The following is a 44,809-nucleotide window of genomic DNA, read 5'->3' as shown; positions in this document are numbered from 1 at the left end:
GATTTCGTCGGGTTGTACCTGGGTGGCGACGGCGGGCAGCGTGAGCGCCACCGCGGTGTCGTCGTCGGCGTCCACCACCACGACGGGTAGACCCGAGCCGGGGTCGTCGGTGTCGGCGCCGGCGCGGAGCAGCACCGCCGAGCAGGCCGCGTGCTCGATGACGAACCTCTGGCGCTGCGCCGGCACCGACGGGTCCACCGGCACGTACGCGGCACCCGCCAACCCGACGCCCAGCACCGCGATCACCTGTTCGACCGACTTGTCGATGACCACGGCCACCCGGTCGCCCCGATTCACGCCGGCGTCCACGAGCCGGTGTGCGACGAACGACGCCCGGGTCAGCAACTGCCCGAAGGTCAACCGCCGGCCCGAGGCCACCACGGCCAGCCCGTCCGGATCGGCGGTGGCGTGCGCGACCAACCGGGTCCACAGCAGCCCGGACGGCACCGGCGCCTGGGTGGCGTTCACCTCGGCCACCAACTCGGCCAGCCCGGCGGGGGAGACCTCGGCCGAGCTGGTCCAGCCCGTGCCCGAGCCCAGGCGGTGCAACACGTCGACGAAGCCGCCGAACATCTGCTCCACCAACCCATCCGGGAACAGCTCGTCCACGGCGTCCCAGCTCACCAGGGCCGCGCCGTCCTCCTCCCGGACCTGGTGGTCGATCCAGATCTGCGGAGTCTGCGACACCGAGAAGGCGGTGTCGCCGAGCCACCGGGTGTGGATCTCGCCGTTGTCCCGGCCGCTTGTGAACACGACCGGCACCGGCAGCGCGGCCCCGCGCCGGCGGGCCTGCTCGCGCAGCACCTGGACGCCGCTGAAGTGCCGGTGCTCCAGGTCGCGCCACAGTTGGCGCTGGATCCGGATGGCCAGCTCGGCCAGGCCCGGCCCGCCGCCCAGGTCGATCTCCAGCAGGGTGATCGACGTGAAGTCACCGACCACCGCGTCCACGTCGGGGTGCAGCGGCAGCCGGTTGAACAGGGTGGTGGCCACGCAGAACCGCGAGGTACGGCTCCACCGGCCGAGCGCCGACGCGTACGCGGCGAGCAGCACGGCCGACGGGGTGATGCCGTGCGCCGCGGCGTCCCGCTTGATCCGCGACCAGGTCCCGGCGTCGATCCGGTGCTCGTGACGGTGGAAACGGGACCGGCGCAGCTCCGCCGCGCTCGGCGCGAGGGGCAGGTCGGGCCCGCCGGGGAGGGTGTCCAGTCGGTCCAACCAGTAGGCCCGCGAGCGGGCGTACTCCGGACCCGCCTCCATCGCCCGCGCGGCGAGCAGGTAGTCGCGGAAGGACACCCCGATCTCGGGCAGTGTGGCGCCCGGGTCGAGGTAGAGCCGACGCCACTCGTCGAAGAGCACCTGCACACTGCGGACGTCGCCCACCAGCAGGTCGAAACCGATGTGCACCCTGGTGTGCCCGAGCGGGAGCCGGCTGATCCGGACGTCCAGCATCGGCCCGGTGTCCAGGGGCAACACCTGGTGCGACATCTCCTCGCGCACTGCGGCGAGGGCCTCGTCGGCCTCGTCGAGCGAGGCGTCGCACAGGTCGATCTCCCGCACCGGCACGGTGCCGGGCGCCGCGAGGATCCGCTGCGTGCCGTCGGAGCCGATGACCGCGCGCAGCATCTCGTGCCGCTCGACGAGCGCGCCCAGGGCCCGCACCAGGCGCGGCACGTCCAGCGACGCGGAGTCCAGCTCGCTGTACCAGTAGGTGGAGACACCGCCGAGGCGCGCGGCCCCGCTGCGCCCGACCAGGTAGGCGTGTTGCAGATCGGTAAGCGGGAACGGTTCGCCCCGGCGGGTCGGGTCGGCGACCAGCGCCGGCAGGGCCGTGGCCTCTGCCGGATCGTCGGCCCGCGGGGCGGTGAGCCGCGCGGTGACCAGGCGGGCCAATTGGCCCACTGTGGCGTCGGCGAACTCCTCCAACGGCAACCGCACGGCGAGGTCGCGTTCGAGGGCGCTCTGCACCTGGAGTGCCCGCAGCGAGTCGAGGCCCAACAGGGTGAGCGGGATGTCCGGGGTGATGGCGGCGGCGTCGACGCCCGGGGTGGCGGCGAGTCGCCGGCAGATCTCGGCGCAGACCACCGGTTCCCGCATCATCTCGGGCAGCGCGTCGAGCAGGTCCCGCACCGGGGTCGCGCCGGCGGTGCGGCTGCCCGCACCGGCCGCGACCGGCCCGGTGTCGGCCCGGCACGTCCCGTCGTCGAGCTCTCCGACCGGCGCGTCCGGGCTGGACCTGTCGTCGGCCGGCGTCGGAAGGGTCGGCGTCGAGGTCGGCTCGTCGGCAACCCACCTGGTGAGTTCGGTCAGGCTGCCCTCGCCGTACCCCTGTTTCGCCGCGTGCCGCTGCACCTTGCCGCTGGAGGTCCGCGGCAGCGTGCCGGCGCGTACCAGCACCACGGCGTGCACGGCCACCTCGAACTCGGCCGTCACCGCCTGCCGGATCGCCGCCACGATGGCGTCCACGTCCGGCTCGGTGGCTTCGCGGCGTACCTCGACGACGACGAGCAGTTGCTCTCCGGCCGGGGTCTCCAGCCCGGCCGCGGCCGCCAGGCCGGAGTGCAGCGCCGGGTGGCTGGCCACCGCGCACCGCTCGACGTCCTGGGGGTAGAGGTTGCGCCCCCGTACGATGATCATGTCCTTGATCCGGCCGGTCACGTAGAGCTCGCCGTCGTGGACGAACCCCAGGTCGCCGGTCCGCAGGAACGGCCCCTCGCCGGTGGTGACCCGCGCCTGGAACGTCTCGCGGGTCTGCTCGGGCCGCCGCCAGTAGCCCTGGGCGACGCTCGGCCCACTCACCCAGATCTCGCCGACCTCGCCGGCCGGCAGCAACCGGCGGTCCGGCCCGTCGACCACGACCACCGACTGTGCCGGGTCGATGCCGGGTCCGACACTGACCAGCCGGCGGCGGTCCGTCCCGTCGGCCGCCGGGGTGATCTCCCCGCGCTCCAGCGCGCTGGCGCTCACGTCCAGCTCGGCCGGCGCGGTTCGGGTGATGGTCACGGCGAGCGTCGACTCGGCCAGCCCGTACCCGGAGCGGAACGCCTCGGGGCGGAAGCCGCAGCCGGCGAACGTGGCGGCGAAGCGCCGCAGTGTGTCGACCCGGGTCGGCTCGGCGCCGAGCACCGCGCTCGTCCAGGTCGACAGGTCCAACCCGGCCCGCCGTTGCTCGTCGATCCGGTCGGTGCAGAGGTTGTAGGCGAAGTCGGGGGCGTACGACGTGGTCCCGCCGTAGCGGGAGATGGCCTGCAACCACTGGAACGGGTCGAGCGCGAACGTCGCGGGCGCCAGCAGCACCGCCTCGAACCCGCCGTGGATGGGTTGCAGCACACCGGCGATCAGACCCATGTCGTGGTACGGCGGCAGCCAGCTGACCATCCGGTCACCCGGGTGGTAGCCGACGGCGTCGTGCAGCGTGCTCGCGTTGCGCAGCAGGTTGCCGTGGCTCACCATCACGCCGCGCGGGTCGCCCGTGGTGCCGGAGGTGTACTGGAGGAAGGCCAGCGAGTCGCCGTCGATCCGTGGCGGGCGCCAGTCGGCGTCGTCGTCGGCGACGGTGGCGGTGTCCAACCAGTCGAAGCCGACAAGTTCCTCCGCCTGGGCGAAACGGGCGCTGGCGGCGGCGCTGATCCGGTCGGTGGTCAGCGCCAGAGCGGGGGCGGAGTCGCGGACCAGGCCGCGGATGCGTTCCAGTCGGCGGGTGAAGTTGGGCGGATAGGCCGTCACGGCGACCACCCCGGCGTAGAGACAGCCGAAGAAACAGGCGATGTACTCCAGCGACGGCGGGTGCAGGATCAGCACCCGGTCGCCGGGCGCCGCGTGCTGGCGTACCCGGGTGGCGATCGCCCTGGCGCGCTGGTCCAGGGCCGCGAAGGTCAGACTCTCCCGTTCCCGGCCGTCGCGGTCGAGAAAGAGGTAGGCCCTCCGGTCCGGCTGCTCCCGAGCGCGGATGCGGAGGAGGTCGACGACGGTGTGCGTGGACTCGGAGGCATGCGTGCGCATGAAATCCCACCTTCTGTGCGCTGGCGTTTAGCGACCGGGCTCTGTGGAAATGTTGGTCAGATCGCAACAGCTTTGAAATGCCCGGGCGGGGTGTCATCTCGGCTAGGACCGGGGTAGTCAGGTGGCTACGTCCACCGGCCTGGCACGGCGGTGACCGGCACAGACACCGGCCCGTGGCTGGTGGGAAGCCACGGGCCGGTGAGTCCTGCGCGCTGGCGGATCAGCGGCGGGAGGGGGAGGGATCAGCGGCGGGAGCGGGAAACCCTCCCGCGCAGCGCGAGGTACGCGAGCGTGTGCGCCAGGATGCCCACCGCCACGATGGCGATGAACCCGTGCAGCAGCGGGGTCGCCGACCACCCCTCGGTGATCAGGGACCGCAGCGCGCCGTAGACGTAGGTCAGCGGGTTGACCCCGGCCACCGCGTCCATCCACCCGGTCATCTCCTCGCGGGGCACGATGGTCGTGGAGAGGAAGACGAACGGGAAGAACAGCAGGAAGGTCTGGGCGGTCACGGTCGGGTTGGCGGTGCGCAGCGCCACCGCGTAGAGGATGCCGACGTACGCCAGGGACCAGGCCAGCGCCACCCCGATGAACGCCAGCATGCCCAGCACGCCGGTGGCGAACTCGACGCCGACGATCGTGCCCATGATCAGCACCGGCACGGTGAGCGCGGCCACGATGGCGAGATCGGCGACCATCATGCCGAACAGCAGCGCCAGCCGGTTGACGGGGGAGAGCAGCAGTCGGTCGAAGTAGCCGTTCATGATGTCGGTGACGACCGACGGCGCGCGGGTCACCCCGGTCACCGCGATGACGATCGACACCGGGAGCTGGAAGGCCCGGAACTCGTCGATCCCGGCCTGACCGAAGATGCTCTCCAGCGAACCGATGAAGATCGCGAAGAAGAACACCGGCACGAAGATCGGCGGAAACAGCGTCTCCGGTTCGCGGCGGGCCTGCCGCAGCGAACGGCCGGCGATGTGGATCACGTCGCGGACGAAGCCGGCGCGCCGGGCGAGGTTCGGCCTGGGCGTGGGCACCTGCGTCCGGGTGGCGGGCAGGGCGTCGGGCATGGTGGTCATCGGGGTGCCCCTCCTGCGGTGGCGAGCTCCGCGTCGGCCTGGTCGCCGGCCAACCGCTGACCGGTGACCGAGAGGAAAACGTCGTCGAGGGTGGGCCGGCGCAGCGTCAGGCTCTGCACCGGCACGCCGGCGTTGGCGAGCGCCACGGCGACCGGTGTGACCGCGGTCGGCCCGTCGCCCACCCGCGCGGTGATCTCGGGGCCGACGACGTCGACGCCCTCGACCTCCGGCAGTGCGCGCAGCGCCGTGGCGGCCGACTCGGCGTCGCCGTCGACCCGGGCCACCACCATGTCGGCGCCGATGCGCCGCTTGAGCGCGTCCGGCGTGTCCTCGGCGACCAGCCGGCCGTCGGAGATGATGCCGACCCGCTCGGCGAGCTCGTCGGCCTCCTCCAGGTACTGGGTGGTGAGGAAGACAGTGGTGCCGCTCTCGGAGTTGAGTCGGCGTACCTCGTCCCAGAGGGCGAACCGGCTGACCGGGTCGAGGCCGGTGGTCGGCTCGTCCAGGAAGAGCACGCTGGGGTTGTGGATCAGGGCGAGCGCGAGGTCGAGGCGACGCCGCATGCCGCCGGAGTACGAGCCGGCCGGGCGCCCGATGGCGTCGCCGAGCTCGATCAGGTCCTGCAACTCGCTGATCCGGCGGTCGATGTCCGAGCTGCGCAGGCCGTACAGCCGGCCCTGCAACTCCAGGTGCTCGAGGCCGGTCTGCCGGTCGTCGATGGCGGTCGCCTGGAGGGCGGCGCCGATCGACAGGTGCACGCCGACCGGGTCGCGCGCGACGTCGTGCCCGGCCACCGTGGCGGAACCGCCGGACGGGGTGAGTAGCGCGCAGAGCATGCGGACGGTGGTGGACTTGCCGGCTCCGTTGGGGCCCAGGAACCCGTAGATCTCACCTGTTGGCACGCACAGGTCGACGCCGTCGACCGCCCAGTGCGCGCCGAATCGCCTGCGCAGGCCGGTCGCGATGATTGCGGGAGCAACTAGTCCTCCACCTGGTGGAGGTGAGACAGCCGTTCTTGGGTCCATACTGGTCTCCTCGGGCCGATATACTCAGGAGTCTCCGAGACAGTGCGTCTGGTGTCAATACATTGTGTCTCGGTAGTGCGCCGAGTCGGGACGGTTTTGGAGGCAGCGGTGGCGGAGGACTGGCGTGACACCATCGAGACCCACAAGGCTCGATACCGCGAACGGATCATCGACGCGGCGATCGAGCTGGTGGCTGAGGAGGGCGTCGCCAAGGCGTCGATGGCCGCGTTGGCCCAGCGGGCCGGGATCGGCCGAGCGACGGTCTACAAGTACTTCCCGGACGTCGAGCACGCGTTGCTCGCCCACGTCGAGCGGGAGGTCGATGACTGCCAGGCGGCCCTGCTGGCGGTCCGCGCACGCGAGGAGGACCCGGTCGAGCGACTGCGCGGCTGCATCGAGGCGCTGCTCGGCTACTTCGCGAGCCAACGACACCGGTTGAGCTGGGTGACGCTGGAGCAGGCGGATCTCTCGTCGGCGGCGGTCTCCCGCCTCCGTACGTTGATGACAAATCTGCCGCAGGCCTTCATCGAGACGATCGCGGCCGGCATCGACGCCGGCGGCCTACGCGGCGATCTGCGGCCGGACGTGCACGGGCTGCTCATCTTCAAGATGGTGGTCAGCCTGCACGACTACCTCGTCTCCGGCGCGCTGACCCAGCAGGACGCGGCGCAGACGGTGTGGCAGCTGATCAGCGAGGGTGTGCTTCCCCGGGAGGCCGGCCACCTCACCCCGGTGGCCAGCGCCTCGTCGGTCTGAGCGCGAGCGGGGCCGGCCCCGGGTGCACCGGGCTCCGGCCCCGCCGCTTGCGACGCCTCAGACCTCTTCGAGCAGGCCCTGCTTGATGGCGACCGCGGCGGCGAGGGTGCGGTTGGAGCAGTTGAGCTTGGCCAGGATGTTGGCCACCAGCCGCTTGACGCCGTGCTGCGAGATCAGCATCCGACGGGCGATCTGCTTGTTGCTCAGGCCCTCGGCGAGCAGGATCAGCGTCTCGCGCTCCCGTGGCGTCAGCTTGGTGCAGTCGGCGCGGACCTGGGGCGCGGTGCCGCGTGCGCGCTCCAGCAGCCGGTTGGCAAGCATCGCCGGCATCGGGATCTCCCCGCTGTCGATCCGGCTCAGCGCCTGTGCCAGCACGTCCTCGGTGACGTCGTCCTGGATCAGGAAGCCGTTGCTCGGAAAGCGGGTGACCGCGTCGAGGCTCTCGCAGCGGCGTCCCAGCAGCAGCAGGATCTTCGCGCCCTGGCTGAACGCCGCGTCGGCGACCCGGTAGGGCCCCGTCGCCGCGAGGTCCTCGCAGGCCAGCACCAGGATGTCGTACGGCCGGCCACACGGTACGTGATCGGGATAGGCGGCGACGAAGGTGTTCACCTCGGTCACCGAGTCGAGTGAGCTGAGCATGTCGCTGAGGCCGCGACGCGCCAACTCGTTGTCGGCGAAGACGAGGACGCTGAATCCGTCTCGGCCCTCTGTGAACGGGTTCCCAAATCGTTCCACGTCGATCAACTCTCCCCCGGTTGGCCCCGTGACAAACGAAGTGTAGAGCCCGTGACAAAGTGTCGCGAGTGCTACGTGAGATCAAGATTGCAGAAACGAAGGTCTATGTCCCCTGATCACAGCATCAGCGCATGTCGGTCGCGGTCGAAGCCAACCGGCCACATTGCTCAACCGAAAGTGGGATGGGCCGAACGGCGATCGACCATTATCGACGGTTTCGTCGCCACTGGTCGACGGCCAACGCCGCCACCAGCAACGGCACCACGACCCACAATTGCGCCGTCGTGTAGTGCCGGAGTTCGCCCGGAACGTCCACACCCCGGATCTCCGCCTCCAGCGCGCCGGGACGGATCAGCGTGAGCGCGTGCACCGACAGCGGTACGTAGTTGACGGCCAGACCGATCAGCCACCACCCCACCACCGTGCGCAGGCCGCCACCGGAGGACACCGAGAGGACGCCGAGCGCGCCCGTACCGACGACGCCCAGCAGGAACTCCGCGAGGATGACCCACCGTCGCCACTGGACCCCGGCGGATCCCCACATGTCGATGGCGGCCAGGCGACGCACGTCCAGTCCGAGAGCCATGCCCGGCATGCTGTCACGAGCCGGTCCCGGCCCGCCATCGCTTCCCGAGGACACGACGGCGCCTACTCCTGGAGCCGGACGTCCGGAGCGGTCAGGGCCCGGACCAGGCTGCGGGGACGCATGTCCGTCCAGTGCGTCTCGATGTGCCGCAGACACTCCGCCCGACCCGCGGGCCCCAGCGTCACGCTCCACCCGGCCGGCACGTCCGCGAACGCCGGCCACAGCGAATACTGGCCCTCCTCGTTGACCAGGGACAGGAAGGTGCCCTCGTCGTCCTCGAACGGGTTCGTCATCGTCAGCTCCTCACCAGGGGTTCGGCCCGTACCGCGGCGACCCGCCGCTCCGGATGGTCGACAAGCAATTGCAGGGCCCGCACCATGGCCGCCACCAGCCGCTCCACCTCGGCGCGCGGCAGCAGATCGGGCCGGTGGGTGACCCGGAAGGCGATCCGCTCGTACGGCAGCACGGCCAGCCCGAAGGTGAAGTGCGGGGTGTCGTGGCCGGTGGCGCCGCTCATCCGCAGGCCGCCGTTGGCCTCGGTCAGCGCCTCCATGTCCAGCGGGAAGTTCTCGAAGACGACCGCGCTGTCGAACAGCTCGCCCACCCCGGCGGCGCGCTGGATCTCACCGAGACTGAGGTACTGGAAACCGCTCAGGTGGGACTGCTCGTCCTGGACCCGGGCCAGCAGCCCGGCGAGGTCCTCGTCGGCGCGCAGCCGGACCCGGACCGGAAGCGTGTTGATGAACAACCCCACCATCTTCTCCACGCCCGGCAGCTCGGGTGGCCGGCCCGCCACGGTCATGCCGAACACCACGTCGTCGCGGCCCAACGCGTCGGCGAGGGTGAGCGCCCAGGCCGTCTGGACGAAGGTGTTGACGGTGAGCCCACCGGCCCGCGCCTGCGCCCGCAGGGCCGTGCTGAGCGGCTCCGACAACTCCGAGATCACGTGCTCCGGAAGCACCGCCTCCTTCTCCGGCGCCGGCTCGGCCAGGATGCTCGGCCCGGACAGGTCGTCGAGGACGTCCCGCCAGGCGACGCGGGCCGCCGTCCGGTCCTGGCGCGCGATCCAGGCCAGGTAGTCGCGGTACGGGGGCGGCGGCGCCAGCGCCGTCCCGCGCACCTCCGCGTGGTACAGCGCCAGCAGGTCGGTGATGAGCAGCGGCGTCGACCAGCCGTCCAGGAGGATGTGGTGCGCGCCGATCACCAGGGCGTGCCGCTCGGCGGCCAGCCGGACCAGCAGCAGCCGCACCATCGGCGGCTGCGTGGGCTGGAAGCGGGCCGCACGGTACGCGTCGACCAGATCCACCAGCCGGCTCTCCTGCTCCGCCGGGGCGAACTGGCTCAGGTCGATCTCCCGCCACGGCATCCGGGTCGTCTCGCCGATCACCTGCACCGGAACCGGCAGCCCCTCGTGTAGGAACGCGGCACCGAGGTGCGGATGCCTGCGCAGCAACCCGTCGCCGGCCCGGCGCAGCGCTGCCCCGTCCAGCGGACCGTCCAGGTGCAGGGTGAACTGCACGACGTAGACGCCGCGGGCCTCGTCGGCGGAGACCGCGTGGAAGAGCAGGCCCTCCTGCAACGGAGCGAGCGGCAGCACCTCGCTGGGGCTGGGGACCTCGGCGGTGATCGCGTCCACCTCGTGCTGGGTGAGGCGCAGGAGAGGGAAGTCGCTCGGGGTGCGTCCGCCGGCGCTGACCCCGGCCAGCGCCGCCAGGCCGCCCAACGCCTGTCGCCACGCCCGTGCCAGCTCCTCGACCTCGGCCGCGTCGACGACCTGGCTTCCGTACATCAGGCTCGCCGACAGCGACGGACCCTGCGGGCCGTCCACCGACCAGGCGGTGACCTCCAGGACGTGGTCGAGCGCGGTACGCGGATCCGCGCCGCCGTCCAACCCGCCCGACTCCGGAGCCGGACTCCAGGCGTCCGATCCGGCGCTCGGGTCGTCGGCGCCGCCGGCGAACCGGCCCAGGTAGTTGAAGCCGACCTCCGGGCGCCCGGCCGCCGCCAGCAGCGGCCGGGTGTGCGGGTTGAGGAAGCGCAGCAGGCCGTATCCGATGCCGTGGTCCGGCATCGACCGCAGCTGCTCCTTGACCCGCTTGAGCGCCGACTCCAGGGCCGGCCCACCCGACACCACCTGCTGCCAGTCGACCGCGCCGGGGTCGAGGCGGACCGGGAACATGCTGGTGAACCAGCCCGCGGTGCGGGTCAGGTCCAGCCCGTCGACGAGCGGTTCGCGGCCGTGCAGCTCGCTGTCGATCACCAGCGCAGAGCCGCCGTCGGCCCGGCCCCGAGCCCGGCGTCGGTGGGTCGTGGCGAGGGCCAGCGCGGTGGCCAGCACCACGTCCGGCGTGCAGTGGAACAGCGCGGGCAGCCGGACCAGCAGCGCGGCGCTCTCCTCCGGTGGCAGCTCGACCGGCACGACGGCGGCGCTCGCGATGACGTCCACCGCAGGGTCGAGCGGCCGGCTGCCCAGCGACGGCTCACGACCGCCCAGCTGGGCCAGCCAGTGGTCCACCTCGTTCTCCCGGTCGGGGCGCTGCGCCTCCTCGGCGAGCAGCCCCGCCCACCGGCGCAGGGACGTGCCGACGGGCGCGAGCGCCGCGCCGGCCGGGGTCCCGTCGCGGACGGCCCGCCAGGCGGCCTCCAGGTCGGCGCCGAGCACCCGCCAGGTGACGCCGTCGACGACGAAGTGGTGGGCGAGCAGGAACAGCCGGCCGGTCCGTTCGCCGCCGGCGTCGGCGTGCACCACCCGGAACATCTGTCCGTTGGCGGGCACCAACGCGCGGCGCGCGTCCTCCCGGGCCGCGTCGAGGAGCGCGTACGCCTCGGTGTCGTCGAGGTCGGCGACCCGGACCTGGTCGACGACGGTGCTGGCGTCCACCGACCCGACCGGCAGGATCTCGCACCCGCCGGCGGTGTCGACCCGCATCCGCAGCGCGTCGTGGTGGTCGAGCAGGGCCTGCACGGCCACCACCAGGTCGGCGTGGGCGAGGCCGCCCGGCACGGCCAGGGTGATCGACTGACTGAAGCCGTCCACCGGCCCCGGCCGCTCGTGGCACCATCGCATGATCGGTGTGAGCGGCATCGCGCCGATCGCCTCCTCGCGGGTCTCGACGGCCGGCGCCGTCACCGCCTGGGCGACCGCCGCGATGGCCGCGACCGACTTGTGCGCGAAGACCTGCCGCGGTGTCAGCGCCAGACCCGCCCGGCGGGCCCGGCTGGCCAGTTGCAGCGCGGAGATGCTGTCCCCGCCGAGGTCGAAGAAGCGGTCCTCGACGCCCACCTCGTCCAGTCGCAGCACCTCGGTGAAGAGCCTGGCGACGACCCGTTCGGCGTCGGTGCGCGGAGCGCCGCCCCGCCCGCCGACCACCGGCCCCGGCGCGGGCAGCGACGCCCGGTCCAGCTTGCCGTTCGCGGTCAGCGGGAACCGCCGCACCACGACGACGGCCGCCGGCAGCATGTGGTCGGGCAGACGCGTCGCGGCCCACTCGCGGACCGCCACGCCGTCGGCCTCGGCGCCGGTGACGTAGGCGACCAGCCGGCGTACCCCGGGGTGGTCCTCGCGGGCGACGACGACGGCCTCGGCCACCGCCGGATGCTCGCGCAGCGCTGCCTCCACGTCCCCCGGCTCGATCCGGAAGCCGCGCACCTTCACCTGGTCGTCGGCGCGGCCCAGGAAGTGCAGCACCCCGTCGGCGTCCCAGCGGGCCAGGTCGCCGGTGCGGTAGAGCCGGCCGCCGGGCGGGCCGAACGGGTCGGCCGGGAACCGCGACGCGGTCAGCGCCGCGTCGTCGAGGTAACCGTGCGCCAGCCCGGCGCCGGCCAGGTACAGCTCGCCCGGCACGTCCGGGCCCACCGGCCGCAGCGCCGGGTCCAGGACGTACGCCCGGGTGTTGTCCATCGGCCGGCCGATGGGCAGCGGGCCGTCGACCGGATCACCGGGGCGCACCGGCCAGGTGGTGGCGAACGTGGTGTTCTCGGTCGGGCCGTACCCGTCGACCACCGTGATGCCCGGCACGGCCGCCCGTACCCGGGCCACCGCGTCGGTCGGCACCACCTCGCCGCCGGTCCACACCTCCGCCACCCCGGCCAGCGCCTCCGGCGCCTCCCCGGCGACCAGCCGGAAGAGGCTGGCGGTCAGCCACAGCGCGGTCACCCGGTGCCGGGCGACGAGCTGGCCGATGGTCGCCACGTCCAGGTCACCGGGTGGCGCGACGACCACGGTGCCGCCGCGCAGCAGCGGCACCCACAGCTCGTAGGTCGCGGCGTCGAACGTCACCGGCGAGTGCAGCAGGACGCGCCGGTGGGCGGCGGTGTCGAAGCGCCGGTCCAGCGCCAGGGCGACGATGGCGCCGCCGGACACCACCACGCCCCGGGGCACGCCCGTGGTGCCGGAGGTGTACATGACGTACGCCGGCCGGCCGGCCGCTGCCGGGACGCGGGGCGTGGTGCTGCCGCCCGGTCCGTCGGGACGCAGCCGGGGGCCGGGGAAGTCGGGCAGCGCCGCGTCGTCGGCCGCGACGAGGCAGGTGGGGCGGGCGTCGGCCAGGATGGCCGCCAGTCGCGCGGATGGGTAGTCGACGTCGACGGGCAGGTACGCCGCGCCGGCCCGGAGGGTGGCGAGCAGGCTCACCACGAGCGCGGCGCCCCGGGGCACGGCGACCGCCACCCGGTCGCCCGGCGCGACGCCCGTCGCGACCAGCGCAGCGGCCAGCCGGTCGGCGCGGGAATCCAGCTCGCGGTAGGTGAGCGTGGTGTCCCCGTCGAGCACCGCGACCGCGTCCGGGCTGCTGGCGGCGACCGCCGCCACCAGCTCGTCCGGCCCGAGCGCGGGCAGCGCCGCCGCCGTGTCGTTCCACCCGGCCAGCGCGTCACCCCCGCTCGGATCGGCCAGCCGGAGCCGGCCGACAGGTGTGTCCACGTCCGACACCAGCGCCTCGAACACGCGGCGCAACGCGGTCAGCAGGCGTCCGGTGCGTTCGTCGTCGACCACGTCCGGCCGGTGGTCCAACCGGAGCTGGACCCGCCCGCCCCGGGCGTACACCCGCAGCGTCACCGGGTAGTGGCTGCCGTCGTGACTGGCCAGGCCGACCACCCGCAGGTCGCTGCCGTCGGGCTGGAAGCTGCCGGTGTCCATCGGATAGTTCTCGAACGCGAACACGGTGTCGAAGAGGGTGGTGTGCCCGACCGCCCGGTGGATCGCGCGCAGGCCCAGGTGCTGGTGCGGCATGAGGGCCGTCTGCTCGACGCGCAGCCGGGTCACCACCTCGCGCAGCGACGATCCGGCGGCGCAGCGGACCCGTACCGGCACCACGTTCATCGACAGGCCCACCATGGCCTCGATGTCGTCCAGCTCCGGCGGGCGTACCGACACGGTGGCGCCGAACGCGACGTCCGCGCTGCCGGTGGTCGCGGCCAGCGCCAACCCCCAGGCCGCCTGCACGACCGTGTTGAGGGTGACCCCGCAGCGACGGGCCGCGTGCGCCAGGCCGTCGGAGAGCGCGTCCGGCAGGTCGACGGCGACCTCGCTGGCCGGCACCGGGTCCCGCCCGTCGCTGCCCGGCGCGACCAGGGTCGGCGTCTCGAACCCGGTGTACGCCTCGCGCCAGGCCGTCGCCGCGGCGTCGGTGTCCCGGCTCACCAGCCACGTCACGTACTCCCGGTACGGGGTCAGCGGCGGCAGGTCCCGCGCGGCGTCGCCGCCCGCGTAGAAGCTGAGGAGGTCCCGGATCAGCAGGGGCGTCGACCAGCCGTCGGCGACGATGTGGTGGCAGAGCAGGGAGATCCGGTGCCGCTCCTCGGTGAGCCGGTGCACCGAGATCCGGACCAACGGTGGCCGGGCCAGGTCGAAACGCCGGGCACGGTCGGCGGCGAGCAGGCGCTGCGACTCGTCCTCCTGGGCAGCCGGGTCGAGGCCACGCAGGTCCGTCTCGTCCACCGGTGGGTGGCCGCCCCGCGGGATCACCTGCACCGGCCGGGTCAGCCCGTCGTGCAGGAAACCGGCCCGCAGGTTGGGATGCCGGCGCAGCAGGTCGTCGGCGGCGCGACCGAGCCGGGCCACGGCGAGCGGGCCCTCGACGTCGAGGATCAGCTGCACCGAGTAGACGTCCAGGGCGTTCTCGTCGAACCGGGCGTGGAAGAGCATCCCCTCCTGCAGGGGCGCGACGGGCAGCAGGTCGACCGGGTCCGGCACCGCCGCGACCACCACGTCCAACTCCTCCGGGGTGAGCGGCGCCAGGCTCAGGTCCAGGTCCGGGTGCGTGGTGTCGCCGGAGCCGGGCAGGGCGGTGTGCGCGGCGAGCCCCACCAGCGCCTCCGCCCACCGGTTGGCCAGCTCGGCGATCTCCTCCTCGCCGAACAACTCGCCGGCGAACATCAGCGAGGCGGTGAGCTGGGTGCCGGTCGGGCCCTCCTGCGCGACCATGCCGATCTCCAGCTCGTGCGGCAGCGGAGAGTCCGGGTCGGCCCCGCCGCCCAGACCGTCGAACTCCTTCGCCGCGCCCCACCCGGTGTCGGCGCCCTCACCGCCCACCGCCGCGAACCGGCCGAGGTAGTTGAAGCCGATCTGCGGGCGGCCGGCCTCGGCGAGCACCGTCGACGTGTGCGGGTTGAGGTAGCGCAGCAGACCGAAACCGACGCCCTTGTCCGGCAGCGACCGGGTGAGCTGCCGGACGCGACGGATGGCGACGCCCACGGCCGGCCCACCGCAGCGGACCTCGTCCCAGTCCGGGGCGCCCGGGTCGAGGCGTACCGGGTAGATGCTCGTGAACCAGCCCACCGTGCGGGACAGGTCGACGCCGGGCACGACGGGCTCCCGGCCGTGACCCTCGATGTCCAGCAGCACGTCCGAGGCGTCGCCCTGACCGCGTCCGCGCCGCCACGCCGCGACGGCCAGCGCCAGACCGGTCATCAGCACCTCGTCCGGTCCGCAGTGGAACAGCGCCGGCGCCCGGGTGAGCAGCAGCTCGGTCTGTTCCGCGGGCAGCCGCATGGCGAACATCCGGCTGGTCCGGGTCACGTCGCGGGTCGCGACGAGCCGGTCGGTGCCCAGCGTGGGGTCCTCGCCCGCGAGCTGGTCGAGCCAGACGTCGACCTCGTCCTCCCGCTCGGGGCGGCGGGCCTCCTCGGTGAGCAACTGCGCCCAGCGCCGGTACGACGTGCCCACCGGCGACAGGTCCGCCGACGTCCCGGCCCGCGCCGCGCTCCAGGCGGCCACCAGGTCGGGCACCAGCACCCGCCAGGCGACCCCGTCGACGACCAGGTGATGCGCGACCACCAGCAGCCGCCCGGGGTGCCGCGGACCGGCGTCCAGCCACACCAGCCGCAGCATCACTCCGTCGGTGGGAGCGAGTTCCCGGCGGGCCGCCTCGGCCTCGCGCCTCACCGCCTCCGCCAACCCGCGCTCGTCCAGGCCCTCGACGTCCACCCGGCGTACGCAGGACGCGGCGTCGACCGCCCCGCGCGGCCGGACGTCAAGCGTCCAGCGGGCGACCCGGGTGCCGCCGCCCCGGCGGGTCAGGGTCAGCCGCAGCGTGTCGTGGTGGTCCAGCACGGTACGCAGGGCGGACACCAGCCGGTCGTGACCGAGGTCGGCCGGCACCTGGAGCCCGACCGACTGGCTGAACCCGTCGCCGGGACCGCCCCGCTGGCGGAACCACTCCATGATCGGTGTCAGCGGCACCCGTCCCACGCCGTCGTCGGCGACCTCCGCCGGACCGTCGTCGACCCGGCCGCAGATCGCCGCGAGAGCCTCGACGGTGGGGTGTTCGAAGACGTCCTGGGGGGTGAAGGAGAGCCCGGCGCGGCGGGCGCGGCTGACGAGCTGGATGGCGATGATGCTGTCGCCGCCGATGTCGAAGAGGCTGGCCCGGTGGTCGACCGACGGCAGGCCGAGCACGTCGGCGAAGACGCCGGCCAGCACGGTCGCGGCGCTGGCCGTCGGGTTGGCGGCAGCGGCGAAGTCGGGCGCGGGCAGGGCGGCCCGGTCCAGCTTGCCGTTGGGGGTGGTGGGCAGCCGGTCCAGGACGACGACCGCGCTGGGCACCATGTGGTCCGGCATCCGCGCGGCCGCCCACGCCCGTACGGTCGCGCCGTCGACCGCCCCGGTGACGTACGCGACGAGCTTGCGATCGCCGGGGCGGTCCTCCCGGGCGACCACGGCGGCGGCGGTCACCGACGGGTGTCCGGTCAGCGTGGCCTCCACGTCGCCGGGCTCGATCCGGAAGCCACGAACCTTCACCTGGTGGTCGGTACGCCCCAGGTAGTGCAGGACGCCGTCGGAGTCCCAGCGGGCCAGGTCACCGGTGCGGTAGAGCCGGGTGCCGGGCGGGCCGAACGGGTCGGCCGGGAAGCGTTCGGCGGTCAGCGCGGGATTGCCCAGGTAGCCGTCGGCGATCCCGTGACCGGCCAGGTACAGCTCGCCGGCGGTGCCGGGCGGGACCGGCTGCATCGCGCCGTCGAGGACGTACGCGCGGGTGTTGGGCAGGGGCCGCCCGATCGGCGGAGGGCCGTCGACCGGGCCACGGCCGTACCAGGCGGTGGCGTAGACGGTCGCCTCGGTCGGGCCGTAGACGTTGCCGAGGCGGGCGTCCGGGAATCGCTCGCGGACCGCGCGGGCCACCTGCACGGGTAGCGCCTCGCCGGCGAGCAGCAGCGTGTCCGGGGACAGGTCCAGTCCACCGTGCGCGACCAGGTGCCCCAGCACCGACGGCACGGTGCTGACCAGGCTGACCTGCCACCGTGCGGACGGCTCGGCGATCAGGGCCAGCGGATCGGCGACGAGTTCCACGGTGTGCCCGGCCAGCAGCGGCACCACCACCTCGAAGACGGAGACGTCGAAGCTGAGCGAGGTGGACGCGAGCACCCGGCGCAGCGCCCGGTCGCCGATGTCCCTGCGGGCCCAGGCGAGCAGGTTGGCGACCGACCGGTGGGCGACCACCACGCCCTTGGGTCGGCCGGTGGAGCCGGAGGTGTAGATGACGTACGCCGGGTGCGCCGGCAGCAGCGCAACGGACCGGTCGGCGTCGCCGGGCCGCCGGGCCGGACGCCCGTCGACGTCGGCGCGTACCGCCGGGTCGTCCAGCCGGACGGCTCGGTGGTCGGGGTGCCGGGCGGCCAGGTCGCCGCTCGTCACCAGCAGCGCCGGCCGGGCGTCGGCGAGCATGCCGGCGACCCGGGCGGCCGGGTATGCCGGGTCGACCGGCAGGTACGCCGCGCCGGTCTTGGTGATCGCGAGCAGCGCGACCACGGTGTCCGCCGTGCGGGGCAGCGCCAGCGCGACGAGGCGGCCCGGGCCCGCGCCCGCGGCGAGCAGGTGGTGCGCCAGCCGATTGGCCCGCTCGTCGAGATCCCGGTAGGTCAGCCGGGTCGGGCCGGCGACCACGGCGACGGCCTCGGGGTCGCGGTCGGCGGTGGCCTCGAAGAGCTCGGGGACGGTCGCCGGGACGACGGGGGTCGCCGTGTCGTTCCACCCGGCCACGGCGCGGCGGACCGGATCGCCGACCAGGTCGACGCCGGCCACCGGCTGCCGGGGGTCGGCGGTCAACGCCCGACGCAGGCCGGCCAGGTGGGCGGTCAGGTCGGCCGCGTCGAAGTGGGCGGCGTCGCCGTCGAGCAGCAGGCGCAGGCCGTGGTCGACCGGGTCCTCCACGACGCGGACGACCAGTTGCGCCGGCTGCCCGGTGCCGAGGTGCCGCACGGTCGCGGGGACCGGGCCGAAACGCGCCGGCGGCGCCGCGGGGACGGCCTCGATCAGCACGCCGTACGGCCCGACGTCGGTGACCGGGTGCCGAAGGTGGCGGCGGGCCCGGCGGGTCGCGTCGGCCACCCGGCGAACCACGGCGGCCACGGTCTGCTCGGGTCGCACCGGCACCCGCAGCGGCAGCACCCGGGCGAGCGGGCCGGGGTCGCGCAGGTCGCCCCGTTCGGTGCGCCCGGCCACCCGTACTCCGGTCAGCACGTCGGTCCCGGCGCCGCGCCGGTGCAGATAGCAGGTGACGGCCGCGGCCAGCCAGACGGGCCACGCGACGCCGACGGCGCGCGACGAGGCGCGTACCGCCGCCGTCTCGCCCGCGTCCAGCGGGGCCTCGGCCGTCACCCGGCCGACGCGGCGGTCGTCGAGGGCCGTCGACAGGCTGGCCGGCTGCGGCGCGTCCCGCAGCTCGCCGGCCCAGTGCCGCCGGGCCGCGTCGGCTCCCGGCGACTCCGGTCCCGGTGGGATCGTCGCGCGCAGCGGCTCCCCGGGGGCGCCGCCGCCCAGCAGTCCGGAGTAGATCTCGGCGGCCCGGGTGGTGACCAGCTCCACGCCGTGCCGGTCCAGGTGGCGGGCGGGGTAGCGCTGGTACCAGCCGCAGCGGCCCGCGCCCAGGTGCAGCAGCGCCTGAGCGGACCCGCGGTCGGCGCTCCGGCCGCCGGTGGCGTCCGTGCCGTTACCGATCCAGCCCTCGGCGGCGCGCTCCGGGTCGGGCTCGTCGCCCAGGTCGACAAGCTCCACGTCTTCGGGCGCGGGTAGCCCGGTGGCGGTCTGCAGTTCGTCCAGCGCGCGGCGAACCGCCGTGCCGAACAGCGCCGGGTCGAGTATGCCGTCCGGTGTGACGAGTGCGGCGACGGCGCCGGTGTGGTCGGCCACGGTCATCTCCCTCTAGAGGACGCGGGTGTGGGCGTAGTGGTGGAAGTCGCGGCCGGCCTTGCGCCCGACGGTGGCCAGATCGTCGATCGAGGCGGTCCACCGCACCGTCCCGGTCATCCGGTCGCCGCCGGCAGCCACAGATCGAGCACTGCCAGGCCCGGCTCGGCCGCCGCCGTGCGCAGCACGCCGACCAGCTCGTCGGCCAGCGCCGCAGCGGTGTCCGGGTCGAAGAGCGCGGTGCGGTAGGTCAGGTTCGCGGCGACGCCGTCGCCGTCCGGCCGCACGGTCAGCGCCAGGTCGTACGGGTGCTCGACGGCCGAGGCGTCCACCGGCCCGAACCACATGTCGAACAGCGGGTGGCGGCCCGGCAGCGGCGGCAGGTCCAGTGCCCGCGCCAGCGCGTCGACAGGCACGCCGAGGTGCTGGCGCGCCCCGGCGAGCGTGGCGTCGACCCGGGCCAGCAGGTCGCCCCAGGTGGGGTCGTCGGAGAGGTCCACGCGGATCGTGGCGGCCTGCGACCCGTGGCCCCCGTCCAGCGCCGCGCCCACCACCACGTCGTCGGTGCCGGCCCGCGCCGCGACCACGGCGAGGTACGCGCCCAGCAGCGCGGTCACCGGGTCGCCCCCGGCGGCCGCCACCACGTCGGCGGGCACGCCGAACCGGTGCACGGCGGTGGCCGCGTCCCCACCGGTCGGGCGGGGACGGTCGGTCGGCAGCTCCATCACCGGCGCGTGGGCGAGCACCTCCCGCCAGTACGCGACGTCACCGTCGGCGCCGCGGCCGGGCTCCCCGACCTCCGGAGCCGGAGACCCGGGCCGGGCGGCCGCGACGGTGCCGGCCACCTCCCGCACGGGCCGGTCCGGGTCGGCCGCGAGCGCCCGCAGCAGCGCCACGAACAGCTCGGCCATCCCCACCACTGTGGAGTGCTCGAAGAGCTGGGTGCTGTATTCCAGGATGCCCACCAGGTCCCGCATCTCGGCGTGCTCGCCGAGCACCAGGCTGAGGTCGAACTTCGCGGTGCCGGGCGGCAGTCCGGGGAACGGATCCTCCCGGTCGCCGCCGCCGAGCACGTTGCCCCGCCCGATGTCCCGCGAGACCGTCGGCGGCAGGGTCTGGTGGACGTACATCACGTCGAATAGCGGGCTGCGCGACGGGTCGCGCGGCCCGGCGACCGCCTTGACCACCCGGTCGAAGGGCACCTCCTGGTGCTCCAGACCGGTCAGCACCGTCCCGCGCACCTGGCGGACCAGGTCGCGGAAGGTCGGCTCGCCGGACAGGTCGGCGCGCAACGCGATGGTGTTGTTGAAGAAGCCGATCAACTGCCACAGCTCCGGGCGGGTACGCCCGATCGTCGGGGTGCCCACCACCACGTCGTCCTGCCCGCTGTAGTGGCCGAGCAGCACGTACAGACCGGAGAGCACGACGGTGAACAGCGTCGCGGTCTCCGCCCGGCCCAGCTCCCGCAGCGCCTCGGTGACCGGCTCCGGCAGGATGAAGCTGTGGTGGTCGCCCGTGTGGTCGCGGCGGGTCGGCCGGGGATGGTCGGTGGGCAGGTCGAGCACCGGCGGGTCGTGCAGCTTCTGCCGCCAGTAGTTCAGCTCCGCGTCCAGTGCCGGGCCGGTCAGCAGCTCGCGCTGCCACCGGGCGTAGTCGCGGAACTGGATGGGCAGCGACGGCAACTCCTGCCGCTCGCCCCGGGTACGGGCGGCCAGGTGGGCCGCCAGTTCGGCGGAGAGCACGGCCGGGGCCCAGCCGTCGTTCACCGCGTGGTGCATGAGCGTGATGCTCAGGTGGTCGTCGGGGGCGAGCCGGACCAGCACGACGCGGACCAGCGGGTCGTTGGCGATGTCGAAGACGTGCCGCTGCTCGGCGTGCAGGATCTCCCGGGCCGCCGCCTCCGGGCCGGGTGCGTCGGAGACGTCGATCACTGTGAAGAAGTCGCCCAGGGCGGGACGGATCACCAGGCGCGGCCGGCCGTCGTCGGTGACGAAGTTGGAGCGCAGCACCTCGTGGCGCGCCGCGAGATCCTCCCAGGCCAGGCGCAGCGCCTCGGCATCGAGTGGGCCGCGTACCCGGGCCGGCGCCGGCAGGTTGTAGAGCGTGGTGCCCGGGTCGAGCTGGTGGTGGAACCACATCCGCTCCTGGCCGAACGAGACCACGAGGTCGTCGCCGGGCACGATCGGTGGCAGCCCGCGCGTCGTCGACGCGCCCCGGCCCGCCGGCCTGGCCGGGCGGCGCGCCGGGTCGGCGACCGGGGGCGCGGCGGTGGCGTCGGGCTGCGGTAGGGCGGCGGACGGGGATGGCTGGGCGACCGGACCCCGTTGCGGGGCGGCAGGGGCGGCGTCAGGCTCGGCGGCCTCGGGCTCGACCTCCTCGGGCATGGCGGCCTCGGGCATGGCGGCCTCGGGCATGGCGGCCTCGGGCATGGCGGCCTCGGGCTCGTCGGGGTCGAGCGCCTGCGGATCGGGCGTGACCGGTCCGGGGCCGGCGGGTTCGGGGTCAGCCGCGCCGGCGCGTTCGGCGATCACGCCGGTGAGGTCGTGCACGTACGGGTGGTCGTAGATGTCGATGAGGCCGAGGCCGACGTCGTAGGTCTCGGCGACCCGGTCGATCAGTTGCAGGGCGATCACCGAGTTACCGCCGAGCGCGAAGTAGTCGGCGTCCGCCGGTACGTCGTCGGCGTGCAGCAGGGCCCGCAGTGTCTCCCGCAGCCACGGCCCGACCGGCGGCCCGACGGGCTCGGTGGCGGTGGCGGGCTCGGCGGTCGGTGCCTGCGCGGTAGCGGGTTCGCTGGTGGCTGGTTCGGCGGTGGCGGTGGTTGCCCGCGCGATAGTTGGTTCGGCGGTGGCTGTCCGTGCGATGGCCGGCTCGACGACTGGCGCCGGGGCCGGCGTGGCCGGATCCGCGCTGATCGGGTCCGGGGCCGGCGGCGTCTCGGCGTCCGCCGGAACGCCCGCCACCTCGGCCGGAGCCGCGGGCGGGCCGAGGCGGATGATCTCGCCCAGTGGCAGCGGCCAGCAGCGTTCCCCGCGCAGCGGGGTGCCGGGCAGGTGGATCCGGCGCGCAGGCGGACCGGCCGGCACCTCGGCCAGGGCGGCCCAGTCGAGGTCGACCCCGGCGGAGTACAGCGCGCCGAGCACGTGCAGCACCCCGTCGGGGCCGGGCGGCACGCGCAGCACGTCGCGCGGTCCGCCGGGCGTCGCCGGGTCGGCGAGCGCGTCGCCGAGTTCGCCTCGGAGGCCCAGCTCGACGACGGCGACCGGGCCGTCGGCGAGCACCGCGGCGACGGCCTGCCGCAGCCGCTCCGGGTCGGCGGCGGGGAACGAATCGCGGTCCGTCAGCTCGACGGTGTCCTCGGGTGTCAGCTCGTCGCGCAGCCAGCGCACCGCGTAGCGGGCCGCGCCGGAGCTGAGCATGCCGTGCACCGGCACCCCGGCGGCCACCAGCCTGCGGTGCGCGTCGAGCTGCCAGGCCACCGTGTCGGCGCGAGGTCCGCGCAGCGGCAGGGACGTCGGCAGCGGGGCAACTGTGGCGTCGGCCGGCACCTCGGCGTCTCCGGAGAGCAGCAACACCACCCGCGGCGTGCTGCCCGCGTCCGTCGCGCTCCCCGGCCGCGCGCCCGCCGGGTCGGCGGTCCGGCGCCAGGTCGCCTCGGCGGCCAGGGCGGTCGCGGCGGTCCGGGTGTCGCCGGCCACCACCGCGAGTCGTACCGGGTGGTGGTCGCGGCCCGCGCCCAGCGTGACGGCCACATCGGCGAGGCGGGCCGTCCCGGGCCGCAGGGCGACCGCGACCCGGGTGCAGGTCTGCAGCAGGTCGTCCGGGGTACGGGCGGAGATCGGCAGGAGCCGCGCCCCGCCGTCGTCGTCGGCGGGTGGCTCGGGCGCCTGCTCGACCACGCAGTGCGCGACGATGCCGCCCAGGCTGAAGGAGCTGATGCCGGCCCGGCGCGGCTGATCACGGCTGCCCGGCCACTGTTCCAGCGCGGTCACCACCCGCACTCCCGCCGCCTCCGGGTCGACGCCGTCGGCGGGGGAGCGGTAGTGCAGCGACGGGTAGCGCTCGCCGTGGCGCACGCTCAGGATCGCCCGCACCAGGCCGGCCACACCGGCCGCGTGGTCGAGGTGACCGATGGCGGTCTTGACCGATCCGATGGGCAGCGCCGCGCCGCGCCGGGTGCCGGCCCGGCGACCGGCCAGGCCGAGCCCTTCGATCTCCACGGCGTCGCCGAGCCGGGTGCCGGAGCCGTGCGCCTCCAGATAGCCCGCCGTGGAGAGGTCCAGGCCGGCCGCCCGCCAGGCCCGGCCGATGACGTCGGCGTGCGCGACGGCACTCGGTGTGCTGATCGTGGCGGAACGGTGTCCGTTGTGGCCGATCGCCGTGCCCCGGATGACGGCGTGCACGGGCAGACCCTCGGCCCGTGCCCGGGACAGCGTGCTGAGCAGCAGCACCGCGCCGCCCTCGCCGGCCGCGGTGCCGTCGGCGTCGCCGTCGAAGGCCCGGCACCTGGCCTGCGGGGAGATGATGGCCTGGAACGCGTCGGTGTCGTCGGCGGGTGGGTGCAGGGAACGCACCGCGACCCCACCGGCCAGCGCGAGGTCCGCGTCGCCGGCCCGCAGCTCGCGGCAGGCGTGGTGCACGGCGATGAGCGAGCCGTTGCACCCGGTGTCCACGCCGTAGGTGGGGCCGACCAGGCCGAACAGGTGAGCGACCCGGGACGGCAGAGCGCAGGGCACGGTGCCGAGCATGGCCAGGGTGCCGGTCTCGCCGACGAGCGCGGCGTAGTCGGCGCTCGGTGAGCTGAACACCACGGCCGTCCGGCTGTCCCGCAGGCTCGCCGGGGCCAGGCCCGCGTCCTCCACCGCGCCCTGCGTCAGGTGCAGGGCGATGCGGTGCTGCGGGTCCATCAGCTCCGCCTCCCGGCGGGACAGGCCGAAGAAGCGGTGGTCGAAGAGGTCGATGCGGTCCAGGTAGCCCAGCTCCGCGTACCGGACGTCAGGGTCGACGTTCGTGCTCTCCATCCGCGTCGCGGGCATCGGCCGCACACTGTCCCGGCCGGCGCGCAGGTTGGCGCGGAACGTGTCGAGGTCGTCGGCCTGCGGGAACCGCACGGCGACACCGATGATCGCGATGTCCTCTCCTGACTGGCCCATCGTTCTCCCTCCCGGGGGTCACACTTCGAAGCTGAGCGCGGCGGCGGGCGGCGGTCCGGTGCGGCCGGCGGCGGGCGTCTCCGCCACTCCGGCGATGACCGCCGCCTGCGCCGCGATCGTCTTGGCGTCGAACAGCTCACCCACCCGGACCGCCCCGGACCATCGGCGGTCCAGGCGCTTGTGCAGGTCGACCACCTTGAGCGAGGTGCCGCCGGCGTCGAAGAAGTTGTCGTCCAGGCCGCAGCCCCGGTGCCCCAGCACCTCGGCCCAGATGTCGGCCACCGCGCGTTGCAGCCCGGTCCAGTCGTGATCAGCGGGCGCGTCCACCGGGTCCTCCTCGCGTGCGGCGCCGAGCCGCGCGAGGGCGTCCCGGTCGAGCTTGCCGTTGACGGTCAGCGGTATCGCGGGCACCGCCACGAACCGCGCCGGCACGGCCGCCGGCGGCAGCGACTCGCGGCACAGCGCCCGGAGCACCACCGGCGACGGGGGCGGGCCGTCGCAGACCAGGTACGCGACGAGCACCGGCTCCGGCACCAGCGGGTCGAGCAGCACGGCGGCCTGGCGTACCCCGGGGTGGACACTCACCACCTCGGCCACCTCGGCCGGCTCGACCCGGTGCCCGCGTACCTTGACCTGGTCGTCGGCCCGTCCCCGGAACTCCACGGCGCCGTCGGCGCGGCACGCGGCCAGGTCCCCGGTGCGGTACAGCCGGGCGCCCGGCTCGGCGGCGAACGGGTCGGCGACGAACCGCTCGGCGGTGCGGGCCGGTTGCCCGGCGTAGCCCTGCGCCAGGAACGAGCCGCCGACGTACAGCTCGCCGACACGGCCGGGCGGCTGCTCGCGCAGCGCGGCGTCGAGGACGTGCACGCTCGCCCCGGGCAGCGGCGCCCCGATCGGCACCTCGCCGTGGCGGTGCGTCGGCGCCACCCGCTGGAAGGTGCACGAGACGATGGCCTCGGTCGGCCCGTACTCGTTGACCAGCTCGGTCTCCGGCAGCAGGTGGCGGTGCCGACGCACCAGGTCGGCGTCGCACCGCTCACCGCCGACGCTCACGTGCCGCAGCGTGGGCGGCAGCAGCGCGGCGTGGTCGAGGAGCAGCCGATAGTAGGACGGCACGCAGATGAGGTGGGTCGCGGCGTGGGTGGCGGCGAGCGCGGCGACGGCGCCGGGGTCGGCCATCCGCTCCTCGTCGGGCAGCACCACCGTGCCGCCTCGGCGCAGCGTCCACAGGGTGGCGCCCAGGCTGCCGTCGAACGACAGGCGCAGGGCGGACAGGAACGTCGGTGGCTCGGCGCCGTAGAGCACACCGCGGCAGCGGATCGAGGCGTCCAGGTTGGCGTGCCCGACGACCACGCCCTTCGGCCGGCCGGTCGAGCCGGAGGTGTGGATGACGTACGCGGGCAGGTCCAGTGGCAACGTCGGTGGCAGCGGCACCGGTGGCGCGGCCACCAGGTCACGGACGTCGAGGTGGGCCAGCGTGTCCGCGCAGGCCGGGCGGCTGCCGGCGTGCACCAGCACCCGGCAGTCGGTGTCGCGCACCACCGCCGCCAGCCGCCCCGCCGGCTGCCCCGGCTCGACCACCGACCACGCGGCGCCCACCCGTGCGGCGGCCAGCATGGCGACCACCGTGGCCGTCGACTGTTCGAGGTGGACGGCCACCACGGTGCCGGGCAGCCCACCGGCGGCGACCAGTCGCATCGACAGGTGGTCGACGGCGTCCGCGAGCGCGCCGTAGCTCAGCACCTCGTTTCCCACGACCACCGCCGGCGTCTCCGGGGTCTCGCTCGCGTGGGCGAGGATGTCCACCACCAACGGAGTCATCGGGGCACGCCCGTGCGGTCGTCGACGCGTACGTGACTGGGGCGGGTCGGGGGCAGCAGGGCCGGGTTGGCGGCGAGCAGCATCCGGTCCGCGTCACGCCGGACGATCTCGAAGCCGCTGAAGCGCAGCGTCACCAGCATGATCCGGTTGACCGGCGTGGGCACGAGCTCGGCGACCGGGTGGCGGCCGGCGGCGACCGCGGTACGCACCAGGTGGTCGAGCAGCACCGTGCCGACGCCACGGGAGACCACCCGGCAGGACATCAGCAGCAGCTCCAGCACGGACTCGGTGTCGGTGAGCCGGGTGACGGCCAGGCCAATCGTGCCGTAGGAGCCGAAGCGGTCGGACAGCTCGGCGACGGTCACCTGGTAGCCGTCGTCGCGGCACATGGCCCGCAGCTCGTCGATCCCGTACGTGATGCCGGTGCTGTTGAGCTGGTGGGTGCGGACGGTCAGCTCGTACGCGCGTGCCAGGTCGTCCTCGGTGGCCCGCCGGACGGTCAGCACCAGGTCGAGGCTCGCCAGGAAGTCGGTGTTCGGCTGGTCCCAGTCCTTCTCGGCGGCGGCGCGACGGTGCTCGGCCTGGTACATCCGCCGGCGCCGCCGCGACTCGTCGGTGACGAACGGCGGCTGGAACTCGACGCGGGCGGGCAACTCGCCGACCTGCGTGGCGTCGTAGCAGCGCACCTGCGGCAGCGCGTGGGCCACCTCGGCCCGCTCCACCGGGTCGTTGTCGACGAAGGCGAGGGTGTCCGGGCCGATGCCGAGGGTCTCGGCGATCCGCCGTACCGCCGTCGACTTGTCGCCCCAGCCGACCTCGACGGCGCAGAACATGTCGGCCAGTCCCACCGCGTCGAGGTGGGCGGCGGCGGTGTCGTGGTGGCCACGGCTGGCCACGGCGTGCAGGATGCCCCGCTCGTCGAGGGCGTGCAGGGTGCCTACCGCCGCCGGGATCGGCGCCGGCTTGTCGCCCTCCAGCACGACGCCGCCCCACAGCGTGTCGTCGAGGTCCCACACCAGGCACTTCACCGTCTGGCTCATCGCTGGTCCGTTCCGCGCACCAGCAGGGCGCTGCTCCAGGCCGCGACCGGGCTGCTGTTCATCACCAGCACGTGCCCTCCCGGCGCCACGGCGTCGGCGGTGTCGTCCAGGTTGGCGAGCACGTCGATCGGGCCGAGGTGCCCGTAGCGGGCCAGGTTGGTCGGGCAGGCGTCGTCGATCGTGACCTCCAGGGCGCTCTGCCAGAACGCGAACGCGCCGCGGGACAGGTTCTGCATGAGCACCGCCTCCAGCCGGTCCGGGGTGAGGCCCCGGGCCGCGAGGACCTCCCGGTTGAGGTCGCGCAGCCGGTTGCGGCTCTCCATCGCCAGCCGGAACGAGTAGGTCAACTCGTCGGAGCAGGTCTCCCGCCAGTCGCTGGCCGGAACGTCCCGGTAGTCGATGTGGAACAGGTCGGCGTAGCTGCCGTCGCTGCGCAGCGCGTGGTCGACCCAGCCCCACCGACCCGTCTCCCGGCCGAGCAGCAGGGCCGCGCCGGCGTCACCGAGGACTGTCATCGGAGGCCGGTAGCGCTCCTCGGTGGCGGCGGCGGCGCCCATGGCCACCAACACGTGCCGCCAGGCCGGCCGGCCGCGCAGCAGCGCCACGCCCACGTCGATCGCCGCGGACACCGACACGCAGCCCAGGTCGCCGACGCTGAGCGTGGCTGCCCGGGTCGCCCCGATGCGGGCCTGCAACCGGGTCGCCTCGGAGGCCAGCAGGTACTGCGGCGCGCGTCCCTGTACGAGGATCAGCGCGTCCAGGTCGTCGGCCGCCAGGCCGGCCCGCTCCAGCGCCTGGCGCGCCGCGGCGGCGGCCAGGTCCACCTCGGCCCCGGGTCCCGGCCGGCCGTGGCGGTCGCGCAGGCAGCGCACCTCGTCGATGCCGAGGGACAGCACGTGGGCCCGGCGCGCCTCCGGCAGCGCCGCCACCTCCGGTAGCGCCGCCACCGCCACCGCCTCCGGCGGCAGGTGGACGCTTACCGGGCCGAGCCAGACCGGTGCGGTCACGACGGCACCACCACGGGTACCGGCGTGGTCGGCGTCGCCGCGCCGCGGCGCCGGTGGGCGCGGATGGCGTGGTCGGCGAGGTGCAGCTCGCTCACCTCGTCGGAGCCCTCGATGATCCGCATGACGGTGGCGTCGCGCAGGAACCGGCCCACCAGGCTGTCCGCGTCGCAGCCGGCCGCGCCGTGCACCTGCACGGCGTCCCGGCTGACCTGGGCGGCGGCGCGGGAGGCGGCGTACTTCGCCAGGACGGTGCCGGCCACGGCGTCCGGGTCACGGGCGGCGCGCAGCCGCGCCGCGTGCCGGCAGAGCTGTTCGGCGGCGGCGACCGCGACGTGGCCCCGGCCGAGCATGGCGCGTACCACCTGGTGGTCGGCGAGGCGTACCTCGCCCTGCGTGCGGTCCACGGCGTGCCCGGTGGCGGCCCGCTGGCAGGCCCGCGCCATTCCGACGCAGCCCCACGCCACTGTGTAGCGGCCATGGTCGAGCGCGGTGCCGGCGACGTGGGACAACCCGAACCCGGCGGGTGCGACGAGGTGCGAGCGGGGGACCCGGACGCCGTCCAGGTCGAGGTGGGCCACCTGGGCCGCCCGCAGGCCGAGCTGACCGCGTACCGGCTCCCGGCGCAGGCCCGGCCGGTCGCCCTCGACCAGCACCGCGGCCGGCGCCCCGCCCAGGCGTCCGATCACGAGCAGCAGGTCGGCGGTCGCGCCGAACGTCACCCACTGCTTGCGGCCGGTGACCCGCACCGAGTCGCCGACCGGCTCGATGCTGGTGGCCACGGCGGACAGTTCGGTGCCGGCGCCCTCCTCGGTGGCGGCGAAGCCGGCGACCCGCGCGCCGGCGGCCAACGCCGGCAACCACCGCTCCCGCTGGTCGGCCGAGCCCCAGCGGGCGAGCGCGGCGGCGACCATGCCCTGGACGGTGAGCAGCGCGCGCAGCGAGGAGCACACCGCACCGATCCGGGCGGTGGCCTCACCCAGCGCCTCCTGCGACGCGCCCGCGCCGCCATAGCGTCGGGGTAGGTCCCGGGCGAGCAGGCCGGCCGCGCCCGCCTCCGCCACGACGGCGGAGGGCAGCGCGCCCGCCCGGTCCCATCCGGCAGCGTCGGAGCGTACCGTGTCGGCGAAGTCAGTGGCCTCGGCCACGACGGCGTCGTCGGTGTCCACGGCGTCCCCGCTCAGCCGCGATTCGTGGCGGCACGCTTGCCGCCCACGAAGGCGGTGACCGCGTCGATGGTCCGGAAGTTCGCGAAGTCCAGGTCCTCGGGCTCGACCTCGATGCCGAAGGTGTTCTCCACGAAGGCGATGAGCTGGAGCGCGAACAGGGACGTGACGGTGCCGCGGGCGAAGATGTCCTCGTCCGGCTCCGGAGCGTCGCCGACCACCTCGACCAGGAACGCCCGTATCGTGGCGGCCACGTCGGCCGGCGGGGCCGCGGTGGCCGGGATGCTGTCGCTCATGTCCAGAAGTATCGACACGGACATTTACCGCAGTCCATGGGATACTTCGGCGACTGCGTTCGGTGTAGCCGATTGGGCAGCTACCGCCCGTGATCGCCTGTGTGCACCATGGAGCCATGGGTTACGCGCCGGCCGGGGGCCTCGACGTCTACTACGAGGAGCACGGCGAGGGCGATCCGATCCTGCTGCTGCACGGCGCGCTCGCCACCATCGAGACGTCCTTCGCCACCCTGCTGCCCGCGCTGGCGAACAGCCACCGGGTGCTCGCGATGGAACAGCAGGGGCACGGCCGCACCCGCGCCGCGGACCGCCCGCTGACGCTGGAGTCGATGGCCGACGACACCGCGGCCGTCCTCGACCACCTGGGCACGGGGCCGCTCGACGTACTCGGCTACGACCTCGGCGCCGGCGTCGCGCTGCACCTCGCGACGCGGCGGCCCGACCTGGTCCGCAAGCTGGTCTTCGTCGGCCACGCCTTCGACCGCGACGGTTTCCACCCGGGTGTGCTCGACGGCGTCGCCCGGCTCACGCCGGCCATGCTGGCGGGGTCACCGTTCGAGCGCGCGTACGCCGCCGTCGCCCCCGACCCGTCGGGGTTCGCGGCGCTTGTCGAGCGCACCACGGCGCTGGAGACCGGCATGACCGACCTGACCAGCGACGAGGTCCGCGCCCTGGCCGCGCCCACACTCGTGGTGATCGGCGACGCCGACCTGGTGACGCCCGAGCACGCGGTACGGATGTTCCGGCTGCGCGGCGGCGGCGTGCCCGGTGACCTGGTCGGCCTGCCGCCGTCGCAGCTCGCGGTGCTGCCCGGCACCTCGCACGCCGCGCTGCTGGCGCGCCCCGACCTGCTGCTGGGGCTGGTGCTGCCGTTCCTCCAGGCATCCTGAGGGTCGGTCAGCCCAGCCCGCCGGCGGCGTGGATGTTCTGCCCGGTGACCCAGCGGGCGTCCGGACCACAGAGGAACGCGACCACGTCGGCCACGTCGGCCGGCTGACCGAGGCGACCCAGCGGGGTGACCCGCGCGGCGATCTCCACGCTCTGCGCGCTGTTCGTCGCGTGCAACAGGTCGGTGTCGGTGGCGCCCGGCGACACGGTGTTGACCGTGATGCCCCGCGCCGCCAGCTCCCGGGAGGCCACCGCGGACAACTGCTCCACCGCGCCCTTGCTGGCCGCGTAGGCGGCGATGCCCGGCCCCGGCATGACCGTGTTGATCGTGGACAGGTTGACGATGCGACCGCCGTCGCGCATGTGCCGGGCGGCGTGCCGCAGCGCCAGGAACACCGCGCGGGCGTTGACCGCCATCAGCCGGTCGTACTCGTCCTCGGACAGGTCGACCAGGGGCGCCGGCGTGTGCCGGGCCGCGGCGTTGTTGACCAGCAGGTCCAGGCCGGCCAGGTGGGTCTGGGCCTGCGCGAGGAGGGTGGCCACACCGTCCGGCTCGGCGAGGTCGGCGCGTACGGCGTGGGCGACGCCGCCCGCGGCCGCGACCGACGTCTCCACCTCGGCGGCGGCCTCGGCGTCGCTGCGCCAACCGAACACGACTGTCGCGCCGTCGCGGGCCAGCCGCTGCACGACCGCGCGCCCGATGCCCCGCGAGCCGCCGGTGACCACGGCTGCCTTGCCCTCCAGAACCCGCGTTTCCTCGGCCATGGACCGACGATAGGGCCGTCGGCGGCAGAGGGGCAGGCCCCCTCTGGCCATGCCTGATCGGTCAGGCCACCGCTCGGGACCCGGCGGTCAACGGGTGGATGGCGGCTTGTCGGCGTGACCTGTCACCGATACCAGCATGGATCATCCCACCTGGTCACCGAGGGCGGCGAGCTGCTCGCACCCGTTGATGCGGGGGCCGCGACCTCCTGCCCGCGTTTCGCGGGGTCGCCGGATCGGCACCCGACCGGGCATGATCCTCTTCGCGCCGAATCCGGCGGATCCCTCACCCCGTGCGACGAGACACGCGATGCCCAGGTCACCCGGCCCAACGACGTCTCGGCCGCGCCGCTCAGGAGAACACGTTGCACTGCACGAAATGCGGAGCCGAACTCGAACACCCCGGCCAGGGCCACACGTGCCGGTCCTCCACACCTCCGCCCGCTGTGCGGACCGCGGGTTGGCACGTCGCGACCTGGTTCACAGTCGGGTTCGCCATCCTCTTCGTCGTGGCCGCCATCGCCGCGGCCGTCTTCAGCAGTATCGCGAGCGACCGGGCCCGGCCGCTGCCCCCGTCGGATCTCAGGGCAGCGATCGGCTTCGTCCTGGCCAACCTGACCCTGGCCGCCGCCGTCATCGGCCTGGCCGTCAGTGCGTTGATCTGGGGCCGTGGCACCCGCCAGCTCGCCGAGGCGCACGGCTCCTCGGGCCGCTTCTACAGCCGCCACTGGGGCACGCGCGTCTTTCCCGCCTGCATCGTCGCCAGCGCCGCCATCGCTTGGCTGGCCGCCGACCGGACCGCCCCGGCCGTCCTGTTCGGCCAGGCGGCCCTGCGCACCCTTGGAGCCGCCGCGCTGATCGGGGGCATGTTGCACAGCCGGGCGCGGGTCCTGCGGCTGATCGCCCACGCCAACCGAGTCGGCGCCGGACACTACTCGCCGGTCGCCGGGCAAGACCCGGCGTGGCCGCTGTCACCCACTCCGACGAGCGAAGACTGGAACGCCGGCCAATGGGACCCCGAGGTGCAGCGCGACATCGAGGCTCGCCGTCGCCGCAACAGCACCTGATTCGCTCCGGGATATGTGCGAACCGGTCGTCGGCTGACCGACCGAATTATCTGACGCCAGCGGACAGGCCCCAAGGTCTACAGTGGCCGGAGTTTGCCATGCTCTACTACTCGGGGACGGTGAGTTTTCTCGGGGCGGGAGATCATGAGCGATTTACGGCACCGGAGGGTTTACACACGTTGGTTCGCCCTGCTTGTCGGGCTGGTCACCGGCGCGGTCGTCGGCTTCGCGGTTTACTGGGGGAGCCAACTGACGGGTGCGGCGCTCTTCACGTTGTGTGGCACCGTGGCGGGCGGGGTGGCAGCTCTGGTGTTCTACGCGTACTCCCGGACGATGTATCTCACCGAGCTGACCGTGTCGATCCCGAACTTCACCGATCTGACCTTCGCGGTTACTCCGTCCAACGAGGGCGTGGCGTGGCGGCTGTTCGTCGAGTCCGTCACCCGCGTCTCCATGCAGCCGCTGACCGAGGGCACCGGCGTCGTCCGGGAGACGCTCAACTCGCTCTACTCCCTGTTCCAGTCCGTACGCCAGACCCTGGTGGAGGCGGGACCGACGGCCGGCGTCGGCGGCACGCAGACCGTCGAACACCTGGCCATCGGCATGCTCAACGCCCAGATGCGCCCGTTCCTGGCCAAGTGGCACCCACAGTTACTGCAGTGGGAGAGGGTGAACCCCGACGTGCCCGAGTCGCAGTGGCCGGGCAACGCGCAGTGCCGCGCCGAGCTGGAGGCCATGCGCCTGGGCCTGCTCGACTACGTGCGGGGCCTCGGGCAGTTGGCCGGGGTGCGCAACATAGACGTGATGCTGGGTCATTCTGCGGATCAGTGACATCCGGCCGAGCCGGCGTGGGATTCCGCGCGGGCCCGCCCTTTGCCCTACATATCCGCTGTCGACGATCCGTCAGTTGAGGACGGTGCGCGGCATCCGGGTCACCGCATAGCCTGGGCAGCACTCTTGACGTTCTTGCAGAGAACCGGCAGGGGGTTGCCATGGTTACGTGGGTCCGGTGCGTGCACGTCCGGGGCGGGGAGCGGGGTCGGTCGTGAGCGCACCCGACGGATTCGACATCTTCGTCAGCTACGCCACGGCCGACATCAAGCGCGTGATGCCCTGGGTCGAGCGGCTGCGGGGTGACGGGTTCTCGGTCTGGTTCGACCAGGACCAGATGCTCCCGGGGCGCAGCATCATGACGCAGCTGAGTATCGGGCTCGACGACTCAATGCAGACGATTCTCTTTCTCACCGACACCTACCTGCGCCGCGAATACACGCAGTTCGAGATGGTCTCCAGCAGCAACGACGATCCGGCTAGCCTGCGAGGGCGCACCATCCCGATCAAACTCCTGCCGCTCACCGTGGAGCTGCCGCGCTTCATCCGCAACGTGACAGTCTGCGACTTCACCGATTCGGCGACCGTGGACAAGGCGTATGAGCAGGTCAAGCGGAGCATTCGGGACGCGTCGCGCCGGCCACGGCGCCAGCTCGACGCGGAGAGCGTCCTGGCGGCGTGCGAGGCGCCGTTCGAGCATTTGTCCGAGCCGGACGTCGCGCTCTTCCAGCTGCTGAAGGCGGCCGGGAATCTGGCCTGGTTTCTCCACCGCCGGGAGATCGGCGAGCCCGGGAGCGGCACACCGCTGGAAACGATCTTCCACGAGCTTCTCGTCTCCGGGAAGCTCCCCGCCGAGGTCGCGCAGTCGCTGACCTACATCCGGACGTTCGGCACCATGGTGGTCGGCGAGCAGATCGACCGGGCCACCTTCACCCGGGAGTCGATCGATCCCGCCCTGGCGGCGCTCGACGGCCTTGCCGACTGGGCGTTCCCGGACCGCCCGCGCCGAGGTGGCCCGCAGCGGATCCTGGCCGCACTGCCGAGGCTCGGCGACTCCGGCGAGGTGCGGCTCCCGGGCACCAGCCTGCTGCTGCGCGAGCCCGAGCTGGCCCGCACGGCGCTGGGTCCGCTCTTCGCCGGGCGGGACACGGCGGTCGGCGAGGAGATCTCGATTGTCCTGGCGGAGCCTCCGGCCGAGGGGGAGGGCTGGTTCGCCGAGCTGATCGGCCGGTACGCGAGCGTCGCCGGTTCCGAGGCGATAGTGCCCCGCGACACCGGGACCCTGAGCGCCGGTGACGGCCCGGACTGCGTATATCTGGTGTTCCCGCCGGTCCGCGACATCTCGGCGGCGGAGCTCGCGGCCCGGCACGGAGGGCGATTGCCGGCCGGCCCGGCGTACGACATAGGTCGTGGCGTGGCCCGCGTGCTGGCGCGTCTGCACGGAGCGCGACCGCCGCTGGCCCACGGCGCCCTATCGCCGTCCGACGTGCTGATGAGCCGGTACGGCTCGGTGCGGCTGCGCGTCCCGGGCCGGGACCCCGACTCGCCGGAGGCCGACCTGCGGGCGGTGTCGGCGCTGCTGCGCACCCTGCTCGCCGGCGCGCCGGAGGCGGGCGACGAGGCGCTGCCGGCCGGCGCCGCGGAGACGCTGCGACGGCTGGCCGGGTGCCGCAGCGTGGCCAGCCTGCGCGGTCTCCTGGAGGAGGAACGCGGCCGGCTGCCAGACGAGCCGGACCTCGCCTCGCTGCTGCGGGAGTTGGCACCGCCGGCCGCACCGGCCACGTCCGGGCCGGAGCTGATCGAGTCCTATCCGGTGGTCGCCCGGCAGGCCTGGCCGCTCGGCGCCGGGCGGGTGCTGGTCTGGGAGGCCGACACCGAAACGCTCGCCGTCTATCACGGACCCCGGGCGTACTGGCGTGACGACGGCTCGGTCCCCGTGCGGCTCGCGGTCACCGGTCGGGACGCCCAGGTGGCCGTCGGCGGCTGGGACGGGACGGTCCGCTACTTCGCCGACGGCGAGCTGGTCGCCGGGACCCGCCTGGACGGCACGGTCGGCGACGTGCGGTTCACGTCCGGTGGTGTGGTGGCCGGTTCCTGGAAGAAGGCGCTCGTGCACCTGACCGCGGGCGGCCAGCGGCGCGCCCTGCTTGACGTGGCCGCCGGGGTGCACCGGATCGCGGTGGCGGAGCAGAGCGACCGGTTCGCGGTGGCGGACCTCTCCGGGAGACTGGCCATCTACCACGGCGAGACGCGGGTGCGGGACTGGCAGCGATTCGGATCGATCGCCGACATCGCGTACGCCGGCTCCCGGCTGGTGCTGCTCACCGAGGACGGGCTGACCGGGATGGGCGTCGACCACCGGACCGACGCGGTCGAGCCGAAACCGGGTGCGCTGCGGCTGCTGGCGGGCGCCGCCCCCGGGACCTGCCTGCTGCTGGTGGCGGCCGACCCGAACCGGCTCCTGGCGGCGCGGCTCGAAGCCTGGTCGATCGACCAGGGCGACAGGCACATCCTGCACACCACCTTCCCGGCCGGCTACCGGATCGGCTCGGCCTGCGACGTGCCGGGCCGGTACACGGCGGACCTGCCGGATGGCGGCTGCGCCTACTGGCGCGACGGCGCCGAGCGGCAGGTCTGGCCGGACGCGCTCGCCGCCACACTGACCAAGGACGGGCGGCTGCTCGCGGTGTGCCTGCCCGGCCGGGTCGAGCTGTACGCGGAGCACGAATGACGGCCCCCGCCACGCTGCGCGCCGCCCTGGACCGGCTGCGGACGATGGGTGACAGCCCCCGGGTGATGATCGCGCGGGCCGAGGCCGAGTTCCGGCTCGGGGTGCACCCGGAGACGAACGCCGGCGAGGGGATCGAGCTGCTGCGCTCGGCGGTGCGGCACGACCCGTTCCTGGCCAAGGGATTCCTGCACCTGGGCCTGCGGCTGCACCGGGCCGGGCGCTTCCGTGCCGCGGTGCCCGAATACCTCGCGGCCCTCGAACTGGCCCCGGCCAGCCGCCGCGTCCACCTGCTGCTCGCCGAGGCGCTGCTCGAACTGGGCAAGGCCGAGCAGCAGGCAGGCGACGAGCTGATCGCGGCGCTGGCCGCGCGCGAGCCGGAGCGGCTCAAGGCCGCCGTGGCGGAGATCGGGGGCGTCCTCACCGGCGGTGAGCCGGACGCGGAGGCGGAAGCCGCCGTGGAGAACGAGAAGGAGAAGAAGAAGCCCCGCAGACGCGCCAAGCCGCCCACCGACCTGACCGGGGTGTGGCAGGTCTGGCTGTTGGCCCAGCTGAGCCGTGCCGCGAAACGGGCCCAGCCGGTCGCGTGTCTGAAGGCCGGGGCCACCCGGATCGGCGTGGACGGCCCGGCCGACGTGGCACTCGGCTGCCTGATGCTGTTGCTCTCCGGCGACCCGCCCGCCGAGGTGCGCAAGGAGATCGCTGCCGCCGGCGTGGACCTCGAGTCGGGGGACGACCCGGCGCTGCGGGCGCTCGCGGCGGCACTGGAACTGGCCGAGGCCCGCGACCCGGTGCTGTTCGTCCGGGGCGCGTCGGAGCACCTGCTCGCCGGGGTGCTGCCGGTCGCGGTGGTGTGCGCGCTGCACTACCAGCGGTTCGGGCCGTCCGCCGCGGTCAAGGTGACCGACGCTCTGCGGCTGCTCGACGTCTACCCGCCAGCGGTGCGGGATGACCACTGGTTCCAGGAGCTGCGCATCGCCGTGCTCGACGGGTACGCCGCGCGGGCCTGGACCGACGGCGCGCTAAGCCAGGCCAGGCTGCTGTGGCGGGAGACGGTCGGGCTGGACCCGTACCGGGTGCCGGTGGCGGTCAACCTGGCCCTGGTCGCGGCCCGGATGAAGGCCGCCGAGGAGTACGGGCCGGCCTGGGAGCGCCTCTTCGAGCTGACCTATCTGCTCGCCGGCGGGGTGGGCGACGTGCAGCTGCTGCTGGACGAGCGACGCGACCTGCACCTCGCGTTGACCCGGCAGAGCTGGCAGCGCCACTGCGGATCCGCCCCGCCGAGCGGTACGCCCACCGAGGAGGACCTCGACGCGTGGGTGGCGGACGGGGACGCGCTCGCCGTCTGGCTGCGGAACTGGGACAGCTACTACCTCAACGCCCGGCTCTCCTTCCGCTCCCCGATCCACCTGCTCGGGACGGCGCGCGACGTGGGCGCCGACGAGCTTGCCGAGGCCCGCGACGCCCTGATCGCGCTCGCCGACACGGCGGTCGTCGGGCGTGACTGGGCCGGCGGCAAGGCCTTCCGCGAGCTGGTCGCGGGGCTCGCCGAGGACGCGTACGCCCAATCGGCCGATCCGGCGGACCGGGCCCGGGACCGGTACTACGAGACCGAGAAGCCTCGGGCCGACCGGCTCGCCGAGGAGCTGCTGCAGCGGACCCTGGTGCTGATCTCGCTGCTCCGGGCGCTGGGCCGGGTGCCGGTCGAGGCGGCGCGGGAGGGACAGGCGGCGGCGGTGATCCGGCACCAGCGCAACCTTCCGCGGCGGATTCTGCAGTCGATCTTCGTCAACCGGGGCCTGGTGCAGGACGACATCGAGGTGGCCGAGTACGTCGAGCAGCGGGTGCTCGAACTGGCCGACATCTGGTCCCGCGCCGAGCCGTCCACCGACGCCGACCGACACCGGCAGGTCGCCCGCCTCGCGGAGATCGTCGAGGCGCAGCCGGACCGGCTGGCCCTGCGGGCCGTGTACTGCGACGCGCTCCTTCAGGCGAAGCGGCCGGGAGAGTGCTACCGCGCCGCGGTGGCCGCGCTGGAACAGCCGTCGGCGGACCCGCCCGCCGACGTCGAGCACTACCGGACGGTACTGACCGCGCTGATCGACCGGGTCGGGTACGAGGACATCCCGGAAGAGGCGCTGCGCCCCGGCGACATGGCCTCCGCCGAGCTGGCCGTCCAGCGGATCAGTCAGTCGATGGAGCGATATCCGGCCAGCGGAGCGCCGTATGTGTTGCTGGCCTCGTTCCTGCTCCAGATGGGCGGCGAGCAACGGCAGCGCAGAGCGGCGCGGGTGCTTGTCGACGGCATCCTCGGGGCACCGGCCGAGGAGACGCTGCCCCAGATGTGGCGGATGCTCGACGACATTCCGCGGCCGATCCTCACCGGCGTGGCGACGTCCGCCTGCGCCCGGTTGCGCGGAAAGGTGCTGGATCGGCTGCGGGCCGGGGGCGGGCCGGAGTTGCTGGACCAGGCGACGAGATGTCGCGAACTGGCCCGGCGGTGTGGGCTCGACGGCGAGCTGGCCGCGTTCGACCGACTCCTGGCCCAGCTCGGCCGGCGGCGGGACGGAGGGGAGTAACAGATGTTCATGATCGATCTCGACGGCTCGTCGCCCTACACGCTGCTCGGGGTGGCGCCGACGGCGACCATCGCGGAGATCCGCACGGCCCGCGACGAGCTGATCAACCGGCTGCGCACCGAGGCCCGCGGGGCGAGCGACCCGGCCCGCAAGGAGGAGCTGGAGGAGAAGCAGCGTCGGATCAACGCCGCCGCCGACCCTCTGGTCCGGCCGGCCCGCCGGGAGGAGTTCGACCGCGAGCACCCGGAACTGCGCACACTTACCGTCCGCTCGGCGGCCGCGCCGTTCTTCACCGACCCGGCACACCGCACCGACGTGCTCTACCGGGTGCTCTTCGCGCACCTTACCGCCCGGGGGGCGCGGCTGCGCCCGTCGTCCGACCTGTACCGCACGGGCTTTACCTCGGACGAGACGCCCAACCAACTGCTCGACGAACTGCTCGACGACCCGACCGCCCAGCGGAGGCCATGATGCGACGACCCAGCCGATCCGTCGAGCCGGCACCGGCGACCGCGGACCTGACCGAGCGCCTGGACCAGATCCACAGCCTGCTGGAAGAGGTGGCCGAGGACAACACGGCCCTGGTCGCCCGGCTGGACCAGGCCGGTCAGAAGCAGGCCGGCCAGGCCGGGGACGCGCTGCGCGAGATCGCGGCGCTCCGCTCCGACCTGAGCGGGCAGCTGGCCTTCCGAGCGTTGCGCGACCTGGCCACCGAGCTGATCGGGCCGCTCAGCGCGATCGACACCATGCTGCAGGGGGCCGACTTCTCCGACCCGGTGGCCACCGAGGGGCACGTCCGCAGCCTGTCGCTGACGCTCTCCGGCGTGCTGTCGCGCCTCGGCGCCGAGAAGGTGCCGATCGACGTGGGCGCCGAGCTTTTCGACCCGAGCCGGCACCGCTGCGTCAGCACGGTGAAGCCGGCCGAATCGTCCTTCCCCGACGCGCCGCCGCGCACCGTCGTCCGCATCGTGCAGGACGGCTACCTGCTGCACGGGCGGCCACTCACCCCGGCGACCGTCGAGATCCAAGCCGGCGACGAATAGGAGAACCATGCCATTCCACAAGGTGATCGGCATCGACCTCGGCACCACCTACTCGGCCGTGTCCATCTGGGACGGCAAGGACGTGCGGATCATCGAGACCGCGTTCGGTCTCAGCACCGTTCCGTCGGTGGTCGGGCTGGACGCCGACCGCGCGGTGATCGTCGGCACGCCGGCCCAGAACAACCTGGTCAGCGATCCCACCAACACGGTCATCGAGGTCAAGCGGGAGATGGGCACGTACGAGGTGGAGCCGGCCAACCCCGGCGACCCCGGCGTGCCCCGGCGGATCAGGTTCCGCGGCCGCGAGTACCTGCCGCAGGAGATCTCCGCCTTCATCCTGATGGAGCTCAAGCGGCAGGCCGAGAACATCGTGGGCGAGCCGATCCACGACGCGGTCATCACCGTGCCGGCGTACTTCAAGGATCCGCAGCGCGGGGCCACCGAGGATGCCGCCCAGATGGCCCGGCTGAACGTACGCATGCTGCTCAACGAGCCCACCGCCGCGGCCGTCTGCTTCGGCGCCGACAAGATCGACGACGACCAGACCCACACGTACGCCGTGTACGACCTCGGCGGGGGCACCTTCGACGTCTCCATCGTGCAGGTCAGTCCCGGCAACGTCAGCGTGGTCGGCACCGGCGGTGACGCTCGGCTCGGCGGGGGCGACTTCGACGACCGGATCACCGGGTACGTGCTGCAGCAGATCCACAAGCAGCACGGCGTCGACCTCACCGGCGACCCGGCGGTCTGGCAGCGGGTCAAGCGGGAAGCCGAGATGCGGAAGCGGGAGCTCTCCGTCGCCAACACGGCCACGCTGAACCTGCCGTTTCTCACCCCGACGCTGAGCGTCAACATCCCGTTGAGCCGGGCCGTCTTCGAGAGCCTGATCAGCGACCTGCTGCAGCGGTCGCTGAAGTGCCTGGACGAGGCGATCGAGTCGGCGTACCAGAGCCAGGGGATCGAACGCGACGACATCGAACAGGTGTTGCTCGTCGGCGGCTCCACCAAGATCGCCTGCGTCCGGAACCTGCTCGCCGAGCACCTCGGACTGGAGCCGAAGGACATCCGCGCGGACCTCAAACCGGACGAGGTGGTGGCGCGCGGCGCCGGGATGGTGGCCCGCGACTACACGCCGTCCGAGTCGTACGGCGGCGAGGAGATCGCGATCGACCTGAGCGAGGACCGCCCGGCGGCCAGCGAGGGCGCTCTGGTGTTGCAGGACGTCACCAGCCACACGCTCGGCATCCTGGCCAACCGGGCGGACATGGTGCCGATCCTGGAGAAGGACAGCCGGATACCGAGCGAGGCCACCAAGGACAACTTCACAAACGGCGCCGGCGCCAAGGAGATCGACGTCCTGATCTTCCAGGGTGAGCACCCGGTGGCCTTCGAGAACGACCTCATCGGCACGCTGCCGATCGTCCTGCCCGAGGCCAAGGAGCAGGGCTACTACCAGTTCGCCGTGACCTTCTCGCTGGACGTGCACGGGCTGCTCAAGGTCGCGGTGCGGGGCCTGCCGGACAACCAGGTGTGGCAGACCGAGCTGCAGTGCAACGTACGGGCCTCCAGAGAGCAGATCGAGAAGAGCAGCGAGCATCTCACCGCGGTGATGGCCCGCGTCACGACCGAGGAGCCGCCGCCCACGACCACCACCCTGCCCAAGCCGCGCACCAACCTGCCCAAGCCGTCGGACAGCGGCCTGCCCAAGCCGCCGGGCGGCCGGCCACCGGCGAGCGCCGAGCCCCTCCCGCCGCCGCCCGCCGAGACCCCGGACGAGTTCAAGTCCACCGCCCGCCGCGTCTACAAGCTCGTCCCGCAGCTCGACCCGCTCGGCCGGGAGCAGCTCACCGAGAAGTACCGCGCCTTCGTCGCCGCCGTGCAGTCCGGCTCGCCCGACGTGGAGGACCTCGGCGACGAGCTCTACGACCTGTACCGGGAGCTGAGGGGGTAACCCAGGTGGAAGCCCCGAAGGGGATCCGGCTCGGCGAGCCGCTCGGCGTCACCGACCGCGGGTCGCTGTGGCGCGCGTACCGCGAACCGGAGCAGCCCCGGATCATCAGGTTCGTCGACCAGCGGTTCAGCGACCGCCAGTTCCGGGACGCGCTCGCCGTGCTGCGGCGGCGCGAGCACCCGCGGATGGCGCCGATCGCCGGGTACGGCTTCTCCGGCTCCCACTACTACGTGGAGTACGAGGCCGGCGCGGAGTGCCGGACGCTGGAGGAGGGCATGTCGGCCGCGCCGCACTGGCGCGACCGGCTGCTTCTGCTGCGCCAGGTCTGCGACGTGCTCCCGCAGTGGCTGGCCGGCCCGGTCCGGCCGCTCGGCCTGAACCTGCGCAACATCGTGCTGCGGCGCACCGCCGGTCGGTGGTATCCGTGGCTGCTGCCCTGCCCTCCGGTCAGCTTCCCCTCACCCCGCGACCTGCTCGGCGTCGACCGGCACGTGTTGGCCGCGATCGCACCGGAGGCCGTCCGTGGCATCCACGCCGATCCGCGGGCCCAGGACTGGTATGCCCTCGGCACCCTGGCCGCGCAGGCCGCCGGCTGTGCTCCGGGCGAGCCGGCCGGCGACGACGCGGTCACCGACCAGGCACGCAACGCGCTGCTGCATCCCGCCGCCGGGACCAGCGAGATCCCCGCCTTCCTGGAAGCGTCCGCCGAGGTGCGGTCGCTCTTCGAGGTGGTCCGGCACTACCGGTTCGCCGACCCGGCCGTACGCCCCGCCGAGGTGAATGGCCTGCAGGCGGCGATCGACGCGGTCACCGACGTGCTCGCCCTCGCCGAGGCGCGCCGCAGCGCCAACCCCGACCATGCCGTCGAGATGCTCTCCTGGCTGCGGCGCGACGAGGGCGGCCGGTACCTGCGGGGCGCGCTGCTCGCCGCCGAGGTCAGCGCCGAGCTGGGCGACGTACGGCGGGTCCGGGACCTGGTCGGCGAGGTCCTCGATGTCCTGCCCGGACACCTGCCCGACGCCCGGCGGGCCCGGCGGCTGCGGGCCGACGCGCTCTGGCAGCTGGCCGAGCAGGCGGATCCGCCACCCGGCCCGGACGACCCGGCGAGCCGGGAACTCCTCGACGACCTCGACGCGCTCAAGAGCGACCGGGACGCCGGGACCGACCCGTACCTGCGGGCCGCCCGGCTGTACCGGCGATGGCACCAGCCGAGCCGGGCCGCCGACGAGCTGTACGCGGCCGCCGAGGCCGACCCCAGCGATCTGGAGGTGCTCCGGCTCTATCGGGAGTGCTGGCTCGAGCTGGGCGAGCAGGCGAACGCCGACGAGGTGTCGAAGATCGGGCACCACCGCGCCGACCGGATGCGGGCCGTGGGAATGCTGACCGAGACGGAGGCGCAATGGTGGCACGAGGCATTCGACCGGCCGCTGTCCTGATCGCCGCGCTGATCGCCCTGATCGTGATCGGGTCACCGGCCGCGGCTGAACCCACCCCGGGCGGTCCGGTCACGGTGACCGTTCCGGAGGGGCAGAAACTGGAGCCGGGCGAGTACCCAGCGACCGTGCGCAGCGGCGACAAGGACATCAACGTCACGATCGTCGTGCCACCCGGGGCCGCCGGCCAGGCGGAGGGCCAGACCGGCGCCACGACCACCGGGCCGGCCGCCGGCGGCGGCGCGGCCGAGGACACGGAGAACTCCGCGGGGATCGGGCAAACCCTCCTGATCGGCGTGGTGCTGCTCCTGGTGGCCGTCGGCGGCGCGATGCTCTACCTGCGGGTGCTGGCCCCGCGTCGGTACCTGCGGCCCTACCTCCAGGCGCTCGCCCAGATCCAGGCCAAACGGTACGACCTGGCCCTGCCCGCGCTGACCCGGCTCGAGGCGACCCTGCCCGAGCAGGCCCGCGCCGAGGCCCGGTTCTTCATCGCCTTCGCCATGTACCGCCTCGACGACCGGCGGGCCGCCGAACACCGCCTCGCCGAGCTGCACCGGGAGGACCCGGCCAACGTCGAGGCGGCGTACCTTCTCGCCCAGCTGCGGGCCGACCGCCGTGACTTCGACGGGGCCGAGGCCGTGCTCGACCGGCTCGACCCGGCCGTCCGCGAAGCCCCGGGCAACGTGCGCAAGCTCTACGGCGTGGTCACCGCGCAGCGGGCGTTCGCGGCGTTCCGGGACGGCCGCGTCGACGCCGCGGCCGAGCTCTTCGAGAAGGTCGAGCGGCTCGACGACTTCGCCGAACACGTCCCGGTCGACCTGCGCAACCGCAACATTCTGGTCGGCACCAAGGCCCTCTTCGAGAAGGACGTGCCGGCCGCGCGCGAGCAGTTCGAGTCGCTGCTGCGGGCCGCCGGCCGGATCGACGGCACCCAGCGCGGACCGCTGCTGGCCTCGGCCGAGCTGGGCCTGGCGCTCAGCACCTGGCTGGCCGACGGCACACACTCGGCAGCCGAGACCGAGCGGCATCTGGTGGCCGCGCTGGCCCTGCTGAATCCGGCCGAGGCGCTGACCGCCACGTGGCCGCCGCAGTCCGCCGACCCGGGCCTGACCGCCCGGATCGAGGAGATGATGATCCGGGCCAACCGGCCGGCCGAGGAGATCGAGGCCGAACGTACCCTGCGCGACATCCACTTCCTGCGCGGGATGGCGGTGCTGCGCGGCTGGGCCGAGGCCGACCCGCGCTACGCCCAGTCCGCCGCCCGCGACTACATCGACCGGGCCCTGCAGCGGTTCGCCCGCGCCCGGGAACTGGACCCCGAGTTCAGCGACGTCTACGTGGTGGTCGGCCTGCTGCGTTACTACCTGGCCGAGAGCGAGACCGACTCCCGGGCCGCCGTGGCCGTGCTGCGCGAGGCGCAGAAGCTGGGCACCCGCGATCCCGAGGTGCTCCAGATCCTCAACCACGACGAACGGGCCCGCCGGGCCAACCGCGACGCGGCCGAGACGTACCTGCAGATCCTCGACCGGTACGTGCAGGACTCGACGGTTCGCGAGCAGGTACGCGAGGCGCTGCTGGCCCGGATGTCCCGGTACGGCAAGGTGCGCGACTGGGACACCCGGCCCGCGCTGATCGGCAAGCGGGTGTCGACCCCCACCGTGGCCGAGATGCACACCCGGTCCGAGCTGCTGATGGCCCGGATCAACGACCTCGTGCAGAACCAGGCGGGCAGCGCCGACCTCAGCGGCGCCCGGCAACTGACCGTGAGCATCGAGCAGCGCAGCCGGGAGATCGCCGAGTACGCCCGGGCCATCGAGGACCAGGAGGCCGAGCTGCTCGCGCTGCTCGGCGACAAGCTGCTGAGCGAAGTGGAGACGTGACCATGACGGCACTGTGGCGGCGCCGGCAGCGACTGACCCCAGCCGACTGCCTGCGTACCCTGCCTGATCCGACGTTCGACATCGCCGCGCTGACACCCGGCGACGAGCTGCGCGGCGCGGAGCTGCGCCGGTCCGTGCTCCTGATCGCCCAGCTCGACCACGTCAGCGAGACGGCGCAGGTCCGCGGGGTTGTGGTGAATGTCCGCGGCGCGGTTCCGCCGGTGGGGGACTGACATGGGTGGCCTGCACTACGAGCCGAACGGCGACGAGGCCTTCGACCGGCTGCGCCGGCAGGCCGAGAGCCTGAGCCGCAACCTGGGTGTCGACATCGGCCGGACGCGGACGTTCGCCACCGCGTCG

At 73.7% G+C, this 44,809-nt stretch carries 27 protein-coding genes (1 of these 27 only partly in view); 13 read left to right on the top strand and 14 right to left on the bottom strand.

What is annotated here, in order from left to right; all coding sequences use genetic code 11:
* From ACLQ29_RS17430 to ACLQ29_RS17420, 3 genes are all read right to left on the bottom strand, one after another.
* Positions 1 to 3,999 (bottom strand): AMP-binding protein (locus ACLQ29_RS17430; protein ID WP_425772574.1); only part of this gene is annotated, 3,999 nt, incomplete at its 3' end.
* 242 nt (positions 4,000 to 4,241) lie between these two features.
* On the bottom strand, positions 4,242 to 5,081 hold the full coding sequence (locus ACLQ29_RS17425; protein ID WP_425772573.1) for an ABC transporter permease: 840 nt from the start codon (positions 5,079 to 5,081) through the stop codon (positions 4,242 to 4,244).
* Positions 5,078 to 6,106, bottom strand: a complete 1,029-nt coding sequence (locus tag ACLQ29_RS17420) for an ATP-binding cassette domain-containing protein (RefSeq protein ID WP_425772572.1) — start codon at positions 6,104 to 6,106, stop codon at positions 5,078 to 5,080. The genes ACLQ29_RS17425 and ACLQ29_RS17420 overlap by 4 nt, the downstream gene beginning before the upstream one ends.
* A 108-nt stretch (positions 6,107 to 6,214) precedes the next feature.
* Between ACLQ29_RS17420 and ACLQ29_RS17415 the strand changes: the two genes are divergently transcribed.
* The gene (locus tag ACLQ29_RS17415) at positions 6,215 to 6,862 is read left to right on the top strand and encodes a TetR/AcrR family transcriptional regulator (RefSeq protein ID WP_425772571.1); all 648 of its coding nucleotides are present in this window, start codon (positions 6,215 to 6,217) and stop codon (positions 6,860 to 6,862) included.
* A 57-nt stretch (positions 6,863 to 6,919) separates the two neighbouring features.
* Here ACLQ29_RS17415 and ACLQ29_RS17410 read toward each other — a convergent pair whose 3' ends face one another.
* The 10 genes from ACLQ29_RS17410 to ACLQ29_RS17365 all read right to left on the bottom strand — a co-directional run bounded on the left by ACLQ29_RS17410 (position 6,920) and on the right by ACLQ29_RS17365 (position 29,287).
* Positions 6,920 to 7,597 (bottom strand): response regulator transcription factor, encoded by a 678-nt coding sequence (locus ACLQ29_RS17410; protein ID WP_425755682.1) that lies wholly within the window; start codon positions 7,595 to 7,597, stop codon positions 6,920 to 6,922.
* Between the two features lie 205 nt (positions 7,598 to 7,802).
* Complete coding sequence (locus tag ACLQ29_RS17405) at positions 7,803 to 8,183, bottom strand: hypothetical protein (RefSeq protein WP_425772570.1); 381 nt, start codon at positions 8,181 to 8,183, stop codon at positions 7,803 to 7,805.
* 62 nt (positions 8,184 to 8,245) lie between these two features.
* The gene (locus ACLQ29_RS17400) at positions 8,246 to 8,476 is read right to left on the bottom strand and encodes an MbtH family protein (protein ID WP_393368276.1); all 231 of its coding nucleotides are present in this window, start codon (positions 8,474 to 8,476) and stop codon (positions 8,246 to 8,248) included.
* Positions 8,477 to 8,478: 2 nt separating this feature from the next.
* Entirely contained in the window at positions 8,479 to 18,810 is a 10,332-nt protein-coding gene (locus ACLQ29_RS17395) for an amino acid adenylation domain-containing protein (protein WP_425772569.1), read from the bottom strand.
* A 113-nt stretch (positions 18,811 to 18,923) separates the two neighbouring features.
* Positions 18,924 to 23,960 carry a condensation domain-containing protein gene (locus ACLQ29_RS17390; RefSeq protein WP_425772568.1) on the bottom strand — a complete coding sequence of 1,679 codons (5,037 nt, stop codon included), beginning with the start codon at positions 23,958 to 23,960 and terminating at the stop codon, positions 18,924 to 18,926.
* Positions 23,961 to 23,978: 18 nt separating this feature from the next.
* A complete protein-coding gene (locus ACLQ29_RS17385; protein WP_425772567.1) occupies positions 23,979 to 25,781 on the bottom strand; it encodes a non-ribosomal peptide synthetase in 1,803 nt (600 codons plus the stop codon).
* Positions 25,778 to 26,821 (bottom strand): HAD-IIIC family phosphatase, encoded by a 1,044-nt coding sequence (locus tag ACLQ29_RS17380; protein WP_425772566.1) that lies wholly within the window; start codon positions 26,819 to 26,821, stop codon positions 25,778 to 25,780. The genes ACLQ29_RS17385 and ACLQ29_RS17380 overlap by 4 nt, the downstream gene beginning before the upstream one ends.
* Positions 26,818 to 27,828, bottom strand: coding sequence for a hypothetical protein (locus ACLQ29_RS17375; protein ID WP_425772565.1), 1,011 nt, complete (start codon positions 27,826 to 27,828; stop codon positions 26,818 to 26,820). The genes ACLQ29_RS17380 and ACLQ29_RS17375 overlap by 4 nt, the downstream gene beginning before the upstream one ends.
* Positions 27,825 to 28,994, bottom strand: coding sequence for an acyl-CoA dehydrogenase family protein (locus ACLQ29_RS17370; RefSeq protein WP_425772564.1), 1,170 nt, complete (start codon positions 28,992 to 28,994; stop codon positions 27,825 to 27,827). Before ACLQ29_RS17370 ends, ACLQ29_RS17375 begins: the two co-directional genes overlap by 4 nt.
* Before the next feature lie 11 nt (positions 28,995 to 29,005).
* Positions 29,006 to 29,287 (bottom strand): acyl carrier protein, encoded by a 282-nt coding sequence (locus ACLQ29_RS17365; RefSeq protein WP_425772563.1) that lies wholly within the window; start codon positions 29,285 to 29,287, stop codon positions 29,006 to 29,008.
* A gap of 116 nt (positions 29,288 to 29,403) precedes the next feature.
* Between ACLQ29_RS17365 and ACLQ29_RS17360 the strand changes: the two genes are divergently transcribed.
* Positions 29,404 to 30,177, top strand: a complete 774-nt coding sequence (locus ACLQ29_RS17360) for an alpha/beta fold hydrolase (RefSeq protein ID WP_425772562.1) — start codon at positions 29,404 to 29,406, stop codon at positions 30,175 to 30,177.
* 7 nt (positions 30,178 to 30,184) lie between these two features.
* On the opposite strand, the gene ACLQ29_RS17355 is transcribed toward ACLQ29_RS17360, so the two are convergent.
* On the bottom strand, positions 30,185 to 30,940 hold the full coding sequence (locus ACLQ29_RS17355; RefSeq protein WP_425772561.1) for an SDR family oxidoreductase: 756 nt from the start codon (positions 30,938 to 30,940) through the stop codon (positions 30,185 to 30,187).
* Between the two features lie 506 nt (positions 30,941 to 31,446).
* On the opposite strand from ACLQ29_RS17355, the gene ACLQ29_RS17350 reads away from it, so the two are divergent.
* From ACLQ29_RS17350 to ACLQ29_RS17300, 11 genes are all read left to right on the top strand, one after another.
* Positions 31,447 to 32,004: a hypothetical protein gene (locus ACLQ29_RS17350; protein ID WP_425772560.1), complete on the top strand. Its 558-nt coding sequence runs from the start codon at positions 31,447 to 31,449 to the stop codon at positions 32,002 to 32,004.
* A gap of 144 nt (positions 32,005 to 32,148) precedes the next feature.
* Positions 32,149 to 32,835: a hypothetical protein gene (locus tag ACLQ29_RS17345; protein ID WP_425772559.1), complete on the top strand. Its 687-nt coding sequence runs from the start codon at positions 32,149 to 32,151 to the stop codon at positions 32,833 to 32,835.
* Positions 32,836 to 33,049: 214 nt separating this feature from the next.
* Positions 33,050 to 35,566, top strand: a complete 2,517-nt coding sequence (locus ACLQ29_RS17340) for a TIR domain-containing protein (protein ID WP_425772558.1) — start codon at positions 33,050 to 33,052, stop codon at positions 35,564 to 35,566.
* The gene (locus ACLQ29_RS17335; RefSeq protein ID WP_425772557.1) at positions 35,563 to 38,142 is read left to right on the top strand and encodes a hypothetical protein; all 2,580 of its coding nucleotides are present in this window, start codon (positions 35,563 to 35,565) and stop codon (positions 38,140 to 38,142) included. Before ACLQ29_RS17340 ends, ACLQ29_RS17335 begins: the two co-directional genes overlap by 4 nt.
* A 3-nt stretch (positions 38,143 to 38,145) precedes the next feature.
* Positions 38,146 to 38,613, top strand: a complete 468-nt coding sequence (locus tag ACLQ29_RS17330) for a hypothetical protein (RefSeq protein WP_425772556.1) — start codon at positions 38,146 to 38,148, stop codon at positions 38,611 to 38,613.
* The gene (gene grpE, locus ACLQ29_RS17325) at positions 38,613 to 39,185 is read left to right on the top strand and encodes a nucleotide exchange factor GrpE (RefSeq protein WP_425772555.1); all 573 of its coding nucleotides are present in this window, start codon (positions 38,613 to 38,615) and stop codon (positions 39,183 to 39,185) included. Before ACLQ29_RS17330 ends, grpE begins: the two co-directional genes overlap by 1 nt.
* 7 nt (positions 39,186 to 39,192) lie before the next feature.
* Positions 39,193 to 41,136, top strand: a complete 1,944-nt coding sequence (locus ACLQ29_RS17320; RefSeq protein WP_425772554.1) for an Hsp70 family protein — start codon at positions 39,193 to 39,195, stop codon at positions 41,134 to 41,136.
* Between the two features lie 5 nt (positions 41,137 to 41,141).
* Positions 41,142 to 42,572, top strand: a complete 1,431-nt coding sequence (locus ACLQ29_RS17315) for a hypothetical protein (RefSeq protein WP_425772553.1) — start codon at positions 41,142 to 41,144, stop codon at positions 42,570 to 42,572.
* Positions 42,536 to 44,449 carry a tetratricopeptide repeat protein gene (locus ACLQ29_RS17310; protein WP_425772552.1) on the top strand — a complete coding sequence of 638 codons (1,914 nt, stop codon included), beginning with the start codon at positions 42,536 to 42,538 and terminating at the stop codon, positions 44,447 to 44,449. Before ACLQ29_RS17315 ends, ACLQ29_RS17310 begins: the two co-directional genes overlap by 37 nt.
* A 2-nt stretch (positions 44,450 to 44,451) precedes the next feature.
* A complete protein-coding gene (locus ACLQ29_RS17305; RefSeq protein WP_425772551.1) occupies positions 44,452 to 44,682 on the top strand; it encodes a hypothetical protein in 231 nt (76 codons plus the stop codon).
* Position 44,683: 1 nt separating this feature from the next.
* Positions 44,684 to 44,809 carry the 5' portion of a tetratricopeptide repeat protein gene (locus ACLQ29_RS17300; protein ID WP_425772550.1) on the top strand. 1,386 nt of this gene lie beyond the right edge of the window, so 126 of the gene's 1,512 nt are visible here — the first part of the coding sequence; it begins with the start codon at positions 44,684 to 44,686; the stop codon falls past the right edge of the window.

This window comes from Micromonospora sp. DT228 (genome assembly GCF_049841595.1).
GTDB lineage: Bacteria > Actinomycetota > Actinomycetes > Mycobacteriales > Micromonosporaceae > Micromonospora.
This window is presented reverse-complemented; position numbering and strand designations above follow the sequence as displayed.

Excerpts from the sequence above, each read along its gene's own strand:
- ACLQ29_RS17305 (WP_425772551.1), top strand. The coding sequence starts at position 44,452 with ATGACGGCACTGTGGCGGCGCCGGCAGCGACTGACCCCAGCCGACTGC.
- ACLQ29_RS17390 (WP_425772568.1), bottom strand. The coding sequence starts at position 23,960 with ATGGGCCAGTCAGGAGAGGACATCGCGATCATCGGTGTCGCCGTGCGG.
- ACLQ29_RS17385 (WP_425772567.1), bottom strand. The coding sequence starts at position 25,781 with ATGACTCCGTTGGTGGTGGACATCCTCGCCCACGCGAGCGAGACCCCG.
- ACLQ29_RS17330 (WP_425772556.1), top strand. The coding sequence starts at position 38,146 with ATGTTCATGATCGATCTCGACGGCTCGTCGCCCTACACGCTGCTCGGG.
- ACLQ29_RS17345 (WP_425772559.1), top strand. The coding sequence starts at position 32,149 with ATGAGCGATTTACGGCACCGGAGGGTTTACACACGTTGGTTCGCCCTG.
- ACLQ29_RS17420 (WP_425772572.1), bottom strand. The coding sequence starts at position 6,106 with ATGGACCCAAGAACGGCTGTCTCACCTCCACCAGGTGGAGGACTAGTT.
- ACLQ29_RS17400 (WP_393368276.1), bottom strand. The coding sequence starts at position 8,476 with ATGACGAACCCGTTCGAGGACGACGAGGGCACCTTCCTGTCCCTGGTC.
- grpE (WP_425772555.1), top strand. The coding sequence starts at position 38,613 with ATGCGACGACCCAGCCGATCCGTCGAGCCGGCACCGGCGACCGCGGAC.
- ACLQ29_RS17380 (WP_425772566.1), bottom strand. The coding sequence starts at position 26,821 with ATGAGCCAGACGGTGAAGTGCCTGGTGTGGGACCTCGACGACACGCTG.
- ACLQ29_RS17335 (WP_425772557.1), top strand. The coding sequence starts at position 35,563 with ATGACGGCCCCCGCCACGCTGCGCGCCGCCCTGGACCGGCTGCGGACG.
- ACLQ29_RS17425 (WP_425772573.1), bottom strand. The coding sequence starts at position 5,081 with ATGACCACCATGCCCGACGCCCTGCCCGCCACCCGGACGCAGGTGCCC.
- ACLQ29_RS17365 (WP_425772563.1), bottom strand. The coding sequence starts at position 29,287 with ATGAGCGACAGCATCCCGGCCACCGCGGCCCCGCCGGCCGACGTGGCC.
- ACLQ29_RS17360 (WP_425772562.1), top strand. The coding sequence starts at position 29,404 with ATGGGTTACGCGCCGGCCGGGGGCCTCGACGTCTACTACGAGGAGCAC.
- ACLQ29_RS17405 (WP_425772570.1), bottom strand. The coding sequence starts at position 8,183 with ATGGCTCTCGGACTGGACGTGCGTCGCCTGGCCGCCATCGACATGTGG.
- ACLQ29_RS17320 (WP_425772554.1), top strand. The coding sequence starts at position 39,193 with ATGCCATTCCACAAGGTGATCGGCATCGACCTCGGCACCACCTACTCG.
- ACLQ29_RS17310 (WP_425772552.1), top strand. The coding sequence starts at position 42,536 with ATGGTGGCACGAGGCATTCGACCGGCCGCTGTCCTGATCGCCGCGCTG.
- ACLQ29_RS17355 (WP_425772561.1), bottom strand. The coding sequence starts at position 30,940 with ATGGCCGAGGAAACGCGGGTTCTGGAGGGCAAGGCAGCCGTGGTCACC.